Source organism: Cupriavidus sp. 05T42 (genome assembly GCF_056396345.1).
Genome location: NZ_JBFTLH010000007.1, coordinates 171086 through 225919, shown reverse-complemented (window position 1 = coordinate 225919; position 54834 = coordinate 171086). Strand labels below are relative to the sequence as shown.

The 54834-nt window shown below is 68.0% G+C and carries 61 protein-coding genes and 1 pseudogene (2 of these 62 only partly in view); 29 read left to right on the top strand and 33 right to left on the bottom strand.

The features are described from left to right. Both AC1EJR_RS12305 and AC1EJR_RS12300 read left to right on the top strand, forming a co-directional pair. Positions 1-33: the 3' end of a tripartite tricarboxylate transporter substrate-binding protein gene (locus AC1EJR_RS12305; RefSeq protein WP_477147124.1), read on the top strand. The gene continues 954 nt to the left of window position 1, outside the view; only the last 33 of its 987 coding nucleotides appear in the window; the start codon falls outside the window, past its left edge; the stop codon is at positions 31-33. Between the two features lie 5 nt (positions 34-38). Continuing rightward, positions 39-1433, top strand: coding sequence for a class II fumarate hydratase (locus AC1EJR_RS12300; protein WP_441592594.1), 1395 nt, complete (start codon positions 39-41; stop codon positions 1431-1433). Positions 1434-1445: 12 nt separating this feature from the next. Here AC1EJR_RS12300 and AC1EJR_RS12295 read toward each other — a convergent pair whose 3' ends face one another. From AC1EJR_RS12295 to AC1EJR_RS12285, 3 genes are read right to left on the bottom strand one after another with little or no spacing between them, the layout of a single operon-like run. Then, the gene (locus tag AC1EJR_RS12295) at positions 1446-2228 is read right to left on the bottom strand and encodes a class II aldolase/adducin family protein (protein WP_441644488.1); all 783 of its coding nucleotides are present in this window, start codon (positions 2226-2228) and stop codon (positions 1446-1448) included. A 40-nt stretch (positions 2229-2268) separates the two neighbouring features. Continuing rightward, a complete protein-coding gene (locus AC1EJR_RS12290; protein WP_092295566.1) occupies positions 2269-2637 on the bottom strand; it encodes a RidA family protein in 369 nt (122 codons plus the stop codon). Between the two features lie 7 nt (positions 2638-2644). Continuing rightward, positions 2645-3631 carry an NAD(P)-dependent oxidoreductase gene (locus AC1EJR_RS12285; RefSeq protein ID WP_477147123.1) on the bottom strand — a complete coding sequence of 329 codons (987 nt, stop codon included), beginning with the start codon at positions 3629-3631 and terminating at the stop codon, positions 2645-2647. Between the two features lie 239 nt (positions 3632-3870). Between AC1EJR_RS12285 and AC1EJR_RS12280 the strand changes: the two genes are divergently transcribed. Then, positions 3871-4854, top strand: a complete 984-nt coding sequence (locus tag AC1EJR_RS12280; protein WP_477147122.1) for a Bug family tripartite tricarboxylate transporter substrate binding protein — start codon at positions 3871-3873, stop codon at positions 4852-4854. Positions 4855-4997: 143 nt separating this feature from the next. Beyond that, positions 4998-5669: a GntR family transcriptional regulator gene (locus tag AC1EJR_RS12275; protein WP_092295573.1), complete on the top strand. Its 672-nt coding sequence runs from the start codon at positions 4998-5000 to the stop codon at positions 5667-5669. A 116-nt stretch (positions 5670-5785) separates the two neighbouring features. Here AC1EJR_RS12275 and AC1EJR_RS12270 read toward each other — a convergent pair whose 3' ends face one another. Then, on the bottom strand, positions 5786-8377 hold the full coding sequence (locus tag AC1EJR_RS12270) for a bifunctional aconitate hydratase 2/2-methylisocitrate dehydratase (protein ID WP_477147121.1): 2592 nt from the start codon (positions 8375-8377) through the stop codon (positions 5786-5788). A 494-nt stretch (positions 8378-8871) separates the two neighbouring features. Between AC1EJR_RS12270 and fliL the strand changes: the two genes are divergently transcribed. The 7 genes from fliL (at position 8872) to fliR (ending at position 13387) form a co-directional block, all read left to right on the top strand. Then, positions 8872-9360, top strand: a complete 489-nt coding sequence (fliL, locus tag AC1EJR_RS12265) for a flagellar basal body-associated protein FliL (RefSeq protein ID WP_092295579.1) — start codon at positions 8872-8874, stop codon at positions 9358-9360. A gap of 148 nt (positions 9361-9508) precedes the next feature. Then, the gene (gene fliM, locus AC1EJR_RS12260; protein ID WP_092295582.1) at positions 9509-10522 is read left to right on the top strand and encodes a flagellar motor switch protein FliM; all 1014 of its coding nucleotides are present in this window, start codon (positions 9509-9511) and stop codon (positions 10520-10522) included. After that, positions 10515-11003 (top strand): flagellar motor switch protein FliN, encoded by a 489-nt coding sequence (gene fliN, locus AC1EJR_RS12255; protein ID WP_092295585.1) that lies wholly within the window; start codon positions 10515-10517, stop codon positions 11001-11003. Before fliM ends, fliN begins: the two co-directional genes overlap by 8 nt. Then, on the top strand, positions 11000-11518 hold the full coding sequence (fliO, locus tag AC1EJR_RS12250) for a flagellar biosynthetic protein FliO (protein ID WP_092295588.1): 519 nt from the start codon (positions 11000-11002) through the stop codon (positions 11516-11518). The genes fliN and fliO overlap by 4 nt, the downstream gene beginning before the upstream one ends. Further along, a complete protein-coding gene (gene fliP / locus AC1EJR_RS12245; RefSeq protein WP_092295591.1) occupies positions 11515-12306 on the top strand; it encodes a flagellar type III secretion system pore protein FliP in 792 nt (263 codons plus the stop codon). The genes fliO and fliP overlap by 4 nt, the downstream gene beginning before the upstream one ends. Before the next feature lie 13 nt (positions 12307-12319). Beyond that, positions 12320-12589, top strand: coding sequence for a flagellar biosynthesis protein FliQ (fliQ, locus tag AC1EJR_RS12240; protein WP_092295594.1), 270 nt, complete (start codon positions 12320-12322; stop codon positions 12587-12589). A gap of 12 nt (positions 12590-12601) precedes the next feature. Beyond that, positions 12602-13387 (top strand): flagellar biosynthetic protein FliR, encoded by a 786-nt coding sequence (gene fliR, locus AC1EJR_RS12235; RefSeq protein WP_092295597.1) that lies wholly within the window; start codon positions 12602-12604, stop codon positions 13385-13387. Positions 13388-13401: 14 nt separating this feature from the next. Here the strand turns inward: fliR and blaOXA are convergent, their stop codons facing one another. Then, positions 13402-14271 carry an OXA-1206 family carbapenem-hydrolyzing class D beta-lactamase gene (gene blaOXA / locus AC1EJR_RS12230; RefSeq protein ID WP_441592599.1) on the bottom strand — a complete coding sequence of 290 codons (870 nt, stop codon included), beginning with the start codon at positions 14269-14271 and terminating at the stop codon, positions 13402-13404. A 163-nt stretch (positions 14272-14434) separates the two neighbouring features. On the opposite strand from blaOXA, the gene AC1EJR_RS12225 reads away from it, so the two are divergent. Next, entirely contained in the window at positions 14435-16078 is a 1644-nt protein-coding gene (locus tag AC1EJR_RS12225) for a hypothetical protein (protein WP_477147120.1), read from the top strand. On the opposite strand, the gene AC1EJR_RS12220 is transcribed toward AC1EJR_RS12225, so the two are convergent. Beyond that, positions 16068-17705 carry a methyl-accepting chemotaxis protein gene (locus AC1EJR_RS12220; protein WP_092295606.1) on the bottom strand — a complete coding sequence of 546 codons (1638 nt, stop codon included), beginning with the start codon at positions 17703-17705 and terminating at the stop codon, positions 16068-16070. The two genes, AC1EJR_RS12225 and AC1EJR_RS12220, sit on opposite strands and share 11 nt — an antisense overlap. A 400-nt stretch (positions 17706-18105) precedes the next feature. Between AC1EJR_RS12220 and AC1EJR_RS12215 the strand changes: the two genes are divergently transcribed. The 3 genes and pseudogenes from AC1EJR_RS12215 to AC1EJR_RS12205 form a co-directional block, all read left to right on the top strand. Next, the gene (locus AC1EJR_RS12215) at positions 18106-19311 is read left to right on the top strand and encodes an NnrS family protein (protein WP_092295609.1); all 1206 of its coding nucleotides are present in this window, start codon (positions 18106-18108) and stop codon (positions 19309-19311) included. Positions 19312-19416: 105 nt separating this feature from the next. Beyond that, entirely contained in the window at positions 19417-19854 is a 438-nt protein-coding gene (locus AC1EJR_RS12210) for a nuclear transport factor 2 family protein (protein ID WP_092295612.1), read from the top strand. A gap of 116 nt (positions 19855-19970) precedes the next feature. Further along, positions 19971-20768 (top strand): annotated as a pseudogene (locus AC1EJR_RS12205) (YoaK family protein); the annotation flags it as partial. Between the two features lie 30 nt (positions 20769-20798). On the opposite strand, the gene AC1EJR_RS12200 reads toward AC1EJR_RS12205, so the two are convergent. Further along, entirely contained in the window at positions 20799-21740 is a 942-nt protein-coding gene (locus AC1EJR_RS12200; protein ID WP_477147119.1) for a GlxA family transcriptional regulator, read from the bottom strand. Positions 21741-21885: 145 nt separating this feature from the next. Between AC1EJR_RS12200 and AC1EJR_RS12195 the strand changes: the two genes are divergently transcribed. Then, positions 21886-22695: an SDR family NAD(P)-dependent oxidoreductase gene (locus AC1EJR_RS12195; protein ID WP_177219938.1), complete on the top strand. Its 810-nt coding sequence runs from the start codon at positions 21886-21888 to the stop codon at positions 22693-22695. Between the two features lie 3 nt (positions 22696-22698). Here AC1EJR_RS12195 and AC1EJR_RS12190 read toward each other — a convergent pair whose 3' ends face one another. The 3 genes from AC1EJR_RS12190 to AC1EJR_RS12180 form a co-directional block, all read right to left on the bottom strand. Continuing rightward, positions 22699-23346 (bottom strand): 4-carboxy-4-hydroxy-2-oxoadipate aldolase/oxaloacetate decarboxylase, encoded by a 648-nt coding sequence (locus AC1EJR_RS12190; protein ID WP_477147118.1) that lies wholly within the window; start codon positions 23344-23346, stop codon positions 22699-22701. 18 nt (positions 23347-23364) lie between these two features. Next, positions 23365-24378 (bottom strand): Bug family tripartite tricarboxylate transporter substrate binding protein, encoded by a 1014-nt coding sequence (locus AC1EJR_RS12185; protein WP_441592605.1) that lies wholly within the window; start codon positions 24376-24378, stop codon positions 23365-23367. Between the two features lie 61 nt (positions 24379-24439). Continuing rightward, complete coding sequence (locus AC1EJR_RS12180; RefSeq protein WP_092295627.1) at positions 24440-25120, bottom strand: RraA family protein; 681 nt, start codon at positions 25118-25120, stop codon at positions 24440-24442. Positions 25121-25226: 106 nt separating this feature from the next. Here AC1EJR_RS12180 and AC1EJR_RS12175 point away from each other — a divergent pair, with 106 nt between their 5' ends. Beyond that, the gene (locus tag AC1EJR_RS12175; RefSeq protein ID WP_092295630.1) at positions 25227-26120 is read left to right on the top strand and encodes a LysR family transcriptional regulator; all 894 of its coding nucleotides are present in this window, start codon (positions 25227-25229) and stop codon (positions 26118-26120) included. On the opposite strand, the gene AC1EJR_RS12170 is transcribed toward AC1EJR_RS12175, so the two are convergent. Beyond that, positions 26117-27106, bottom strand: coding sequence for a zinc-dependent alcohol dehydrogenase family protein (locus AC1EJR_RS12170; RefSeq protein WP_092296203.1), 990 nt, complete (start codon positions 27104-27106; stop codon positions 26117-26119). The genes AC1EJR_RS12175 and AC1EJR_RS12170 overlap by 4 nt on opposite strands. Positions 27107-27220: 114 nt before the next feature. Between AC1EJR_RS12170 and AC1EJR_RS12165 the strand changes: the two genes are divergently transcribed. Together AC1EJR_RS12165 and AC1EJR_RS12160 are read left to right on the top strand one after the other, a co-directional pair. Beyond that, positions 27221-28147 carry a LysR family transcriptional regulator gene (locus AC1EJR_RS12165; RefSeq protein WP_477147117.1) on the top strand — a complete coding sequence of 309 codons (927 nt, stop codon included), beginning with the start codon at positions 27221-27223 and terminating at the stop codon, positions 28145-28147. Beyond that, positions 28144-28365: a hypothetical protein gene (locus AC1EJR_RS12160; RefSeq protein ID WP_143093907.1), complete on the top strand. Its 222-nt coding sequence runs from the start codon at positions 28144-28146 to the stop codon at positions 28363-28365. Before AC1EJR_RS12165 ends, AC1EJR_RS12160 begins: the two co-directional genes overlap by 4 nt. A gap of 18 nt (positions 28366-28383) precedes the next feature. Here the strand turns inward: AC1EJR_RS12160 and AC1EJR_RS12155 are convergent, their stop codons facing one another. The 4 genes from AC1EJR_RS12155 to AC1EJR_RS12140 form a co-directional block, all read right to left on the bottom strand. After that, positions 28384-28875 carry a flavodoxin family protein gene (locus AC1EJR_RS12155; protein WP_477113193.1) on the bottom strand — a complete coding sequence of 164 codons (492 nt, stop codon included), beginning with the start codon at positions 28873-28875 and terminating at the stop codon, positions 28384-28386. A gap of 62 nt (positions 28876-28937) precedes the next feature. Further along, positions 28938-29564 (bottom strand): isochorismate family cysteine hydrolase YcaC, encoded by a 627-nt coding sequence (ycaC, locus tag AC1EJR_RS12150; protein ID WP_477110077.1) that lies wholly within the window; start codon positions 29562-29564, stop codon positions 28938-28940. Between the two features lie 211 nt (positions 29565-29775). Continuing rightward, positions 29776-30195, bottom strand: a complete 420-nt coding sequence (locus tag AC1EJR_RS12145) for an organic hydroperoxide resistance protein (RefSeq protein ID WP_477113192.1) — start codon at positions 30193-30195, stop codon at positions 29776-29778. Between the two features lie 84 nt (positions 30196-30279). After that, complete coding sequence (locus AC1EJR_RS12140; protein WP_092296206.1) at positions 30280-30621, bottom strand: hydroxyquinol 1,2-dioxygenase; 342 nt, start codon at positions 30619-30621, stop codon at positions 30280-30282. A gap of 481 nt (positions 30622-31102) precedes the next feature. On the opposite strand from AC1EJR_RS12140, the gene AC1EJR_RS12135 reads away from it, so the two are divergent. From AC1EJR_RS12135 to AC1EJR_RS12120, 4 genes are all read left to right on the top strand, one after another. Then, entirely contained in the window at positions 31103-32908 is a 1806-nt protein-coding gene (locus tag AC1EJR_RS12135; RefSeq protein WP_477113191.1) for a cytochrome c biogenesis protein DipZ, read from the top strand. A gap of 371 nt (positions 32909-33279) precedes the next feature. After that, positions 33280-34356: a porin gene (locus AC1EJR_RS12130; protein ID WP_092295652.1), complete on the top strand. Its 1077-nt coding sequence runs from the start codon at positions 33280-33282 to the stop codon at positions 34354-34356. A gap of 56 nt (positions 34357-34412) precedes the next feature. Further along, positions 34413-34793 carry a VOC family protein gene (locus AC1EJR_RS12125; RefSeq protein WP_092295655.1) on the top strand — a complete coding sequence of 127 codons (381 nt, stop codon included), beginning with the start codon at positions 34413-34415 and terminating at the stop codon, positions 34791-34793. A gap of 69 nt (positions 34794-34862) precedes the next feature. Next, positions 34863-35342, top strand: a complete 480-nt coding sequence (locus tag AC1EJR_RS12120) for an MEKHLA domain-containing protein (RefSeq protein WP_477107738.1) — start codon at positions 34863-34865, stop codon at positions 35340-35342. A gap of 27 nt (positions 35343-35369) precedes the next feature. On the opposite strand, the gene AC1EJR_RS12115 is transcribed toward AC1EJR_RS12120, so the two are convergent. Continuing rightward, positions 35370-35780 carry a cupin domain-containing protein gene (locus AC1EJR_RS12115; protein ID WP_092295660.1) on the bottom strand — a complete coding sequence of 137 codons (411 nt, stop codon included), beginning with the start codon at positions 35778-35780 and terminating at the stop codon, positions 35370-35372. Positions 35781-35975: 195 nt separating this feature from the next. Between AC1EJR_RS12115 and AC1EJR_RS12110 the strand changes: the two genes are divergently transcribed. After that, positions 35976-36722 (top strand): transporter substrate-binding domain-containing protein, encoded by a 747-nt coding sequence (locus tag AC1EJR_RS12110; protein WP_092295663.1) that lies wholly within the window; start codon positions 35976-35978, stop codon positions 36720-36722. 14 nt (positions 36723-36736) lie between these two features. Here AC1EJR_RS12110 and AC1EJR_RS12105 read toward each other — a convergent pair whose 3' ends face one another. The 9 genes from AC1EJR_RS12105 to AC1EJR_RS12065 all read right to left on the bottom strand — a co-directional run bounded on the left by AC1EJR_RS12105 (position 36737) and on the right by AC1EJR_RS12065 (position 45737). Beyond that, a complete protein-coding gene (locus tag AC1EJR_RS12105; protein WP_477147116.1) occupies positions 36737-37546 on the bottom strand; it encodes an enoyl-CoA hydratase/isomerase family protein in 810 nt (269 codons plus the stop codon). 73 nt (positions 37547-37619) lie between these two features. Next, the gene (locus tag AC1EJR_RS12100) at positions 37620-38645 is read right to left on the bottom strand and encodes a Bug family tripartite tricarboxylate transporter substrate binding protein (RefSeq protein ID WP_454757572.1); all 1026 of its coding nucleotides are present in this window, start codon (positions 38643-38645) and stop codon (positions 37620-37622) included. A 95-nt stretch (positions 38646-38740) separates the two neighbouring features. Further along, complete coding sequence (locus AC1EJR_RS12095) at positions 38741-40330, bottom strand: AMP-binding protein (protein WP_441592611.1); 1590 nt, start codon at positions 40328-40330, stop codon at positions 38741-38743. Between the two features lie 51 nt (positions 40331-40381). Next, positions 40382-41161 (bottom strand): enoyl-CoA hydratase/isomerase family protein, encoded by a 780-nt coding sequence (locus tag AC1EJR_RS12090; RefSeq protein ID WP_092295675.1) that lies wholly within the window; start codon positions 41159-41161, stop codon positions 40382-40384. Positions 41162-41414: 253 nt separating this feature from the next. After that, a complete protein-coding gene (locus AC1EJR_RS12085) occupies positions 41415-42311 on the bottom strand; it encodes an IclR family transcriptional regulator (protein WP_477147115.1) in 897 nt (298 codons plus the stop codon). Between the two features lie 59 nt (positions 42312-42370). After that, on the bottom strand, positions 42371-43651 hold the full coding sequence (locus AC1EJR_RS12080) for a TRAP transporter large permease subunit (protein ID WP_092295681.1): 1281 nt from the start codon (positions 43649-43651) through the stop codon (positions 42371-42373). After that, entirely contained in the window at positions 43648-44232 is a 585-nt protein-coding gene (locus AC1EJR_RS12075; RefSeq protein WP_477147114.1) for a TRAP transporter small permease, read from the bottom strand. The genes AC1EJR_RS12080 and AC1EJR_RS12075 overlap by 4 nt, the downstream gene beginning before the upstream one ends. A 15-nt stretch (positions 44233-44247) precedes the next feature. Then, complete coding sequence (locus tag AC1EJR_RS12070) at positions 44248-44691, bottom strand: type II 3-dehydroquinate dehydratase (protein WP_092295687.1); 444 nt, start codon at positions 44689-44691, stop codon at positions 44248-44250. A 38-nt stretch (positions 44692-44729) separates the two neighbouring features. Beyond that, positions 44730-45737 carry a TRAP transporter substrate-binding protein gene (locus tag AC1EJR_RS12065; protein ID WP_092295690.1) on the bottom strand — a complete coding sequence of 336 codons (1008 nt, stop codon included), beginning with the start codon at positions 45735-45737 and terminating at the stop codon, positions 44730-44732. 178 nt (positions 45738-45915) lie between these two features. Between AC1EJR_RS12065 and AC1EJR_RS12060 the strand changes: the two genes are divergently transcribed. After that, positions 45916-46740, top strand: coding sequence for an IclR family transcriptional regulator (locus tag AC1EJR_RS12060; protein ID WP_092295693.1), 825 nt, complete (start codon positions 45916-45918; stop codon positions 46738-46740). 20 nt (positions 46741-46760) lie between these two features. Here AC1EJR_RS12060 and AC1EJR_RS12055 read toward each other — a convergent pair whose 3' ends face one another. Both AC1EJR_RS12055 and AC1EJR_RS12050 read right to left on the bottom strand, forming a co-directional pair. Then, complete coding sequence (locus AC1EJR_RS12055) at positions 46761-47348, bottom strand: PAS domain S-box protein (protein WP_177219940.1); 588 nt, start codon at positions 47346-47348, stop codon at positions 46761-46763. A 90-nt stretch (positions 47349-47438) separates the two neighbouring features. Continuing rightward, entirely contained in the window at positions 47439-47900 is a 462-nt protein-coding gene (locus AC1EJR_RS12050) for a MarR family winged helix-turn-helix transcriptional regulator (RefSeq protein ID WP_092295696.1), read from the bottom strand. 227 nt (positions 47901-48127) lie between these two features. Here AC1EJR_RS12050 and AC1EJR_RS12045 point away from each other — a divergent pair, with 227 nt between their 5' ends. Then, the gene (locus tag AC1EJR_RS12045) at positions 48128-48574 is read left to right on the top strand and encodes an Ohr family peroxiredoxin (RefSeq protein WP_092295699.1); all 447 of its coding nucleotides are present in this window, start codon (positions 48128-48130) and stop codon (positions 48572-48574) included. Positions 48575-48599: 25 nt separating this feature from the next. Here the strand turns inward: AC1EJR_RS12045 and AC1EJR_RS12040 are convergent, their stop codons facing one another. Together AC1EJR_RS12040 and AC1EJR_RS12035 are read right to left on the bottom strand one after the other, a co-directional pair. Further along, a complete protein-coding gene (locus tag AC1EJR_RS12040; RefSeq protein WP_441644473.1) occupies positions 48600-49412 on the bottom strand; it encodes an anti-sigma factor family protein in 813 nt (270 codons plus the stop codon). Next, positions 49399-50022, bottom strand: coding sequence for an RNA polymerase sigma factor (locus AC1EJR_RS12035; RefSeq protein WP_441592615.1), 624 nt, complete (start codon positions 50020-50022; stop codon positions 49399-49401). The genes AC1EJR_RS12040 and AC1EJR_RS12035 overlap by 14 nt, the downstream gene beginning before the upstream one ends. Positions 50023-50253: 231 nt before the next feature. On the opposite strand from AC1EJR_RS12035, the gene AC1EJR_RS12030 reads away from it, so the two are divergent. Both AC1EJR_RS12030 and AC1EJR_RS12025 read left to right on the top strand, forming a co-directional pair. Beyond that, on the top strand, positions 50254-51141 hold the full coding sequence (locus tag AC1EJR_RS12030) for a metallophosphoesterase family protein (RefSeq protein ID WP_441644472.1): 888 nt from the start codon (positions 50254-50256) through the stop codon (positions 51139-51141). Positions 51142-51145: 4 nt separating this feature from the next. Beyond that, positions 51146-51514, top strand: coding sequence for a cupredoxin domain-containing protein (locus tag AC1EJR_RS12025; protein ID WP_092295711.1), 369 nt, complete (start codon positions 51146-51148; stop codon positions 51512-51514). 9 nt (positions 51515-51523) lie between these two features. On the opposite strand, the gene ydfG is transcribed toward AC1EJR_RS12025, so the two are convergent. Continuing rightward, positions 51524-52273, bottom strand: coding sequence for a bifunctional NADP-dependent 3-hydroxy acid dehydrogenase/3-hydroxypropionate dehydrogenase YdfG (ydfG, locus tag AC1EJR_RS12020; RefSeq protein ID WP_092295714.1), 750 nt, complete (start codon positions 52271-52273; stop codon positions 51524-51526). A 162-nt stretch (positions 52274-52435) separates the two neighbouring features. Here ydfG and AC1EJR_RS12015 point away from each other — a divergent pair, with 162 nt between their 5' ends. Continuing rightward, positions 52436-52903, top strand: a complete 468-nt coding sequence (locus tag AC1EJR_RS12015) for a cupin domain-containing protein (protein ID WP_092295717.1) — start codon at positions 52436-52438, stop codon at positions 52901-52903. 19 nt (positions 52904-52922) lie between these two features. Here AC1EJR_RS12015 and AC1EJR_RS12010 read toward each other — a convergent pair whose 3' ends face one another. The 3 genes in view from AC1EJR_RS12010 to AC1EJR_RS12000 are tightly spaced (at most 40 nt apart) and all read right to left on the bottom strand, a layout consistent with a single transcriptional unit that may run on beyond the window. Then, positions 52923-53624 (bottom strand): RraA family protein, encoded by a 702-nt coding sequence (locus tag AC1EJR_RS12010; RefSeq protein ID WP_477147141.1) that lies wholly within the window; start codon positions 53622-53624, stop codon positions 52923-52925. 40 nt (positions 53625-53664) lie between these two features. Continuing rightward, a complete protein-coding gene (locus tag AC1EJR_RS12005) occupies positions 53665-54636 on the bottom strand; it encodes a hydroxyacid dehydrogenase (protein WP_477113190.1) in 972 nt (323 codons plus the stop codon). Between the two features lie 5 nt (positions 54637-54641). Beyond that, a protein-coding gene (locus AC1EJR_RS12000; RefSeq protein WP_092295727.1) for a Bug family tripartite tricarboxylate transporter substrate binding protein crosses the window boundary here: on the bottom strand, positions 54642-54834 show its end. The gene runs 788 nt beyond the window's last position; the window shows 193 of its 981 coding nt (coding positions 789-981); its start codon lies off the right edge, out of view; the stop codon is at positions 54642-54644.

Here is a 54834-nt window from a genome sequence, read left to right as displayed (position 1 = left end):
CTCGCCGCCAAGGCCAATATTTCGCTGGACTGAGCGCCATGACAACGTCCCGGGTGGAGCGTGACGCCTTCGGCCCCGTCGATATCCCGGCGGACCGCTACTGGGGCGCCCAGACCCAGCGCGCGCTGGCCGTCTTCGGCATCGGCAGCGAGCGCTTTCCGGACTGCCTGATCCACGCCTTCGGCCTGCACAAGATGGCGGCGGCCGTTGCCAACCAGCAGCGCGGGGCGCTGGAGGCGGAGATGGCGGCGGCCATCGTCGCCGCGGCGGCCGAAGTGCGCAGCGGCGCGTTCGATGCGCATTTCCCGCTCACGGTCTGGCAGACCGGCTCCGGCACGCAGACCAACATGAATGCGAACGAGGTGATCGCCAATCGGGCCAACGAGCGGCTGGGCCAGCCGTTGGGGACCAAGCAGCCGATCCATCCGAACGATCACGTCAACCGCTCGCAGTCATCGAACGACAGCTTTCCCACGGTGATGCACCTGAGCGCGGTGCTGGAACTCGAAGACCGGCTGCTGCCGGCGATGGCCGCGCTGCGCGACAGCCTTCAGGCGCGCGCGACGGACTTCGCGGACATCCTGAAGCTGGCCCGCACCCACCTGATGGATGCCGTGCCGACCACGCTGGGCCGCGCCTTCGAGGGGTTCGCCGCGCAGATCGGGCACGGCATCGCGCGTATCGAGGGGACCCTGCCGCGCCTGCTGATGCTGCCGCAGGGCGGCACGGCGGCGGGCACCGGGCTCAACGCCCCGCCCGGCTTCGCGGAGGCATTCTGTGCGGAGGTAAGCCGCCTGACCGGCCTGCCGTTCCAGCCCAATCCTTGCAAGGTGGAAGGCATGGCCGCGCACGACGCCCTGCTGGAGTTGTCCGGCGTGCTGAACGTGATTGCGGCGTCGTGCATCAAGATCGCCAACGACCTGCGCTGGATGAGTTCCGGGCCGAACTGCGGCCTCGGCGAGCTGGTGATGCCCGAGGACGGGCTCACCTCGTCGATCATGCCGGGCAAGCGCAATCCGACCATCGCCGAAGTCATGGTGCAGGCCGGCATGCAGGTAGCCGGCAACCATGTGACGGTGACCATGGCCGGCGCCTCGGGCAGCTTCGAGCTGAACGTGGCCAAGCCGGTGCTGATCTACAACGTCCTCCAGTCCATCCGCCTGCTGGCCGACAGTGCGAACACCGTGGCCGAACGGGTCATCCCCGGGCTGGCGCCGGACCGCGCGCGGCTGGCGCGCCAGCTCGACAGCCCGCTGCTGGCAGCCACCGCGCTGAACCCGGTGATCGGCTACGACCAGGCGGCACGCATCGTGCGCCACGCCATGGCGTACGGCATGGCGCCGCGCGAGGCCGCCATCGCACTGGGTATCCTGCGTGGCGAGGAATACGACCGGCTGGTCGATCTCGAACGCATGGCGCGCGGCGTGGCGTAGCCCCGGGGTGCCTCAGCAGCGATAGTCCCCGCCATCGCGATCCAGCAGGCGCAGCAGCGCCGTCCACTCGCGGTCCAGGTGCACCGTGTCGAGGTAGGCGTAGTCGTCGTGCTGCTTGGCGGCGTGCTCGCAGACCTCGGGCGACGGCAGGGTGACCTTCTGGCCCATCGACAGCGTCTGCACCTGGATCTCGCAGGCGCGATTCAGGTAGAACATGCGCGTGAACGCCTCCGCCACCGAGCGGCCGGTGGTCAGCAGGCCGTGGTTGCGCAGGATCAGGTAGTTGGCGTCCTGCATCGATTTCACGATGCGCGAGCGCTCGTCCAGATCCAGCGAAATACCTTCGTAGTCGTGGTAGTTCACGCGGTTGTAAAACTGCATGCTGATCTGGTTCAGCGGCAGCAGGCCGCATTCCAGCGCGGCGACGGCCATGCCGGCGTCCGTGTGCAGATGGACCACGCACTCCACGTCGTGGCGGCTCTGGTGCAGGGCGCTGTGGATCGTGAAGCCGGCGGCGTTGACCTCGAAGCGGCTATCGCCGATCGGCCGGCCTTCGGTATCGATCTTCACGAGGCACGACGCCGTGATCTCATCGAAAAACCAGCCGTGCGGATTGATCAGGAACTGGTCCTGCGTGCCCGGCACGCGCACGGAGATGTGGGTGTAGATCAGGTCGGTGAGCTGGTACTTCGCGGCCAGCCGGTAGGCGGCGGCCAGTTGCACGCGCACCGCCCATTCTTCCTCGCTGATGTTGCGCGGCTTGCGGTTGCGGTGCGGGTCCGTGGTGGAAATCATGGTGGCGTCCTCTGGGGAAATCGGCGGAAGTCGACGGAAATCAGGCGAGCAAGGCAGTGATGACGATCTCCACGCGGTAGGCCGGGTCGGCCAGTTCGACCTTGCCGCAGCAGCGCGTGGGCGTTTCGCCGGGGGCCACCCAGGCGTCCCAGACCGCGTTGAAGCCGTCGAAGTCGGCCATGTCGGCCAGCCAGATCTGGGCGGTCAGCGCGCGGCGGCGGTCGGTGCCGGCCTCGGCCAGCAGGGCGTCTACCTTGGCCAGCGCCTCGCGGGCCTGGCTGGCGATATCGCCGGACTTGTCGTCAGCCACCTGGCCGGCCAAAAAGACCATGCCGTTGGCGATGACGGCCCGGCTGCGGCGGTGGTTCTGGTCCAGACGGACGATGGGCGATGCGGAAGATGTGGACATGGCGGGCTCAGGCGTGGGTCTTGACGATGCGGCGGCAGTGCTCCAGCGCGGCGCCGATCAGGTTGTTATTGGCCTCCGGTGTGCGGAAAGCCGAATGGGCGGACAACGTGACGTTGGGCAGCGTGGTCAGCACGTGGCCGGCGGGCATCGGCTCCACCGTKAACACGTCCAGCCCGGCGTGCGCCAGCTTGCCGCTGCGCAGCGCCGCGATCATGGCGTCTTCATCCACCAGCGCGCCGCGCGCCGTGTTGACCAGGATCGCGCCGTCGCGCATCGACTGGATGCGTTCCGCCGTGATCAGGCCGCGCGTCTCGTCGGTCAGCAGCAGGTGCAGCGACACCACGTCGCTCTGCGCCAGCAGCGTGTCCAGATCGACGAATTCCACGCCCTCGTGCGTCTTCGGCGTGCGGTTCCAGGCCAGCACGCGCATGCCGATACCCCGCGCCAGCCGCGCCAGTTCCTGGGCGATGCCGCCAAACCCGACCAGCCCGAGCGTCTTGCCGGTCAGCTGCACGGCGTCCGAGCGCAGCCAGTTGCCGGCGCGCATCTCGCGGTCCATGCGCGCGAAGTTGCGCGCGGCCGCCCACATCAGCGCGAAGGCGCACTCGGCCACGGCGGTATCCCCGTAGCCCTTGATGGTGTGCACCGTGATGCCGATCTCGGCCAACTCCTCCGGGTTCATATAGCTGCGCGGGCCGGTGCCCAGAAACACCACGTGCTTGAGGCCGGTGCACTGGCGGGCGATCTCGGTCGGCAGATGAGTGTGGTCGATGATCGCGATCGGCGCGCCGGCCAGCGTCGCGGGCAGTTGCTCGGGCTTGATCTCGGGCTGGCGGTTGATCGTCAGCGGCAGGTCATCGGCCCGGTGCAGGCGGGAAGCCACTTCCGACAGTGTGGGATTGGCATCGACGAAGACGGCGCGCCATGCACCAGCATCGGACGCGGGATTATGGGCGGCGGGGCGCGCAGGCGTAGCGGAAAGAGAAGAAGTCATTGTTTTTACTCGGCAATAAATAGGGGTGAACCATTACGGTGCCGATGAACCAAAACGGGGATCGATGAGGCCGCAACGGTGAAGCGCAGCATAACGCTTTACAGAATACAGATCAATAATTAAAGTCTGTATACAGGACGGAGTGCAGGGCCGGGAGCCACCCGGCCCGCACGTTGCCCCCACCACCCTGCCCTTGGAGCGTTCCCATGACGATGCGCCGACTTGCCCCGCGATTTGCCTTGCTTCCCGCCTCTCTGCTTGCTGTCACGTTGATGGGGCTGGCCAGCCCCGCCTCGTCCCAGGACACCAAGTCGTGGCCTAACAACACGATTGCCATCGTCAGCGGCTTCCCCGGGGGCGCCGCCACCGACATCTACGCGCGCCGGCTTGGCGTGGAGCTGAACAAGGAATTCGGCGTCTCGTTTATCTCCGATAATCGCCCCGGTGCGGGCGGAAATATCGCGTCGAGTCTCGTCGCGCAGGCCAAGCCGGATGGTTATACTTTCCTGCTCGGCACGGCCGGCACGCACGCGATTAATCCCGCGCTATATTCGAAACTGTCATTTGACGTGGTGAATGATTTCTCGCGCATTGCATTATTGGGCACGCTGCCGAATATCCTGCTCGTGAATCCCGAGAAGCATCCGGAGATCAAGACCTGCCAGGATCTGATCGCCGCCGCGAAGAAGGCGCCGGGCACGCTGAACTACGCCTMAACCGGCAACGGCGCCTCCGGCCATCTGGCCGGCACGCAGTTCGCCACGGCCTCGAAGACCAGCTACGTGCATATCCCGTACAAGGGCCAGGGGCCGGCCATGACCGCGCTGCTCTCGGGCGAGGTCGATTTCTTCTTCAACCAGAGTTCGCCGAGCCTGGGCGCCATCCAGTCTGGCAAGGTGCGTGCGTTAGCGGTCACTTCGTCGCAGCGCGTGAGTGTGCTGCCGAATGTGCCGACCGTCGCCGAGGCGTGCAGCCTGCCCGGCTTCGAAAGCACCACCTGGTACGGCCTGTTCGGCCCGGCCGAGTTGCCGGCGGACATCCAGACCCGGATGTCGCAGGCCGTGCTCAAGGCCATCGGCACGGAGAGCTTCCGCCAATGGCTGGTGAGCCAGGCGATCCAGCCCATCGCCGATGGCGGCCCGGCCGCGTTCAAGCGCACGCAGCTTGCCGATATGAAAACCTGGGCCAAAATCGTCAAGGATTCCGGCGCCCATATCGATTGACGCTGATATAGACCGATTCGCATGGCGGCGTGCCGGTTGCCGCGAGGTGTATACACCGCCGTGCACAGAATCGAATTCAGGTATATTCCAGCCTTTCGCCAGCACCGGCGAAAGGCTGATGACCGAAGACAGGACTCAATACCGTGGCAACCGTGGCAAGTGACAGCATCGTCGAGCAGGTCTATGACAAGCTCAAGCAAATGAGCGTGGGCTATGACTTCAAACCCGGCGAACGGCTCAACGAAGGCGTGCTGGCCAGTGCGCTGGGCGTCAGCCGCACCCCGCTGCGCGAGGCGCTGACCCGCCTGACGACCGAAGGGCTGCTGCGCTTCTCGCCGGGCAAGGGCTTCTTCTGCCGCGATCTGGATGCCCAGGAAGTGTTTTCCCTCTACGAGCTGCGCAAGGTGGTGGAAACCGAGGCGCTGCGGCTGGCCATCGTGCGTGCCAAGGAAGAGGACATCGACGCCCTGCTGTCCTTCCTGGAGAACACCGGCCCGGAGCCGGGCGACCGTACGGTGGAGGAACTCGTGAAGCTCGACGAGACCTTCCATGAAGGCCTGATGGCGATGTCCGGCAACCTGGAGATGCTGCGGGTGCTGAAGAACATCAACGCGCGCATCCGCTTCGTGCGCTGGATCGACATGGAGCGCTGCGACCGCCGCGTCAGCCAGAACGACCACCGCGAGATCCTGCTGGGCCTCAAGGCGCGCGACCCCGAGCGCTGCATCCCCATCCTCACCCGCCATATCGACCGCCGCCACGACCAGATCGCGACCGCCCTGAAGGAAGGGCTGGCGCAGATCTACATGGGCTGACGGCCGGCCCGCCCTACCTCCCGCCTTCCCCCAAAGAAAAAACCCCGCGATGCCATCGGCAACGCGGGGTTCGATGCCCTGCCGCGAACGGCAGGGCCGGCTGTGCCCGGAAACGCTTACACGTTCACGGTATCGGCCACTTCCTTGAAGTCTTCGATCTGGTCGAAGTTCATGTACTGGTAGATCTTGTCGCTGTTGGCGGTCAGCACGCCCATGTCGGCCATGTACTCTTCCTTGTTCGGGATACGGCCAAGGCGCGAGCAGATGGCKGCCAGTTCGGCCGAGCCCAGGTACACGTTGGTGTTCTTGCCCAGACGGTTCGGGAAGTTACGCGTGCTGGTGGACATCACCGTGGCGCCTTCGCGCACCTGTGCCTGGTTACCCATGCACAGCGAGCAGCCCGGCATTTCGGTGCGCGCACCGGCCGTGCCGAACACGCCGTAGTGGCCTTCCTCGGTCAGCTGCTTCTGGTCCATCTTGGTCGGCGGGGCCACCCACAGCTTCACGGGGATGTCGCGCTTGCCTTCCAGCAGCTTCGAGGCTGCGCGGAAGTGACCGATGTTCGTCATGCACGAGCCGATGAACACTTCGTCGATCTTGGCGCCGGCCACGTCGCCCAGCGTCTTCACGTCGTCCGGGTCGTTCGGGCAGGCGACGATCGGCTCATGCACGTCGGCCAGATCGATCTCGATCACGGCGGCGTACTCGGCGTCAGCGTCCGGCTCCAGCAGCTTCGGATCGGCCAGCCACGCTTCCATGGCCTTGATACGGCGCTGCAGGCTGCGCGGGTCCTGGTAGCCCTCGGCGATCATCCACTTCAGCAGCGTGATGTTGCTGTTGATGTACTCGATGATCGGTTCCTTGTTCAGGCGCACCGTGCAACCGGCGGCCGAACGCTCGGMGGAGGCGTCGGACAGCTCGAAAGCCTGTTCCACCTTCAGTTCGGGCAGACCTTCGATTTCCAGGATACGGCCCGAGAAGATGTTCTTCTTGCCTTGCTTGGCCACGGTCAGCAGGCCCGACTTGATCGCGTACAGCGGAATCGCGTTGACCAGGTCGCGCAGCGTGACGCCGGGCTGCATCTTGCCCTTGAAGCGGACCAGCACCGATTCCGGCATGTCCAGCGGCATCACGCCGGTGGCAGCGGCAAACGCCACCAGACCGGAGCCGGMCGGGAAGCTGATGCCGATCGGGAAACGGGTGTGCGAGTCACCGCCGGTACCCACGGTATCCGGCAGCAGCATGCGGTTGAGCCACGAGTGGATCACACCGTCGCCCGGGCGCAGCGAGATACCGCCGCGCGTGCTGATGAACTGGGGCAGCGTGTGGTGCGTCTTCACGTCCACGGGCTTCGGATAGGCGGCGGTGTGGCAGAACGACTGCATCACCAGATCGGCCGAGAAGCCCAGGCAGGCCAGGTCCTTCAGCTCGTCGCGCGTCATCGGGCCGGTGGTGTCCTGCGAGCCCACCGAGGTCATCTTCGGTTCGCAGTACGTGCCCGGGCGGATGCCCGTGCCGTCGGTCAGGCCGCAGGCGCGGCCAACCATCTTCTGGGCCAGCGTGTAACCCTTGCCGGTATCGGCCGGGTTCTGCGGCAGGCGGAACAGCGTGGACGGGGCCAGGCCCAGTGCCTCGCGGGCCTTGGCGGTCAGGCCACGGCCGACGATCAGCGGAATCCGGCCGCCGGCGCGCACTTCATCGAACAGCACGTCCGACTTGACCTTGAATTCGGCGATCACGGCGCCGTTCTTGAGCGCCTTGCCTTCGTACGGGCGCAGTTCGACCACGTCGCCGGTGTCCATCTGCGACACGTCGAGTTCGATCGGCAGCGCGCCGGCGTCTTCCATCGTGTTGTAGAAGATCGGGGCGATCTTGCTGCCCAGGCACACGCCGCCGAAGCGCTTGTTCGGCACGTAGKGGATGTCTTCGCCGGTGAACCACAGCACCGAGTTGGTGGCCGACTTGCGGCTGGAGCCCGTGCCGACCACGTCGCCCACGTAGGCCACGAGGTTGCCCTTCTCCTTCAGCGACTCGATGAACTTCACCGGGCCGCGCTTGCCGTCTTCCTCGGGCTCGAACGCGGTGCCTTCACGCTTGTTCTTCAGCATGGCCAGCGCGTGCATCGGGATGTCCGGGCGCGTGGTGGCGTCGGGGGCCGGCGACAGGTCGTCGGTGTTGGTCTCGCCCGGCACCTTGAACACGGTGATGGTCATCGACGCCGGCACTTCCGGACGGTTCGTGAACCACTCGGCGTCGGCCCAGCTTTGCAGCACGGACTTGGCGTTGGCGTTGCCCTTGTCGGCCTTTTCCTTCACATCGTGGAAGGCGTCGAACATCAGCAGCGTGGTCTTCAGCGCGTTGCCGGCCACGGCGCCGACTTCGGCGTCGTCGAGCAGCTCGATCAGCGGGGAGATGTTGTAGCCGCCGAGCATGGTGCCCAGCAGTTCGGTGGCGCGGGCGCGCGAAATCAGCGCGGTCTTCTCCGAACCCAGGGCCACGGCGGCCAGGTAGGAAGCCTTGACCTTGGCGGCGTCGTCCACGCCGGCCGGCACACGGTAGGTGATCAGGTCCAGCAGGGTCTGTTCCTCGCCCGCCGGCGGGTTCTTGATCAGTTCGATCAGCTCGGCGGTCTGCTTGGCGGTCAGCGGCAGAGGGGGAATGCCAAGCGCGGCGCGTTCGGCAACATGGGCGCGATAGATATCAAGCATGGGAACCTGCTGGTAATAGGGTTGTAACGTACAGCTTTGTCTCTGTGGGTCCAGCGGCACAGCACACCGCTGGTTGCCGCGTGATTGTAATCCGAAGTCCGGCCCAGATCAAATGTCTTATATCTTATATAAGACTTAAATCGCAACACCCGCGGCTCCACAACGGTTGGCGGCACATAAGACTCGCGGAACTGACATGAAAGGTGTCCGGAGGTCGCCACCCGCCCTGCCGGCAGCCACGCGAGCCGGGCCGCGGCGCCGGCCTTTTAAGATATTCATCGATCACATTCACACGTCATGCAAGACGTGCGTCTTAAGTTCCGGCGCGCCCATTCGTTAACCATGGTGCAGGCGCTAATGGCGCGCCCATGCGCCTCCGCGTCCGATGCCCGCCCAGCTCAAACGGCCAAGCTGAGTGGGTTTCCCCCTTTTTATCGGCCCTTTGCTTGCCTGCGATTCGGGAAGAATGGCAGGCATTCCGACACAGGCATCTCATGGCGAACACGCTTTCCCCCTCCCAGACTGGCGGCAATTCAAGCAAGCGCGGTCGACTGCTGCTGATTGGCGGCGGCGTGCTGGTGGTGGTGCTGGGCGTTGGCGGCTTCGTGCTCGGCAGCGTGCTCGGCGGTAATCGCCAGGCAGCGGCGCCGGCAGCACCCGTAATCCCCGCGCCGATCTTCGTGCCGCTTGACGCGTTCACGGTGAACCTGAAGGGCGAGGACGGTGATCGCTTCCTGCACACCGGCCTGTCGCTCAAGGTGGCGGACGCCGACACCCAGGGCCGTCTGGCCCAGTACCAGCCGGAAGCGCGCAGCCGCATCCTGCTGCTGCTTTCGGCCCGCCAGCCGGCGGACCTGGCCACGGTGGAGGGCAAGCGCAAGCTGGCCCAGGACGTGCAGGCTGCCATCAGCCAGCCGTTCGCGCCCGGCCTGCCGCCCCAGAAGATCCTGGATGTCTTGTTTACATCGTTCGTGGTGCAGTAAGCCCCTGGCGCCCTGCTCCCGAACCCAACTGCATAACCGACATGAAACTGTCCGCCGACCTTCCTTCCTGCCGACGCGCCTGGCGCGCCGACTGAAGCCGGCCATGGACCGTTTCATCCTTACAGCTGTTCACGGGGCAGGACACTAGATGGCCTACGACAAGTTCCTCTCGCAGGACGAGGTAGACGAGCTACTGAAAGGCGTATCGGGCGAATCCGATGCGCCCGCAGCCAGCAGCGCGCCCGCTATTGATGAAGGCGGGGTGCGGCCGTACAACCTGGCTACCCAGGAACGGATCATCCGTGGCCGCCTGCACACGCTCGAAATCATCAACGAGCGCTTCGCGCGGGCGCTGCGCACGGCGCTGTTCAACTTCATCCGCCGCGGCGCCGACATCTCGGTCGGTTCGGTAAGGATCGAAAAATACGGCGATTTCGTGCGCAACCTGCCGGTGCCGACCAACCTGAACCTGGTCCACATGAAGCCGCTGCGGGGCACCGCGCTGTTCGTGTACGACCCGAACCTCGTGTTCCTGGTGGTGGACAACCTGTTCGGCGGCGATGGCCGCTTCCACACCCGTGTGGAAGGCCGCGACTTCACGCAGACCGAGCAACGCATCATCCGCCGCATGCTGGACCTGACGCTGAACAGCTACGGCCAGGCCTGGCGCACCGTGCATCCCATCGAGTTCGACTATGTCCGCTCGGAGATGCACACCAAGTTTGCCAACATCGCCGGCGCCAACGACGCCGTGGTGACCACCGCGTTCCATATCGAACTGGGCGCCGTGGGCGGGCAACTGCATATCTGCATTCCCTTCTCGATGATCGAACCGCTGCGGGATCTGCTGATGAACCCGCTGCAGGACGAGGTCGAGGTGGACAAGCGCTGGCTCGGCCAGCTCTCCACCCAGCTGCGTGCCGCCGAAGTGGAACTGGTGGCCGAATTCACGCACCTCCAGAGCACCGTGGCCGAGGTACTGGCCCTGCGTGCCGGCGACGTGCTGCCGATCGACCTGCCCGAGAAGCTCTTCGGCAAGGTGGACGGCGTGCCCGTCATGCAATGCGGCTTCGGCACCATGAACGGCCAGTACGCGCTGCGCGTGGAGCGAATGATCAATTACCAAGACAGCGATTCCAACAAGGAAACCGATCATGACTGACGGCACTCAGGACAAGCCGGTCGATCCGATGGACGACTGGGCCAGCGCCCTGGCGGAGCAGACCAGCGCCGAGCCGGCACCGGCTGCCGCCCCGGCCGCCACGACCCCCTCCGCTACGGCACCCGCTACGGCGGCGCCTTCGCAGGCCATGGCTACCGCCACCCCGGCAGCCTCCACGGTGTTCCCGCCGCTGGCGCAGGAAGCGCCGGCCGGCTTCCACAACGATATCGGGATGATTCTCGATATCCCGGTGCAGCTGACCGTGGAACTGGGCCGCACCAAGGTACCCATCAAGAACCTGCTGCAACTGGCGCAGGGCTCGGTGGTGGAACTCGACGGCCTGGCTGGCGAACCGATGGACGTGCTGGTCAACGGCTACCTGATCGCCCAGGGCGAGGTGGTGGTCGTGAACGACAAGTTCGGCATCCGCCTGACGGACATCATCACGCCGTCCGAACGTATCCGGAAGCTGAACAAATGACAGCCGTGTCGCGCCGGCTGCGGTCTGCCGGACGCTTTGCCGCGGGCCTGATCCTCACGGGTCTGGCCACGGCCGGTGCGCAGGCTGCAGATGTTGTATTGAGTACCGCCCAGGCAGCCAGTGCACCGGCTGCCCCGGTGGCGCAGTCCGCGCCGGTGATCAGTGGCGGGGCCAGCCTCGCGCAGGCCGGGCTCGGCCTGTTTGCCGTCATCGCCCTGATCCTCGGCATGGCCTGGCTCGCGCGCCGCGTGGGCCTGGTGCGCCACGGCAGCGGCGGCGCCACGATGAAAGTCGTGGGCAGCCTGATGCTGGGCGCGCGCCAGAAGGTGGTCATGGTCGAAGTTGGCGATACCTGGCTCGTGCTGGGTGTTTCCGCCGGCGAGATTCGTCCGCTCCACACCCTCCCGGCCCAGCCGGATGCCATGGTCCCGGCCGGCACCACCGCGCCGCAGCCCTTGCAGGGCGGCTTTGGCGAGCGCCTGATGCGCGCGATGCAGGAAAACCTCAAGAAATGAACACGTTGCGTGCCGCCATCGGGCGGCATTCCGCCCGCGGGGCCTGGGTCGCGCTGCTGCCGGTAGCGGTCGGGCTGGCGCTGTCGGCCCTGCCCGAATCGGCCCTGGCCCAGGCGCTGCCGGGCGTGACCAGCAAGCCGGCCGCCGGCGGTGGCCAGACCTGGTCGCTCTCGATCCAGACGCTGGTCCTGCTGACCTCGCTGTCGTTTCTGCCGGCTGCCATGCTGATGATGACGGGCTTCACCCGCATCGTCATCGTGCTGGGCCTGCTGCGCAGCGCGCTGGGCACGGCCTCCTCGCCACCGAACCAGGTGCTGGTGGGCCTGTCGCTGTTCCTGACCTTCTTCGTCATGTCCCCGGTGTTCGACCGCGTGTACACGGACGCCTACAAGCCGCTCTCGGAAAACAAGATCAGCCTGGAGACCGCCGCGTCCCGCGCCGCCGTGCCGATGCGCACGTTCATGCTGCGCCAGACCCGCGAGAAGGACCTGGCGATGTTCGCCCAGATGGCCAAGACGCCCGAGATGAACGGCCCGGAAGACGTGCCGTTCTCGGTGCTGGTGCCGGCGTTCGTCACCAGCGAGCTGAAGACCGCGTTCCAGATCGGCTTCACGATCTTCATCCCTTTCCTGATCATCGACCTGGTCGTGGCCAGCGTGCTGATGGCGATGGGCATGATGATGGTGCCGCCGGCGACGATTTCATTGCCATTCAAGCTGATGCTGTTCGTGCTCGTGGATGGCTGGCAACTGCTGCTGGGCTCCCTGGCGCAGAGCTTCATGACCTGACAAGGAGCCTGCCATGACGCCCGAAACAGTCATGACCATCGCCACGCAGGCGATGAAGATGACGCTGATGCTGTCCGCCCCGCTGCTGCTGGTGGCGCTGGCGGCCGGTCTGGTGGTGAGCCTGTTCCAGGCCGCCACCCAGATCAACGAAATGACCCTGACGTTCATCCCCAAGCTGATTGCACTGTTCGTGACGATGGTGCTGGTTGGCCCGTGGATGATCAACACCTTCGTCGACTACATGCGCGAGGTGTTCCAGGGCATTCCCGCGCTGGCGCACTGACGCCCGCCTGCCGTGATCGACGTCTCCACGGCCCAGCTCTACGGCTGGATCGCCGCCTTCCTGTGGCCGATGTTCCGCCTGCTCGGGCTGATCGCCACCGCGCCGCTGTTCAGTGAATCGACGATTCCGCGCCGCGCCAAGGTCCTGCTGGCCGGTGCGCTGTCGGTCATCGTCTCGCCTACGCTCGGCAATATCCCGAGCGCCACGGTCTATTCCTTCGACGGCTTCCTGATCATCCTCAACGAGGTCGGCATCGGCGTGGCCATGGGCTTCACCATGCGGCTGGTCTTCGCGGCGGTGCAGACCGCCGGCGAGGTGATCGGCCTGCAGATGGGTCTCTCGTTCGCCTCGTTCTACGACCGCTCGTCGGGCGGGCAGACCATGGTGCTGTCGCGTTTCCTGAACATCGTGGCGATGCTGCTGTTCATCGTCCTGGACGGCCACCTGATGATGCTGGCCGTGCTGGTGGACAGCTTTGGCGCGGTGCCCATCGCCGCCACGCCGCTCTCCGGCCACGGCTGGGGCACGGTGGCCAAGGCCGGGTCGATGGTGTTCTCGGCCGGCACGCTGCTCTCGCTGCCGATGATCGCCACGCTGCTCACGCTGAACCTGGCGATGGGGATTCTGAACCGCGCCTCGCCGCAGCTCTCGATCTTCGCGGTGGGCTTCCCCGTGACGCTCCTCGGTGGCATGCTGGTGATGACCCTGGTCATGCCGCAGATGGGCGCCTACATGCAGCACATGGTCGAGGCCGGCCTGGCCACCATGGGCGCCGTCCTCGACCAGCTGGCGCCCTAGGGCGCCCAAGCCGACTAGTTCGCCTGCGGCAGCGCGCCAGCCTGCTGCAGCGCGGCGCGGCCAATCTCGAGCCGCTTCGGCCCCTGATCCATCTTCGGCATGTCCATGTTCATGGCGAACACGTAGCGGTCCTCGCCGCGCGTGAGCGAGCCGACCCACCAGCCCACATCGACACCATCCCGCGCGGACCAGCCGGTCTTGGCCCGCAGCGTGTACGCCGGGGTCTGCTCGATGGTCAGGATGTCATCCAGCGCGTCGTAGCTGCGCGCCGAGATGCCCGGCAGCGTGCGCGCCACCACGGCCCGCATGAAGTCGATCTGCTGGTAGGTGGTGATCTTCAGGTGGTTGTTGAGCCAGAACATGTCCACCGGGCCGCTCACATCCGCATTGCCGAAGTGGGCCGCGCCGAGGAAGCGGCGGTACTGCGCCGTTCCCACGCGCCGCGCCAGCGCCTGATAGGCCGGCACGCACGAGTTCTTCAACGCCAGCCGCAGCGACACATCGCCATTGCACACGGCCGGCAGGATCGGCTTGCCGTGGTGGGTCCAGACCTTGCCGTCCCAGGGGATCTTGTCGTTGTCCACGTCAGCCACGGCGCCGGTCTCCAGCCCGATCAGGGAATTGAAGATCTTGAACGTCGAGGCCGGCGAGTAGGCCTCACGGGCACGCTGCGGGTTGTAGGCGTACAGGCGGGCGGCGCGCACGTCGTAGATCAGCATCGTGCCCTGCGTGCCGGCGGCATCGAAGAGCGGCTTGAGGTTGAGCGGGGCTTCCTTGGGGGCTTCCTTGGCGGTCTGCGCGTGGACCGGCGCGGCCAGCATCAGCGCGGCGGACAGCGAGGCGAGGCAAAGACGGCGGGCAAGACTGGGCAATCTGTTTGGCATGTTCTGCACCTTTCTGAGGGGAGGATCGAAATGTCATGGGATGACAATCCAGGCCCGGATCGTGGTGCGGAGCATAGGCGCTGATCGCCGGGGCGCCAACCCGGCCGGCTGTAACACGCGTAACATGGCGGGGCCCCCAATCGCCCCAATCGCCCCCGCCCCCATGCCCGCCCCGCTCGTCCATATCGACCTGTCCGCGCCCTACCGCGTGAACGGCCGGCCCGCGCGCTACCAGTCCGTCTGGCTGCTGGCGCGCATCTGGCTGGCCACCGCCCGCGACCATGAAGACCTGCCTGCCGCCGCCGTGCGCGCGCGCTTTGCGGAGGCTGCCGATGTGCGGATGATGGTGTCGCGCGCGTTTGCCGATTTCGCGCGCTGGGGGGTGCCGGTGGGCTGGGGCGGCGACACCTCGGCGCCCATCGACCATCTGCGCCCGGCCCGACGCAGCCGGGKCCCGTTCTGGATGCCGCCCGCCAGCGCACGGCGCCTGCGCTTCGCAGCCGGCGGCAAGGCGCTGGGCGCCACCGCCGTGGCGCGCTGGCTGGGCCAGTCCGCCGCCGATAGCACCGATGGCGCCGATGCGGCGCTGCCCGCCGCCGACGATGGCCTCGGCTACGTGATGCGCGACATGGCGTTCTGGAGCCACCTCACCCAGGCCATGCGCGGCGCGCAGGACGGCGTGCCGGGCACGGTCGATGCCGGCGTGGCCGAGTTGTTCCGCGCCGCCCAGCGCAGCGCGGCGGATGACTTCCAGCAGGCGCTGTCGCTGCTCAAGGAGAGCCTGGCGTGGCGCCGCAGCGACCGCCTCGACCAGAGCCGCGCGGCGCTGCGCCGCTTCCACCGCGTCGTCGCGCGGGGCGGCGTCAGCGCGGCCCTGCCCACCTTTGCGGCGATGGGCCACGTAGTGCGCGCGTGGGAGCACTACGCGCGCGGCGACCTGGACACCGCGCAGGGCGAGCTAGCGCGCCTCAACGCCGATGCCGAGCTACGCCCGGTGGTGCGCTACAACCCGCGCGTCCGCTTCGAGACGCTGAACCTGGGCGCACTGGTGCGCAAGAGCCTGGCGMTGCGGCCGGACGATCCCAAGGCCAAACCCGGCAAGGTCGATCGCCCCACCGCCGCGCGCGACGCCCTCCAGGCGTTCTCCGGCGCGCTGCAGGCCGGCTACGAGGCCGATTCGGTCGACGCCGTGCAACACGCCGCCGCCAATATCGGCTGGTCGCTGTGGCTGTTCTGGCAGCACGGGCTGGTCGATGAAGGCCGCGCGCTGGCCGCCGGCGACGTGCAGCGGCAGGCCATGCGCTGGCTGGGCCTGTCCGAATGGATCTGCGACCGCTTCGGCGTGGGCGGCGGCTCGGCCTGGAACACGATCTTCCTGCTGCGCGTGGCGCGCGGCACCGCCGACGTGGAAGCCCCCGACAGCGTGGCCGCGTTCCGCAGCCAGCGCCCCCTCACCGTGGCCGCCGCCATCGACGCCCTGCGCCCCTTCCACGCCCCGTTCGCGCCGGCCAAGGGCTTCGTGCGCTGGTCGTCGGTGGCCGCCTTCGCGCTTGAGGAGCACGACGCTGGCCACGTGCGCTACAACGCGCTCCAGCTCGCCAACCTGCTGATGGAATCGGCCTGGTACCTCACCCACGAGCAGGGCGCCACGGCCATCGCCTATACCGCGATGGAGCGACTGGCGCAGCAGATCGGCACGCTCAGGCCCGCCGAGCGCGGCTTCTTCCGCGCCGGCCTGCGCGCGTTCCCGCCGGAGTTGCGGGCGGCGGCAGCCGAAGCCATGCGCCGCCCGAGCCTCAGCCGCTGAACTGCACGGCCCCAACCGGCAGCGCGCGGCGGCGCCGAGCGTCAGCCACCCCCGCCACATCCCCCGCCCGGCCCGGAAGCCGGAAGAACGCCACCGCCTCATTGAGCATGCGGCCCTGTTCGTCGAGCGAGCGGGACGCCGTGGCGGCCTCGTGCACGAGGGTGGCGTTCTGCTGCGTGACCTGATCGATCTGGACGATGGCCTGGTTGACCTGTTCGATGCCCCGGTTCTGCTCGGCGGACGCTGCGGCGATCTCGTCGACGATGCCGGTCACGCGGGCCACCGCCTGGGTCACCTCGCCCATCGTCTTGCCGGCTTCCCCGGCCAGCACCGCGCCCTCGCTCACCTGCGCCACGGAGACCTCGATCAGCGCCTTGATCTCCTTGGCCGCGCTGGACGAGCGCTGCGCCAGCCCGCGCACCTCGCTGGCCACCACCGCGAAACCGCGCCCCTGTTCCCCGGCGCGCGCCGCTTCCACGGCCGCGTTGAGCGCGAGGATGTTGGTCTGGAAGGCGATGCCCTCGATGATGCCGGTGATATCGGCAATCTTGGCCGAACTGGCGCTGATGCCGTTCATGGTGTCCATCACGCGCCCCACCGTGCCGCTGCCCTGCTGCGCCACCGACGCGGCGTTGCGGGCCAGCTCGCTGGCCTGGCGGGCGTTCTCGGTGTTGTGGCGCACCGTGGCGGTCAGCTCCTCCATGCTCGCGGCGGTCTGCTCCAGTGACGCCGCCTGCTCCTCGGTGCGTGCGGACAGGTCCGCGTTGCCGTTGGCGATCTCGCCCGTGGCATCGACGATACTGGCGCTGCCCTGACGCACGCGCGCCACGGTTTCGGTCAGGCGGTCGTTCATGTCGCGCAGCGCGCCCAACAGGCGGCCAGTCTCGTCGTCCGAATTCACGTCGATGTGCATGCCCAGCTCGCCCCGCGCCACGGTGCGCGCCACGTCCACGGCGCGCTGGATCGGGCCGGTGATGGCGCGCGTCAGCAGCAGGCCGCCCATCAGCCCGAAGACCACGGCGGCCAGCGACACCACGACCAGGAGGTTGCGCTGCGTGCCGTAGTCAGCCTCCAGCGCCGCCACCATCTCGTGCTGGCGCTCGCGCGTGAAGCCGGCGTAGGCGTCGGTGGCCTTGACCAGCTCGGCCAGCAGCGGACGGCACTCCGCATTCATCTTCGCGATGGCCGCCTCCTGCTTCTTGTCCAGCGCGAGGCCGACGATGGCCGTCGCCACCGGGCCGTAGCGCGCTTCCACGCTGGCCATGCCGGCCACGAGGCCGCGCGCGGTCTCGCTGACGCCTTCGCGGGACACCATCTCCCTGAGCTTGGTCATGCGCGCCGCCACATCGTCATGCGCGCGCAGCACCTCGGCCTTTTCCACGTCGAGGTCCGCCTGCGTGGTCACCAGCACCAGATTGCGCGCGGCAATCGCGCGGCGGTCCACGGCGGAGCGCAGTTGCGCGGCCACCTCGGCCCGCGCGTTGAGGCCATCGACATAGGCCTTGAAGCCGCTGGTGGCACGGTTCAGCGCGTACAACGACAGCCCCGACACCAGCAGCACGACCAGCGCCAGCGTGCCAAAACCGGCCACGAGCTTGGTCTTGATGGAAAGATTGCGAAAGCTCACAGTGATCCCCTTTTCCCGAAGGCATGCCTGTCCGATAGGCATGCCGGATGCATGTCACACGCACGCGTGACGGCCGAATCGCTGAGAGCCCGTTCCCCACTCGCTGGCACATCGCGATATGACTGGCTCTGCCCTTGCGGGCGCGCTCGCGATTTGGCGCGCGTACGCGCCGTGCTCTGTCTAGTGCGTGGGCTAACGGCAGGCCGTGGAAAGCTTTACCCCTCCTGCGGGAGGGGTATCCGTAAGGGGGGAATGGTTAACCCGTGAGAAGTGACGGGACCGCCGGTTTCCCCCGTCAATCCGGCTTGGAACGGGGTCGCATTCTAAAATTGCATTTGTAATGCATATTTTATAGAATCGATTCGTCGCGGCGTTCGGCCGTGAATTCAAGCGAGCAACGATGTCCGTCCTGCTGCCGATTTCTCCCCCCTCCCGTCCCGACGCCGGCTATCGCGGCCTGCCCGTCTTCGCGCTCGGCTTCCGTCCGTTCTATTTGCTCGCCGCCGCCTTCGGCGCACTGGCCGTGCCGGCCTGGGTGGCGCTCTACCTCGGCTGGTGGCAGCCGGCCGCGCAGCCGTGGATGGGCACCATGGCCTGGCACGCGCATGAAATGGTGTTCGGCTTCGCGGCGGCGGTGGTGGTGGGCTTCCTGTTCACCGCCGGCAAGGCCTGGACCGGCCTCCAGACACCCCAAGGCCCCTGGCTGGCCGCGCTGGCCGGCACCTGGCTGGCGGCGCGCATCCTGATGTGGGCCGGGCCGGCCTGGGCGGCCATCGCCGTGGATGCGGTGTTCCTGCCGCTGTGCAGCTTCAGCTTCTACCGCCTGCTGCGCCGGGCCAAGAACAAGCGCAACATGGGCCTCGCCATCGCCATGGGGGTGCTGGGCGCGCTGAGCCTGGCCTTCGACCTCGCCGTCGCCAGCGGCCATCTCGGGCTGGCTTTCCAGATGGCCGACGCAGCCACCGGGCTGGTCGTCGTCTTCGTCACAGTGATCGGCGGCCGGGTGATTCCGATGTTCACCACCAACGGCGTGCCGGGCACGCGCATCCGCCGGGTGGAGATGGTCGAGCGCGCCGTTATCGCGCTGACCCTGCTCGCCATCGTCGCCCATGCCTCGATGCTGTCGCCGCTGGCCACCACGCTGCTGGCGCTMGGCGCGGCGGCGGCGCACGGCATCCGGCTGGCCGGCTGGGACCCGCTGCGCACCTGGCGCAAGCCCATCGTTGCCATCCTCCACTTCGCCTATGCCTTCCTGCCGATCGGCTTCCTGCTGATTGCCGGCGCCGCGCAGGGCTGGGTGGACCGCTCCACCGCGCTCCACGCGCTGACCGTCGGCGTGATCGGCTGCGCCATCGTCGCCATGATTACCCGCACCGCGCTTGGCCACACTGGCCGGCGGCTGGAAACCGGCCATCTGGAACACCTGGCCTACGCCTGCATCGTGCTGTCCGCGCTGGTCCGCGTGGCGCTGCCGATCTGGCTGCCGGCGCTCAAGGCGCAGGCGGTGGCCGGGGCCGGCGCGCTGTGGGTGGCGGCCTTCCTGCTCTACCTTGTCAAATACACCCCCTACCTGTTGCGGGTGCGCATCGACGGCAAGGACGGCTGATGCGGGGCTCCCGATGGACGTGATACGATGACCGACAACTGGGGCGTGACTTCGATGCCCCAGTCAATCCATCACCGTTCCTCCAACAAAAAACGGGAGACATCGATGTTCAAATTCGCCGCAGCCCTTGGCGCCGCCGTGCTGTTTGCATCGGCCAGCGTGCCTGCCATGGCCCAGTCCGCGGACGTCCAGTCCGTCACCACCACCGCCGAAAAGCTCCGCGTCGCCATGGTCGATCCCGACCAGGCCGCGCTCTCCGCACTGGTTGCCGAGACGCTGAGCTACGGCCACTCGGGCGGCCGCCTCGACACCAAGGCCAGCTTCATCGGCGACCTGCTCGATAAGAAGTCCGATTTCGTGTCGATCGCCATCACCGACCAGACCGTGTCCGTCTCGGGCGATGTGGCCGTGGTGCGCCACACGCTGTCCGGCGAGACGCTGGATAGCGGCAAACCCGGCACGGTGAACCTGAAGGTGCTTCAGGTCTGGCAGAAGCAGGGCGGCGCCTGGAAGCTGCTGGCGCGGCAGGCGGTCAAGGCCTGACGCGCCCCCGGACGTTATATGACGTCCTATGTTTCGAATGCCTCCTTCGGGAGGCATTTTCGTTTTGGCGCGTCGTATGATGACGGCTTCCCGGTCGTGATTCCGCGAGGTTGACCATGCCTATCGCCTATCTGCGCAGTCTCACGGCGCGCCAGCGCACTGCCTATTCGAACCGGCAGCTAGCCGGTTTCCTGTGCTTCGTGGCGGGCGCGGCCAACGCCGGCGGGTTCCTCGCGGTCAAGCAGTACACCTCGCATATGTCCGGCATCGTCTCGGCGATGGCCGACGATCTCGTGCTCGGCAACTTCGCCCTGCTGCTCCAGGGCCTGGGCGCCTTCCTCTCCTTCCTGCTCGGCGCCGCCTGTTCCGCCATCACCATCAATTGGGCCCGGCGCACCGGCCTGCGCAGCGAATACGCGCTGCCGCTGGTGCTGGAAGCMGCCCTGCTGCTCTGCTTTGGCCTGATGGGCGCGCAACTGGGCCTGAAGCAGTGGCTGTTCGTGCCAGCCACGGTGATGCTGCTGTGCTTCATGATGGGCCTGCAGAACGCGATGATCACCAAGGTTTCCAACGCCGAGATCCGCACCACCCACGTCACCGGCATGGTCACGGACATCGGTATCGAACTAGGCAAGCTGTGCTACTGGAACTGGGCGCCGCCACTGGGCAACCGGCGGCCGGTGACGGCCAACCACGACAAGCTGCGCATGCTCGCCCTGCTGGTGGGACTGTTCTTCGGCGGGGGCGTGGTGGGGGCGCTGGCGTTCAACGGCATCGGCTACACGGCCACGATTCCGCTGGCGGCCCTGCTACTGCTGGTGGCGCTGGTGCCTGTGCTCGACGATCTACTACCGCGCCTCTTCCTGCTGCTGCGCGCACGCCGGCTGGCGCGGCGCAGCCGCCGCTGGGGCCGCCGGCGTTAGTCGCCCGGCCAGCCCGCCAGCCTAGGCCCGCGCCGCGCGCCGCACCGCCTGCGGCGGGAGGCCGAAGCCGCGCACGAAGGCCTCGCGCATATGCCGGCGGTCCCGAAAGCCGGTTTCGCGCGCCACCACGTCCAGCGGGTKGCGGCTCTGTTCGATCATCAACCGCGCCGCCTCCAGCCGCAGGCTTTCGATGGCCTTTGCCGGCGACTGCCCGGTCTCCGCGGTAAAGATCCGGCTGAACTGGCGCGGGCTCAGATGCACCGACTGCGCGAGTTCCTCCACCGTCAGCGCCTGGCTCAGATTTTTGCGCGCATGGTCGATGGCGCGCTGGATGCGGTCTGACTTCGGCGCCATGTCCAGCAGCTCCGAGTGCTGCGACTGCCCGCCCGCGCGCCGCTGCACCATCACCAGCTTGTGCGCGAGGGACCGCGCCGCGTCCGCGCCAAGATCCTTCTCGACCATCGCCAGCGCGAGGTCAAACCCGGCCGTCATGCCCGCCGAGGTCCAGATCGGGCCATCGACGATATAGATACGGTCGTCCTCCACGTGGATGCCCGGGTGCTGCTGCTGCATCGCGCGCGCGTACGCCCAGTGCGTGGTGACGCGCCGGCCTTCGAGCAACCCCGCCTCGGCCAGCACGAAGGCGCCCGTGCAGATCGACGCCGCCCGCCGGGCGCGCGGGGCTGCGCGGCGCACGAAGTCCAGATGCGCCGCCGGCGTCGGCGTGGCGACCGGATCCCCCACGCCAACGATGATCCACGTATCCACCGCCGTGCGCGGCCCGACGGCGCGCGTCTCCACGTGCATGCCCAGCGACGAGCGCACCGGCCCGCCGGCTATCGAGTAGTTGTCGATGGCATAGAACGGCTCCCCCGCCACCATGTTGGCGTACTCGAACACGCTCTGCGTGGCCAGCGCCATCACCTGGAAACCATCGATCAACAGAAATCCGATGCGATGCATTGATCACTCCGCGCCACGCCGTGGCCTATGTCCTGAATCCGTACCATAAACGTCATTTCAGCCATCGTCAAACGACCCTACGATGACATCCATGGATTCGACGAATCCGATCCGACGACACAAACCGATTCAAAGGAGCATCACTATGGCAATCACCCCGACCCCTCCCCTCGGCACGGCCCTGATCACGGGCGCCTCCACCGGCATCGGCGCGCTCTACGCCGAGCGGCTGGCACGGCGCGGCTACAACCTGATCCTGGTGGCACGCAACCGCGAGAAGCTGAACGCGCTGGCCGCGCGCATCACGGACGAAACGCGCCGCGAAGTGGAAGTGCTGGTGGCGGACCTGAACGACCGCGCCTCGCTGGCCACGGTGGAAGCCAAGCTGCGCGAGGACGCCAGCATCACGCTGCTGGTGAACAACGCCGGGGTCGGCACGCACACGCCGCTGCTGGAGAGCGACGTGGACAATATGACGCGGATGGTCGACCTGAACGTGACCGCGCTGACGCGCCTGACCTACGCCGCCGTGCCCGGTTTCGTGGCGCGCGGGCAGGGGTCGATCATCAATATCGCGTCGATCGTGGCCGTGGCGCCGGAGATTCTCAACGGGGTCTATGGGGCGAGCAAGGCCTACGTGCTGGCGCTCAGCCAGTCGCTCCATCACGAACTGAAGGACCAGGGCGTGCGCGTGCAGGCGGTGCTGCCGGGCGCCACGGCCACCGATTTCTGGGCGATTGGCGGCCTGCCGGTGGAACACCTCGACCAGAACATCGTGATGCCGGCGGCGGCCATGGTCGATGCGGCGCTGGTTGGTTTCGACCAGGGCGAACTGATCACGATTCCGTCGCTGCACGCCCTCGACACATGGCAGGCCTATGAAAGCGCCCGCCAGTCGATGATGGGCCAGCTGTCCCGCAACGCGCCGGCCCCGCGCTACGCCACGGCGGGCTGATTTTTATCGCAGCCCAAGCGAGTCAAGCGTCTCCCGCAGGCCCAGCAGCTCGACCATGGTCGCGCCMTGGGCCAGCCGCTCGCGCATCTGGGCCTCCTTCTGCTCGCGCGCCGCGCTCGCGGCGATGACTTCGGGCACCTCGTCGGCGGCCACGATGACGAGGCCGTCGCGGTCCCCCACCACGATGTCGCCGGGCCGCACCGCCGCCCCGCCCAGGATCAGCGGCAGGTTCAGCTTGCCCGGCTGGTGCTTGTTGGTGCCGCGAATGCTGAGCCCCCGGCAGAACACCGGAAAGCCCATCTCGACGATTTGCGAGGCATCGCGCACCGCGCCKTCGATCACCAGTCCGGCAATGCCGATCTGCTGCGCCGCGAAGGTCAGCACATCGCCCCACGGGCCGGCATCGACGAACGCTTTCGCGTCCACCACGAGTACATCGCCCGGGCGCGCCTTGGTCAGCGCGTAGTGGATCATCAGGTTGTCGCCGGGACGGATGTCCACGGTCAGCGCCGGGCCGGCCAGCCGCATGGTCGGGTCCAGCGGCGCGATGCGTGGGTCCACGGCGCCGCGCTGGCCCTGCGCCTCGTGAATCGTGGCGGTGCCCAGGCGCTTGAGCTGGTCGCGCTGGGCGGCGGTAATCGAAGTGGTCATGGCGAAGTTCGATGAAGATCAGTCAACGGTCGCGCCGGAGCGCTTGACCAGCGATTCCCAATACGGCAGTTCCTTGCCGATAAAGGCGCGGAACTGGGCCGGCGTGCCGCGCACATCGCCCGAGCCCATCTCGGCCAGCTTGGCGGCGACGTCCGGCTCGCCGAGCACGGCGTTGAGGTCGTCGTTGAGGCGCTGCACCAGCGGCGCGGGCGTCTCCGCCGGCACGAACAGGCCGTACCAGTTCTCGATCACGAAGCCCGGGAAGCCGGCCTCCTGCATGGTCGGCAGATCAGGCAGCGCGCGGGCGCGCTTGGCGCCGGTAGTGGCCAGCGGCCGGACGCGGCCCGACTTGAGCTGCGGCGCCAGCGCCGTGGTGGTCTCGAAGGCAATCGGCACCTGCCCCGCCAGCACATCACTCAGCGCCGGCCCCTGTCCGCGATACGGCACGTGGATCAGGTCCAGATGGCGCTCCAGCTTCAGCAGTTCGCCAGCCAGATGCTGCGGGCTGCCGCTGCCGCCGGACGCGTAGCTGTACTTGCCCGGCGACGCCTTGACCAGATCCACCAACTGCCCCACGTTATTGGCCGGCAGCGCCGTGTTGACGTAAAGCACCAGCGGCACGGACGCCACCTCGCCCACCGGGGCCAGCGCGCGGGTGGGGTCCAGCTTGAGCTTGTACAGGGTGCGATTGATGACGATGCCGGTGTTGTTGCCGAGCAGCGCCGTGCAGCCATCGCCCTTGGCGCGGCCCACGAACTCGGTGCCGATATTGCTGCTGGCGCCGCCCCGGTTGTCGACGATGACTGGCACGCCCAGCCGCTTCGACAAGCCCGGCGCGACGATGCGCGCGAGGATGTCCGTCGTGCCGCCCGGCGGATAGGGCGAGACGATGCGCAGCGTGGCGCAGGGGTAAGCGGGGGTATCGGCAGCGGCGAGGGCGGTGGAATTCACGCCGGCAAAGATTGCGATAACGGTCGCGGCCAGCACGAAACCGGCAGCCGCGCGCCGGCGCGGGTGGGAGGGGAATGCCATGTCTGTCTCCATCTCTATTTATAGTGTGCGAGGGGCCGGGAGCCCCTTCGCGGCGCCGGGCTCAGTGGCCGGCGCGTTGCAGCGTGTGATAGCCGAACTGGCGACGGGCGTCGCGCAGCGCCATGCCCTCCAGCGCGGCGCCGAGAATCTGGTCCTCCACGTCACGCGTGCGCAGCGCGCGTTCGAACACTTCCTGCGCGCGGGCCTGCGGCACCACCACCACGCCGTCCGGGTCCGCCACGATGAAGTCACCGCTGGCCACGCGCACATCGCCCAGGCTCACCGGCTGCTCCACCGCCCGCACCTGCACGCGGTCCTTGCCGGTGCGCATGAACCGGCCGCGCGCATAGAGCGGATAGCCGGCCGCGTCGGCCTCGGCGGTGTCCCGGCAGACGCCGTGGATCACCGTGCCGCCCACCCCGCGATGCGCGGCCAGCCGGCTCATGATGCCGCCCCAGACCGTGCAGTCCATGCGGCCCGCGTTGTCGAGCACGGCCACGGCGCCCTGCGGAATGTCATCGAGAAAGTCGCCCACCGTGCCCGGCGTGGCCAGGTCCACCGGCACGAAGGCCACGGTGAAGGCCGGGCCGAACACCTGCGGCCGGCCGGCGATGTGCTGGATGCCCAGCGCGCTGCCGGGCAGGCGGAAATAGTCGAGGGCGTCCGAGATCTCGGCGGTCGAGAGTTGGCGGGCGCGGGCCAGCCAGTCGCCGGTGTGGGTGGGATTGGGGGTGTCGCTCATCGTGCTGCGTCTCCTGCTGCTTTTCTGTTTTCCTACCGATGAACGCAGTTTCAAGTAAAGTCCCATCGAGATCAAACATCGAAAAATGGACTCGACTTCAATAAAAATGAACTTGCGGCAGCTACGCTATTTCTGCGAAGTGGTCGATGCGGGCAGCGCGGCGGAAGCCGCCAACCGGCTGTTCGTGGCGCCCACGGCCATCAGCATGCAGCTTGGGCAGCTGGAATCGCTGCTCGGCGCGCCCGTGTTCGACCGGTCCCGCCGCCCGATGACGCTGACCGCGACCGGCCAGTTTCTCTACCCGCGCGCCAAGGACCTGCTCGCGCAGATGCGCCGGCTGGACGAGGAGGCGCGCGCCATCGCCGCCGGCAACCTCGGCTGGCTCGGCATCGGCTTTACCCGTTCGGCTATCTTCTCGATCCTGCCGGCGGCGGTGCAGCGCTTTCGGGAGCAGTATCCGGATGTGCATCTCGATCCACTCGAACTGCTGTCCGAGCACCAGCCAGCGCAACTGCGGCGCGGGCGTATCGACGTGGGCATCTCGCGCTATGTGGGCGAGTTCGAACGGCCGGCGGACCTGCACTACACCACGCTGTTCGAAGACCCCTTCGTGGCCGCCGTGCCGTTGCAGAGCCCGCTGGCACAGCGCAGCGCCATCGCCGCGCGGGAGCTGGACGCGCTGCCGCTGATCCAGTATCCGAAGGACCCGCAGAGCGTGTTCGCCAGCCATATGGTGGCGGCGCTGCGCGACGCCGGTGCCCATCCCACCCCGGGGCATGAGGCCATCGAGATCCATACCGCGCTGGGACTGGTGGCGGCCGGGCTCGGCTTCACGCTGGTGGGCGCGTCGGTGGCGGCGCCGAACCGCACCGACGTCGCCTTCGTGCCGATCGACGATCTCCGCGTGCGCGCCACGCTGGTGGCCGTGACCCGCGCCGGGACATCGAGCCCGGTGATCGACGCCTTCGTGGCCGCCCTCGCCGCCTCCCGCCCCGCCTAGACCGTCACCACGATCTTGCCGAACTGGGCGTTGGACTCCAGGTAGCGGTGCGCGGCGACGATGTCGTCGAAGGCGAAGCGGCGGGCGATGACCGGCGCCAGCGAGCCATCACGCACGCCGTCGAGGATGAACGCCTTGGCCGCCGCCAGCTTCGCCGGGTTGCCGATGACCTCGTGGACGAGGTAACCGCGCAGCGTCAGCCGCTTGCCGAGGACGGTGGCCAGCGGGAACGGCGTGGGCGCGGGGTCCAGCCCGCCGTATTCGATCAGGATGCCGCCCGGCGCCATGGCGGCGGTGAGCGGCGTGAACAGCGGGCCGCCGATCGGATCGAAGACCACGCGCGCGCCCCGGCCGCCAGTGATGGCGTCGATGCGCGCGGCCAGATCCTCGTCTTCCGATGCCACGACGTGGGCGACGCCCTGCGCCCGCAGCGCGTCGCCCTTGGTGGCGCGGCGCGTGACGGCAATCGGCGTGGCGCCGACCCGGTTGGCGATCTGGATGGCAGCCAGGCCGACGCTGCTCGACGCGGCCGTCACCACGACGAAGTCGCCCCGGCCCAGCGCGGCGATATCGATCAGCGCACCGTAGGCGGTCAGGGTCGGCATCCACAGGGCGGCGGCCTGGGCCCAGTCCAGCGCCGCCGGGTGCCGGACCACCGCTGCGGCCGGCATCGTAATGATCTCCCCGTAGGTCGGCCAGCGCGCCATCGAGATGGGCGGGATCACGCTAACTGCATCACCGACGGCCACCTCGCGCACCCCCTCCCCCACCGCCGCGACAATGCCGGCCGCCTCCAGCCCCAGCCCGGACGGCAGCGGCGGCGTTTCTATATAGATGCCCGCGCGCATCAGCGCCTCGGCCCGGTTCAGCCCGAGCGCCTTGACCCGGATCTGCACCTCGCCGCGCGCGGGCGGCGGCACCTCGACGTCTTCGATCCGGAGCACCTCCGGGCCGCCATGTGCGTGGAAACGGATTACGCGTGTCATCGGTGCCATCACTCGCCTTATTCGTCTTGATTGGGAACGAATACACTATGGCAGGCCGCCCATCCGCGATAAATGGCCGGTTTTCCAGAACACTGATAACCAGGAGTTTCTAATATGGACCGGCTGACTAGCATGGCCGTGTTTGTGAAGGCGGTGGATCTCGGCTCGTTTTCGGCCGCCGCCGACGCGCTCGAGMTATCGGGCCCGATGGTCGGCAAGCATGTCCGGTTCCTGGAAGAGCGGCTGGGCATGCCGTTGATCACCCGCACCACGCGGCGCCAGAGCCTGACCGAGTTCGGCCGCGAGTATTACGACCGCTGCCGCGTGGTGCTGGCCGAGGTGGACGCCGCCGATGCGCTGGCCGCCGACCATGCCGACAAAGGCGAGCAATCAGCCCCGCCGCGCGGCCGGCTGCGCGTGACCGTGCCGGTGCACTTCGGTCGGCGCTGCGTGGCGCCGGTGCTGCTGGCGCTAACGCGGCAATATCCCGGGCTCGAACTCGACCTGTCGTTCAGCGACCGTTTCTCGGACTTGATCGAAGACGGCTTCGACCTGGCCATCCGCACCGGGGAGCCGGACGACAAGGCCGGTGTGGTGGCGCGCCGCGTGGCGCGGCAGATCATGATCGTGTGCGCGTCGCCCGGCTATCTGGCCGAGGCCGGCACGCCGCTGGGGATCGATGACCTGGCGGGGCATCGCGCCGTGGTCTACCGGCGCTCGGGGCGCATCCGTCCGTGGCAGTTGCCGGGCGACGATGGCGCGCCGGCGCCGCTCCTGCCCGCCCATCAGGTGCGGATGGACGATCTCGACGCCCTGGCTGACGCCGCCGCGATGGGCCTCGGGCTGGCATGGCTGCCGTACTGGCTGGTCCGGGACCGGATTCAGGCGGGCACGCTGGTCCACCTGCTGCCCGAGCGGCCCGGTTTTCCCTACGATGCCTACGCACTGTGGCCGCACACGCCCCACACGCCCCACCTGCCACGCAAGGTGCGCGTGGCCGTGGATGCGCTGGCGGCCGAACTGCCGCGCATGATGGCGTGAAACCACGAGTGCTGGGTGGCTTCCTCGACCTGTGGCAGCCCCGCTCGCTGATCGTCGATGCCGGCACCACCGCACCGGCCAGCGGCAGCTTCCCGGCCGTGGTGGCCTCGGACTGGACCGGCGTGCCCGGCGACGCCACCGACGGCACCGACGGCACGATCCGCAACGCCGCCGTGCTCGCCGCCAACATCGACTACGTGGCCACCGTGACCGCGTAGCGCACCGCCGCGCAGGCGCTAGAACACGCCGAGCGCGATGCCGGCCGCCAGGCCGGCGCCCAGCTCGGCGCATTGGTCCAGGTCGTCCTGGTCGATCTGCTTCGTGGCGAGGATGGCTTCGGGCGTCTGTGCGTGCGTGCAGACAATCAGCGTCGGCGCCACGCGGTTGAGGCGCCAGCCGGTGGCGATGCGCTCAAGCTGGCGCTGCGCGTTCTGGCCGTCACTGCCGGCGCAGATCATCGCCGCGTAGGGGCGGCCGTTCACGCGGTCCAGCACCGGGTAGTAGCAGCGATCGAAGAAGTCCTTCATCAGGCCGGACATCGCGGCCAGATTCTCCGGGGTGGCGAACAGGTAGCCGTCGGCGGCCAGCACATCGGCCGCGCCGGCCTCGGTGGCGCGCAGCAGGCGGACATCCACGCCCTCCTGCCCGCGCGCCGCCGTGGCCGCCGCCTCGGCCATCTGCGCGGTGCCGCCGGTCATCGTGTGATAGACGATCAGTAAGGTCTTCATGGTGCGCCGACTCTACCATGTGGCACGGGCGGCACCGGCGCACCCGGGGGTACCGAATCGGCCTACTTGCTGCCCTTGACCGTGGTGTAGCTCGTGATCAGGTTGCGGTAGTCGGGAATGTGGTTCGAGAACAGCGTGCCGAGCCCCTCGATGTCGTTGCGCCAGTCGCGGTGCAGCTCGCACGCCACGCCGAACCAGCTCATCATCTGCGCGCCGGCCTGGGCCATGCGGTTCCAGGCCGCGTCCCGCGTGATCGGGTTGAAGGTGCCGGAGGCATCGGTCACGACGAAGACGTCATAGCCTTCCTCGATGGCGGACAGTGCCGGGAAGGCGACGCAGACCTCGGTGACCACGCCGGCAATCAGCAGCTGTTTCTTGCCGGTGGCTTTCACGGCGGCGACGAAGTCGGCGTTGTCCCAGGCGTTGATCTGGCCGGGGCGCGGAATGAACGGCGCCTCGGGGAACATCGTCTTCAGTTCCGGGGCGAGCGGGCCGTTCGGGCCATCCTCGAAGCTCGTGGTCAGCACGGTGGGCAGGCCGAAATATTTGGCGCAATCGGCCAGCGCCAGCACGTTGTTCTTGAACTTGTCGGGGTCGATATCACGCACCAGCGACATCAGGCCGGCCTGATGGTCCACCAGCAGCACGGCGGCTTGGGACTTGTCTAGGCGGTTGTACTTTTGGGTCATCATGCGCTCCAAAGGAAGCCTTGGGCGAGCGGACGGGCATCCGCCCGGCGGGGGTGGCCCTGCGGGCCAGACTCCGCTGCGAACGGCGGAGTGAAGTCCACTGTAGGCGATCCATCGGCAGCGCGGCAGTCGTGAATGCAACGCGCAGCGGGCCGGTGAAGGCGCGCTGCGCGGGACTGCCATCGGAAAAATCGGACCAGATCCGACCCGGTCAGACGAGATTGATCTCGATATGGACGTTGCCGGTGAGGGCCTTCGAGTACGGGCAGGTCTGGTGCGCGGTCTCCACCAGCGCCTGCGCCACATCGCGCGGCACGCCCGGCAGGCTCACGTTCAGGCGTGCCTGCAGCAGGTAGCCATCGCCGCCCTTGCCGAGGTCCACTTCGGCGTCCACGGCGGTATCGCCCGGCAGTTGCACCTTGCGGGCCTTGGCCGCGATGCCCATGGCGCCGATGAAGCACGCGGACCAGCCCGCAGCCAGCAGCTGCTCCGGGTTGGTGCCGATGCCGCTGGTGCCCGGCGAGGACAGCTTGATGTCCAGCCGGCCGTCGTCGCTGCGTGCCGAGCCGTCACGGCCGCCGGAGGTGATGTGGACTTTGCCGGTGTACAGCACGTTTTCGATACGGGTCATGTCGATTTCCAGTGTTTCGAGGTTGCAGGTTGAAGAGCGTGGATCCAATCGGGCAAATCAGGTGACGCAGGTGACTCAGGTGACTCAGGCGTAGGCGCCGTCGAGGTACGGATCGACCGTGCGTGCCGGGTCGGCCGAGACGCCGGTGCGGTCCATGCCGGCCACGATGCGGGCGCCGTCCGTGTACGGATCGACATTGCGGGCGCCATCGGTGAACGGGTCGACGTTGCGGGCKCCGTCGCTGTACGGGCTGCGGGCGTCCTGCACCGAGCGGGCACCGTCGCTGTACGGGTTGCGGGGTTCTTGCACCGAGCGGGCGCCGTCGGTGTAGACATCACGGGAGCCGGTGACGGCGGCTTGGGCGCCGGCAGCGGCGGCAACGAGGGCGACGGCGAGAACGAGGCGCTTGGCGATGGAGGTCATGATCGTATTTCCTTGAAGTTTGGGTTCGGTAATCAATTAAGGATTGCGAGGCGGGTTACGGTGCGTCTGGTTTGTTTCGCTTGCCGCGCTGCCACGGAATGCATTTAAGACGACGGACGTATCGCGCCCGTAGCGATTTGAGGGCCTTACTGTCAGGGCACGTATCGGTGCGGGAGCCAGATACAAAGGCGTACAAAAAGGGGCGGGGCGGAGGGGGAGGCAGATCGCGATCGGCGGGATTCGGGTGACGGATGGGGCCGAATCGGAGCCGGAGGAGACCAGATCGGACCCGAATCGGACCCAGACCGGGCAAATCGGACGCAACCGGGCCGATCGGCGAGCCCGCCGGCCACCGCCATGTATCACTCTGTATCTGGCGACGGCCTCGCCACAGTGGCATACGCCCAGCCGCGCTGGCGACACATCGGCGATATGCGCAGCGGGTCTGATCGAGGCAAGCCAATCTTCCTACCGGATGCCAATCATGACCCTGCTGATACTTGCCTATATAGGTGGCGCTCTCACCATCCTGAGCCCGTGCATCCTGCCGGTGCTGCCGTTCGTGTTCGCACGCGCCGGCCAGCCCTTTGTGCGCAGCACGCTGCCGATGCTGGCCGGCATGGCGCTGACCTTCGCCGCCGTGGCCACGCTGGCGTCGGTGGGCGGCGCCTGGGTCGTGCAGGCCAATCAGGTGGGACGCTACGCCGCGCTGGTCCTGCTGACGATTTTCGGCGCGAGCCTGCTGCTGCCCGCGCTGGCGGACCGGCTGGCCCGCCCCGTGGTGGCGCTCGGCAACCGGCTGGCCGGCGATGGCGACACCTCCACGGTGTGGCGCTCGCTGCTACTCGGCGTGGCGACCGGCATGCTCTGGGCGCCCTGCGCCGGCCCGATCCTTGGGCTGGTGCTGACCGGCGCGGCGCTCAACGGCGCCAGTGTGCAGACCTCGCTGCTGCTGGCCGCCTACGCGGCGGGCGCCGCCAGCTCGCTGGCCGTGGCGCTGGGCATCGGCGGCCGGGTCTTTGCGGCGATGAAGCGGTCGATGGGCGCCGGCGAGTGGCTGCGGCGCGGCCTGGGCGTGGGCGTGCTGGCTGGCGTGGCGATCATCGGCACCGGCACGGACACCGGCCTGCTGGCGCGGCTGTCCGCCGGCAGCACCACCGGCATCGAACAGGCGCTGCTCAATGCGGTGGAGAAGGCGCGCGACATGCCGCCGCAGTCCGCCAACGTCGCCAATGACGCCAGTAACGCCAACAACGGCATGCTGCTGGCGGCTAACGACGCCCGCGTAGGCTTCCCGGGCGGTGTGTCGGGCGCCTTGCCCCCGCTGCCGGTCGAAGGCCGCCTGCCCGCGCTGGACGGCGCGGTGCAATGGCTCAACTCGGCCCCGATCACGCGCGAGCAGTTGCAGGGCAAGGTCACGCTGGTCTACTTCTGGACCTATTCCTGCATCAACTGCATCCGCTCCCTGCCCTACCTGCGCGCCTGGGCCGACAAGTACAAGGACCAGGGCCTGACCGTGATCGGCGTGCATACGCCCGAGTTCGCGTTCGAGAAGCAGCCCGAGAACGTGCGCCGCGCGGTGGCGGACTTCCGCATCGGCTTCCCGGTGGCCATCGACAGCAACTACAGGATCTGGCGCGCCTTCGACAACAGCTACTGGCCGGCGGCGTATTTCGTGGATGGTCGCGGCAATATCCGCCATCACCAGTTCGGCGAAGGTGGCTATGCGACCTCGGAACGTGTGATTCAAGCGTTGCTTGCGGAGGCCGGCGACAAGTCGGTGGCCACGGGACTGGTTGCGCCGGAGGCGCGCGGTGCGCAGGCCATGCCTGACCTGAACAACGTGCGCTCGGGCGAGACCTATGTCGGCTACCAGCAGGCCACCAACTTTGCCTCCCCCGGCGGCCTGCGGCCCGATGCGGCGCGCGACTACACGGTCGGCAAGCTGGACCTGAATAGCTGGGGGCTGTCTGGCCGCTGGACCGTGGAAGCGGAGCAAGGGACACTTGACCGCGCCAACGGCACCATCGCCTACCGCTTCCATGCCCGCGACCTGCACCTCGTGCTCGGCCCGGCGGCCAATGGGCAGGCGGTGCGCTTCCAGGTGACCATCGACGGCAAGCCGCCCGGCGCCAGCCATGGTGCGGACACCGATGAGAACGGCAATGGCGCGGTCACGCAAACCCGGCTCTACCAGCTGGTGCGGCAGGCGGGCGAAGTCGGCGACCACACGTTCGAGATCCGCTTTCTCGATCCGGGCGTGCAGGCTTACGCGTTCACCTTCGGCTGATGTCTGAATACGTGAGTTAATCGTCACTTTTTCGGGGCTTCCTCCCGATTGCGGTAAACTACGCCCCGTTCTGCCGGCCGGGGCGTCGCTGCATCCAGCCCCACCCAGCATCATTTGCCCGGCAAACACCCCTCTGCTTCACCTTCGCTCCGGGGACTGCGCCGCCCATCGCGCGCAGCCGCCCGGTCATTGACCTGCGCCCCCCCCATCCGGGACCGATCCGGGACCGATCCGGGACCGATTCGGAACCCATCCGGGACCCATCGTGGACCGCGCGCAGGACTGAATCCCTCAGGCAGTTTGTCTGACCCTCCCTCCCGGGGCACGCGCGCGTGTGCCGCGGGCGGATCCGTTTTCCGGAGGACAACGCAATGAAGAAGCCAGCCAGCCTTTGGCTGCTTGCGGCCGGGCTCCTGCCCGTCGCCGCCCACGCCGCACCGGGCGTGACCCTGTACGGCATCGTCAGCTCGGCGGTGCGCTATACGTCGAACATCGACGGTCATCACAACGACCAGGCCGCGCTGGTCTCGGGCGGCATGGTCGGCAGCCGCTGGGGCCTGAAGGGCGATGAAGACCTGGGCGGCGGCCAGCACGCGATCTTCCAGGTGGAAAGCGGCTTCGCCAGCGACGACGGCCGCGCGTCCTACAACGCGCTGTTCGGCCGGCAAGCCTGGGTGGGCCTGAGCGGCGACTGGGGCAGCCTGACCTTCGGCCGCCAGTACAACGCGCTCAACAACATCGGCTGGGCGTTCGATCCGCTCGACCAGGGCTGGGGCAATTTCTGGTCCGATCCGCTCTACATCGGCGGGGACATCTTCTTCCAGGACTACCGCATCGACAACAGCGTGGTCTACCAGCGCACCGTGGGGCCATTCTCGGTCCAACTGGACTACGGCGCCGGCGAGCAGGCCGGCAGCATGGGGCGTGGCACCACGCTCGGCGGCGGGGTGAAGTACCAGCAGGGGCCGGTGGTGCTCGGCGTGGCGTACGACCAGCGCCGCAGCGACGATGGCGCCAACACGCTGCGCAACTACTCGGTGGGGGGTTCCTACGCGTTCGGCAAGGCCACGGCCTACCTCGGCCATATGGGCCGGCGCGAGTCCGCTGGGGATGCGCGCTTCGCCATCTCCTTCGTCGGGCTGGGCTACCAGCTGACGCCGGCGTTCCACGTCTCGGGCGCCTACTACCGCTACCAGCAGTCCGGCGACGTGACCACGCAGTTCCAGGACACCCCGGTGCGGCTGGGCGGCGGCAACGCGGACAGCATCGCGCTGGTGGGCGACTACGCGCTCTCCAAGCGCACCAGCGTCTACGTGGAGGCGGATATCGTGCATGCGCGCGGCGGCGCGGTGGGGCGGGAGACCGAGTACTGGGCCGGTACGCCGGCCACGGACGTGGACGATTCCACCCGCATCGGCGTGATGGTGGGCATGCGACACCATTTCTGAAGCCGCGCTATCATCGCCCGCTCAGTCCGTTACATCTGTTAAACCCGGGAGCCGCGATGACCGCGAACATGGACACCATCGAGATCAAGGCGTTTCTGCCKGCGCAGGATTTCGACCTGTCGAAGCGTTTCTACCTCGACCTCGGCTTTACGGAGGCGTGGGGCAGCGACGAGATGGCCTACCTGCACGCGGGGCGCTCGAGCTTCCTGCTGACGCGCTTCTACGAGAAGCCGTTCGCCGAGAACCTGATGATGTCGCTGCTGGTGGTGGATGTGGAGGCCTGGTGGCAGCACGTGGTGGCCCAGGACCTGGGCGCGCGCTACGGCGTGCGCGTGAACCCGCCCGAGGACCGGCCCTGGGGCATGCGCGACTTCACGATCGACGATCCGTCCGGGGTGCTGTGGCGGATCGGCCAGTCCATCGACCAGCCGGCCTGATGGCTGCCTGATGGCTGCCTGATGGCTGCCTGATGGCTGTCCTGGCTCCCTTCCTTCCGCTTCACGCTTATGTCTTCCGATTCGATTCTTTCCCCCCGTGAGCCCGGCGACACCGCCTTCTACCAGCTGTTGGCCGATAGCTACCAGCGGCTGCTCGGCCGCACGCTGGTGCCCGAGCCGATGCCGGCCGGCAAGGCGGCCCGCTGGCTCTACGAGGAGGCGCCGTTCGCGGTGCTCGCCCACAACACCGCGCCCGATCCGGTCTTCGTCTACGGCAACCTGGCCGCCCAGCAGCGTTTCGAGTACGACTGGGCGGGCATCACGCGGCTGCCGTCCCGGCTCTCCGCCGAGCCGCCCAACCAGGCGGAGCGGCAGGCCTTCCTGGCGCGCGTCCAGCGCGTGGGCTACGAGACCGGCTACACCGGCGTGCGCATCACGCGCACCGGCAAGCGCTTCATGATCGAGGAAGCCACGCTGTGGCAACTGATCGACGCCGATGGCGTGCTGCACGGGCAGGCGGTGATCATTCCCCGGACGCGCGACCTGTAGGCAGGCGCCCCCGCCGTGACTTGAGCGTTACTTGACCGGGGCCACCAGCGGCACGCCCTTCCGGACGACGTACGTCGCCAGTTCCGAGGCCTTGCCGTGCCCCACGTTCTTGGCCACGTGCGCGGTGCCGTCCGGGATGAACAGCGCCTCGCCCGCCTTCAGCGTCACCGGCGCGCGGCCCTCCAGCTGGTATTCGAGTTCGCCCGCCAGCACGTAGGCGATTTCCTCGCCCGGATGGGCATGCTTGATCGAAACCGCGCCCGGATCGAAGTCCACCCGCACCTGCACGGCTTCGCGCCCCGGCGTGCTCAGGTCGCTCCGCACCAGGTCCGTGCGGTGGAGGCCGACGTTCTGGGCGTGCGCGGCCTGGAACAGGCCGGCGCCGATCAGCAGGGCGGTAGCGGCGAGGATGCGGCTGGAGGTACGGGTCGAAGTCATGGGAAGCCTTTGCGTTGCAGTGGAAAGAGTCGCCATTGCATCGCGCTGGTGTGTGGCGGATGTATCGGGCCGGGGACGGTTCTGTATGCCGATGTACGAACGCCCGGCGCCGACATGCGGCGATACAATGTCCGCCACGCCCGCACCGCTGCGGGCCGGCGCCCTCCCCCAACGTAGGTTTCCGACTGCTACCCCATGACCGTAGACAAGCCACTTCTTGACGCCTTCGCCCCGACCGGCGTGCTGCGTGCCTCGATCAACCTGGGCAATCCGATTCTTGCGCACCGCGCGGACGCTGGTGGCGCGGGTGGCGCGGGTGGCGTGTCCGTGGACCTGGCCGGCGCGCTGGCCGAGCGGCTGGGCGTGAAGCTCGAACTGGTGGTGGTGGAGACMGCCGGCAAGTCGGTCGATCTGGTGGCGAACGAGCAGGCCGATATCGGCTTCTTCGCCATCGATCCCAAGCGCGGCGCCAGCATCGCCTTCACGGAGCCCTACGTGCTGATCGAGGGCTACTACCTCGTGCACAACGACTCGCCGGTGCGCACCAACGCCGATGTCGATCACGCCGGCACCCGGGTGGTGGTCGGCAAGGGCAGCGCCTACGATCTGTTCCTGTCCCGCGAACTCCAGCATGCGGAGATCGTGCACGCGCCGTCGTCGCAGGAGGTGGTCCGCACCTTCCTCGAACAGGATCTCGACGTGGCCGCCGGGGTGCGCCAGCAACTGGAGGCGGATATCCGGGGCCTGCCCAACCTGCGCCTGCTGGACGAGCGCTTTATGGTGATCCGTCAGGCGATGGGCGTGCCGAAGTCTCGCGGCGACGCGGCGGCGGCCTTCCTGGCGGCGTTCGTCGAGGAGCGCAAGGCGTCCGGCGCGGTGGCGGCGGCGCTGCAAAAGCACCGCATCCAGGGCGCGACCGTGGCGCCGTTGGCGGCGGGCTAACCCATCGACGAGCCTCAGCGGCCGACGAAGGTCGGCTTGCGCTTCTCCGCGAAGGCCGTCGCCGCGTTCCGATAGTCCTCGCTCTGGTCGCTGCGGCGCGTGGCCTCCGCAATGGCGTCGCGCGCGGCATCGAGCTGGCCGGCGGCGATGGCGTTGAGCTGGAGCTTGATGCCGGCGATGGAGAGCGGCGCGTTGTCCATCATCGGACGGCCGAAGGCCATGGCGGCGGCGACCGGGTCGTCGTCGGCAGATAGCGCGTCCAGGAATCCGGCCTGATAGGCCTCTTCCGCCTGGACGAGGTCGCCGGAGAAGAGCCAGCGGCGGGCGGCACTGAGCCCGATCAGGTGCGTCAGCCGCACCAGCTGGATCGTCGGATACATCAACCCCAGCTTGGCGACCGGCACGCCGGCCCGCACGCTGCCATCCCCCACGCGGAAGTCGCAGCACATGGCCAGGCTCAGGCCGCCGCCCACGCACGCGCCTTGCACGGCGGCGATGACGGGGACCGGGCAGTCCTGCACGGCGKCGTACGCCTGCTGGATCACCGCGCGGTAGGCGTCCGCGGCCACCGGATCGGACAGCACGCTGCGGAACGCGAGGATGTCGTCCCCGGCGCAGAAGTGGCCGCCGGCCCCGGTCAGCACCACCAGTTGCAGCGCGCCCCGCTCGGCGGCGAACGCGCGGAAGCGGTCGCGCAGGTCGGTCCAGGCGGCGAGGTCACAGGCGTTGCGCCGATGGGGGCGGTTGATCGTCACGATGGCCACGCGGCCGTCGTCGCGGAACTCGGTCACGATCTCCGAGGGTTGGGTGTTCGATGCGTTCATGGCGGAATTCATGTCCAAAGTGGCGGGCCCCCCCGGGGGCGCCCCGTTCCTATTCCTATTCCTATTCCTATTCCTATTGTGCGGCGATGCGGGTTTCCTGGATCACGCGCGCCCATTTGGCGACTTCGCCCTTGAGCCGGTGATCGGCATCATCGGCGCTGCCCAGCACCACGTCGATGCCCTGGGCGGCGAAGCGCGCCTTGACGTCGGGCATCTGCAGGATCTTCTGCAACTCGGCGTTGAGCCGCGTGACGATGGGCTTGGGCGTGCCCTGACGGACCAGCACGCCGTAGGTGGACGGCACCACGAAGTCCTTGAGCCCGGCCTCGGCCACCGTCGGCACGTCCGGCAGCGCGCCGATGCGCTGCGGCGTGGCCACCGCCAGCGCCCGCACCTTGCCGCTCTTGATGGCGGACAGCGCCGTGGGCCCGGTGGCGAACATGATCTGGATCTGGCCGCCCAGCAGGTCCGCCACGGCCGGCGCGGCACCCTTGTACGGCACGTGCAGCAGTTCCAGGCCGGCCTGGCGGCGGAACATCTCGCCGGCTACGTGCTCGATCGAACCATTGCCGGACGACCCGAAGGCCAGCGTGTTGGGCTTGGCCTGGGCCAGCCGGATCAGGTCCTGCACGCTGTTGGCCGGGAGGTCATGGCTCACCAGCAGCACGATCGGCAGGTTGCCGACAATCGCCACCGGCGTGAAGTCGCCGGCGAGGTTGTAGCCGTTGGCCTTCTGCAGCAGGGCGGCGTTGATCGAATAGGAGGTCAGCGCGGCCATCAGCACCGTGTAGCCGTCCGGCGCGGACCGGGCGACGAACTGCGCGCCAATGTTGCCGGAGAACCCGGGCTTGTTGTCCACCACCACGGGACGGCCCAGGCTCTCGGCAAGCTTCTGGCCCAACAGGCGCCCCACCACGTCGACGGCACCGCCGGCGGGATAGGGAACGACCAGGTTGACCGGTTTTTCGGGGTACTTTTCCTGCGCGATGGCCGGCGCGGCCATGAAGGCCACAGCACAGGCCGACGCACAGGCCAGGAGGATGTTCGTGGCCAGCGTGGCGACGCGTGCCGGGGTACTGCGACCAGACTTTGACAGCATGGAAAGACTCCACTGAGACGAAAGGACGCACCGGCCGGGAAACCTCGCCCGACCGGGGGGGGGCATGCCCAAGGGGGCATCAGGGCATCAGGACATCAGCCGCGGGCCTTGCCGACGCGATAGCCGCTCTGTTCGAGGTCCCAGACGCCCGCCACATCGCGGGACAGCAGCTTCTTCTGGATGCGCTGCGTGGGCGTTTTCGGGAATTCGTCGATAAAGGCCACGTAGCGCGGCACCTGGAAGTACGGCATGCGCGACTCGGACCACTGGATCAGCGCGAGCGGGTCGAGCGTCCCGCCGCCCTCCTGCCGCACGCGGATGAAGATCTTGAGTTCGTCCTCGCCCAGGTCGCTCGGCACGCCGACCAGCGCGCACTCCTCCACCAACGGGTGCTCGGCGATCACCCGCTCCACCTCCCACGCGGAAATATTGATGCCCCGCCGCCGGACGGTGTCCTTCTTGCGGCCGGCGAAGGTCAGGAAGCCGTCCGCATCGCGCCGCGCCAGATCGCCCGTGCAGAACCACTCGCCACGCATGGCCGAGGCCTCGGCCTCGGGGTTGCGGAAGTAGCCCAGGAAGGCCAGCCCCGGCGCGTTGGCGCGTACGACGATTTCGCCGGGCTCGCCCACCGGCACGGTACGCCCGTCATCGTCGGTCAGGTCCACGTCGAAGTAGCCCAGCGGCTTGCCGATGGAGCCCGCCGGGCCCGCCGGATTGACCGTAACGAAGGTKATCATCTCGCTCAGGCCGTAGCCCTCGCGCATCTCCACGCCAAAGCGCTCGGAGAACGCCTTCCACAGCTCCGGCGGGCACCCGCCGCCCCACGCCACGCGCACCTTGTGCTCCCGGTCGTTATCGCGCGGCGGCTGCTTGAGCAGCATCGGCACCACGCTGCCGAGATAGTGGATGTGGGTCACGCCATGGCGCCGCACCTGATCCCAGAACTGCGAGGCGCTGAATCGATCGACCATGGCCAGCGTGGTGCGCTCGATCAGCGCGGAGATCAGCACAGCCACCCCGGCGCCGTGGTGCAGCGACTCCCACAGCAGGAAGACGTCGCCGGCCTGCGCGCCGGTCAGCCGCAGGATGCCCATCGGGCCCGCGCGCAGCGTGCGGTCGGACTTCAGCACGCCCTTCGGGGCGCCGGTGGTGCCGGAGCTGGGGGTCAGCGCCAGGATGTCGTCCGGCTGGGTGACGTGGGCCGGCGGCGTTTCCGGGCACGCCGCGAAGGTGGCGAAGTCGTCCCGGCCCTGCCCTGCCCCGCGCCACAGCACCGACATCGACGGCCGGTCCTGCCGGATGGGCGAGAGCGCCTCGGCATAGTCCGCGTCGGCCAGCACCGCGGCCGGCTCGAACTGCTCGAACAGGTGCGACAGGGCGGCGCCGTGCAGATGCACGTTCACCGAGACCCGCACCAGCCCCAGCCGCGCCAGCGCCAGGATGGCGACGATATGGTCCGGGTGGCTCGGCAGCATCAGCGCCACGCGGTCCCCCGGCTGGAGGCCGGCTGCGGCGAGGCCGTTGGCCACCTGGTTCACGCGCCGGTCGAGGGCGGCAATCGTCAGCACCTCGTCGTGGAAGCGGCAGTAGATGTCGTCAGGCGTTTCCCGCGCGCGGCGGGCAAGCAGCGCGGAAATGGTTTCCGAGGCGACCGGGGGAATATCGATGTGAGTTTCCGAAGACATGGGAGATGGCAGGACAGCGTTGATCTGATCGACAGGAAGGACTCGGGCGGCTCAGGCGGCGGTGGCGCGGCGGCGTTCACGCTCGGCGAAGAACGCTTCCATCATGCGCGCCGGTTCGCCCGAGGCATAGGATTCGCGGTGGATGCGGATACCGGCCTCGATGGCATCGCGGAAGCCGGCTTCGGTCATTTCCTGCAGGCGGGCCTTGTCGAGCTTCATGGCCACCGGCGGCTTGCCGGCCAGCGACTCGGCGATCTCCATGGCGCGGGCGTGCACCGCCTCGCGCGGCACCAGATAGTGGATCAGGCCGATGGCGTGGCACTCCTGCGCGTCCATCATGCGGCCGGTCAGCGTCAGCTCGATGGTGCGCGACAGGCCGAGCATCTCGCGCATGATCCACGGTCCCGTGACGCTGGCGATGCCGGCGTTGATCTCGGGCTGGCCCATCTGCACTTCCGGGTGGCCGACGCGGATGTCGCCCAGCAACGCCACCTGGAACGCCGAGCCGGCGGCGGTGCCGTTCAGGGCCATCACCAGCGGCTTGGGCAGGCTGCGCAGCGTGTCGTAGAAGGTTTCCCATTCACGCAGCCAGACTTCGGCGCGGTCGGCGTCGAAGTCATGCGCCTCTTCGAGATCCTGGCCGGCGGAGAAAGCCCGCTCGCCGGCACCGGTCATGACGATGGCGCCCACAGCGGGGTCCTTGGCGAAGGCGCCCAGCGCCGCCAGGATCTCGCCGCGCATGGCGGTGTGCCAGGCGTTGAGGCGCTCCGGGCGATTGAGGGTGATCACGCCGATGGCGCCGATGCGTTCTGCCTTGATGTCTCGGTACATAGTTATCGCATAGAAATAGTAAGTTAGTGAATCGAAATATAAAGACATCGCGGCGGCGGTGCAACCGGTTTTCGACTAAGGGTTTACCCGCGTCTATTTGGCGCAAACGGGTGAAAGTGGGCGTGCCGCGTCGCTACCGCATGCAAAAGGAGGACCACGTCGGGGGCGAAGCTGGCGCGCAGTCACCGGGGGGCGGTGACTGCGTGGGGGTATGACAGGGGAAGGGGTAAGGCGGGCGAGGAGGCGGGAGAACTCAGGCGCGGCTGGAGATGGCGCGGCCTGCGGCAATCAGCAGCGACGCGACGCGCTGCTCGTCTTCCGCGCCCTTCCAGCGGGCCCGCGACACCGCGACATTGATCGCGCCGCGCGGCCGGCCATCGGACCCGACGATCACCACGGCGGTGGCAATATCGCCGATATACATCTCGTCTTCGGTATGGGCGTAGCCGTTGCGCCGGATGGTTTCCAGCCGCTTCAGGATGGCGTCCGGCGCGAAGATGGTGTGCTGCGTGTACGGCACGAGATCGGACTTGGCCAGGATCTCCCGCACTTCGTCATCGGGCAGCGCGCTGAGGATGGCGAGGCCGGACGAGGTGCAATAGGCTGGCAGCCGCGTGCCGACGATGACATCGGGCGTCAGCACGTGGCGGCTGACAAAACGCTGCACGAACACGATTTCCGTGCCGTCGAGCAGCGTCAGGTTGACCGTCTCCTCGGTTTCCAGCGACAGGTGCTGGAGGAACGGCGTGGCCAGCCCGACCAGCTCGTTGGCGGCGATGAACTGGTAGCCGAAGTCGAGCATGCGCGGCGACAGCGAATAGGTTTTCGCCGCCGCGTCGCGCCGCAGCAGGTTGAGGTGGGTCAGCGTATGGGTGAAGCGCTGCGCCGCGCTCATGTCCAGCTCGGCCAGCGCCGCGATCTGGGTCAGCGACAGTTCGCGCCGGCGTGCATCGAACACGCTCAGCACGCGCAGGGCCTTCTCCACGGAATTGACGAAGAGCGACGACTCGTCGCCCGCGCTGTCTCCCTTCTTGGCCCCTTCGGCAGCGGCGGGCGCGCTGGGCGTGGCTTCCGCGCTGCGCTTCGTCCGGGTTCGCTTGGTGGTGGGCTCGTTCGTTGGMATTCGAGGATAATCGTTAGCGGATTGCAATACATCATTATTGCATTGTCCGGTAACGATCCCACCCGCCCACCCGCCCACCCGCCGCCTCACCCCCCGAACAGCTTCGCGGGCACCGTCACCAGCGCCGGGAACACCACCATCAAAAACATGATGGCGAACTCGGCGATCATGAACGGCACCACGCCCCGGGTGACCTCGTCCATCTTCATGCGCCCCACGCCGGCCACCACGTTCAGCACCGTGCCGACGGGYGGGGTGACCAGTCCGATCGAGTTGTTGATGATGAACATCACGCCGAAGTAGACCGGGTCGATGCCGGCCGCCTTGATCACGGGCATCAGCACCGGGGTCAGGATCAGGATGGTCGGCGTCATGTCCATGGCCGTGCCGACGATCATCACCAGCACCATGATCGCCGCCATCAGCAGGATCTTGTTGCCCATGAAGGGCTGGAGCAGGTCCACCACCTTGGACGGCAGGTCCGCCACGGTGATCAGCCAGGCGCTGACCATGGCCGCCGCGATCAGGAACATGACCACGGCGCTGGTCTTGGCCGCCGTGACGAAGATCTGGCGCAACTGGGCGAAGCTCAGCTCGCGGTAGACCACCATCGACACGAACAGCGCATACGCCGCCGCCACCACGGCGGCTTCCGTGGGCGTGAACACGCCCATGCGCAGCCCGACCAGGATGATGACCGGCAGCATCAGCGCCCACAGCGCATGGCGGAACGCCGCCAGGATCTCCGCGCGCGACTTGCGCGGCGGCGGCTCCAGGTGCTCGCGCCGTGCCAGCCAGGCCCAGGTGAGCCAGAGCGCCACGCCGATCAGCAAACCCGGCACGATGGCGGCGAGGAACAGCTTCGAGATCGACACATTGGCGGCCACGCCGAAGATCACCAGCCCGATGCTCGGCGGAATGACCGGGCCGATGACGCCCGTGGCGGCAATCAGCCCGCCCGCCGTTTCCTTCTTGTGGCCGGCGCTGACCATCATCGGCAGCAGCAGCGCAGTCAGCGCGGCGGCGTCCGCCACGGCCGAGCCGGAGAGTGCCGAGAGCAGGCAGCCGGCCATGATCGTGACGTAGCCCAGCCCGCCCTTGATATGGCCGACCAGCGCCAGCGCCAGATCGACAATCCGGCGCGACAGCCCGCCCACGTTCATGATCTCGCCGGCCAGCATGAAGAACGGCACCGCCAGCAGCGGGAAGCTGTCGGCGCCGCCGATCACGTTCTGCGCCAGGATCTGGGCGTCGAACATGTCCAGATGCCACATCAGGGCCACGCCGCTGGCCAGCAGGGCGAAGGCAATCGGCATGCCGATCAGCATGGCGCCCAGCAGCGAGCCGATAAAGACGGTGATGGTCATGCGCGCCTCCCGGTGCTGCCGAGGTCCGCGGCGTCCGCCGCGTCCGCCTGGTCGAGAATCTGCTTCATCTGCACCGCTTCCTCGGATTCCTGCACCATGACCAGCTCGTCCTCGGTGAGCCTGCCGGTCAGCAGGCGCCAGAGATCGAGCGCGATGATGACGGCCGCGAGCACCGAAAACACGATGCCGGCCGCGTAGACAATCGCCATCGKGGCGCCGGTCACCGGGGCCGTCACGTCGAGATTGATGACTGCCTGGTCCCAGCTACCCTTGCACAGCAGCACCACGATGTAGAGCATCAGCACCTGGCTGACCACCAGGCACACCTTCTTGCCCCAGGCGGGCAGCTTGCCGACCAGCATGTCCACCCCCAGGTGCCCCCGTTCCTTGAGCGCGATGACCGCCCCCAGGAAGGTGAGCCAGATGAACATCCAGCGCGACACCTCCTCCGACACCGTAATGCCCGAGTTGAAGCCGTAGCGCAGCACCACGTTGCCGAACACCAGCACCACCATCACCGCGAGCAGCAGCGCGATGCCGGCCTCCAGCACGCGGCAGATTCCATCGATCAAGCGACCCATGATGATCCGCGCCGCCTAGGACTTGGCGTCKGAGACCAGCCCKACCAGCGCGCGCAGCCCCGCCAGGTAGGAATGCACGCCCAGGCCCTGGATAGTGCCCTTCACTGCCGGCGAGATGATCGAATGCGCGCGCCAGGTTTCCCGGGCCGCGATATTCGACATGTGGATTTCCAGCGAGGGAAACGGCATGGCCTTGATCGCATCGTGCAGCGGCACGCCGTGCTGGGTCAGGCCGGCGGGGTTGATGAGGGCGCCCTGGGCGGCGTCGATGTGCGCGTGCAGGAAATCGATCAGCGCACCTTCATGGTTGGACTGGATCGTGGCCAGTTCCACGCCCAGTTCGGCGGCCAGCGCCGCCAGGCGTTCGTTGATCTGATCGAGCGTGGTGGTGCCGTAGATATGCGGCTCCCGGCGGCCGAACAGGTTCAGGTTCGGGCCGTGCAGAACGAGGATTTTCATGATGTATTGGGGGCGTCGGAGGTGGCGGGGCGGCGGGCTTACTTGCGCAGGCGCCGGATCTCGTCGTTGTAGAGCTTCACGGTGGCCGGGTCGTAGCTGGCCATGAAATGGTCGGTGACCGGCTTGACCACCTGCTGCATGCGCGCACGTTCCGCCGGCGTCACATCGTTGTACTGGATGCCCTTGGCGCGCAGCTCGCCCACGGCCTTCTGCGCGGCGGCGCGGCTCACCTGGCGCTGGTAGACGCGCGCTTCGTCCGCGGCCTCGTTCATGATCTTCTGCTCGGCCGGCGAGAGCTTGTCCCAGAACTTCTTGCTGACGAGCACGATGTTGGCGGCGTACACGTGGTTGGTGGCGCTCACGTACTTCTGCACTTCATAGAACTTGTTCGAAAGAATCACCGCGAAGGGGTTCTCCTGGCCATCCACCGCCTTGGATTCCAGCGCGCCATACAGCTCGGCGAACGGCATCGGCACCGGGTTGGCCTTGAACGCCTTGAAGGTGTCGAGAAACACCGGGTTCGGGATCACGCGGATCTTCAGGCCCTCGAAGTCCTCCGGCCGGGCAATCGGTCGCTTGGAATTGGTGACGTTGCGGAAGCCCAGATCCCAGAAGCCCAGCGCCACCAGCCCTTTCTCGGGCAGCCGGGCGATCAGCGCCTTGCCGAGCGGGCCGTCCAGCAGCGCGTCCGCCTGCTCGAAGCTGCCCACCGAGAACGGCAGGTCGATCAGGCCGAACTCCTTGACGATGCCCGCCAGCGAGGTGGACGCCGGGGCCGACATCTCCTGCACCCCGCCCTGCAGGGCCGATTGCTGCTGCATCTCGTTGCCGAGCTGGGAGGCCGGGAATTCCTTCACCTTCAGCTTGCCGCCGCTCTTGGCGGCCAGCAGCTCCCCGAACTTCTTCACGCCGAAGCTGACCGGATGGTCGGGATTGTTCAGATGGCCGAAGCGGATGGTGCGCTCCTGGATGTCCTGCGCCATGGCCGTGGCGGCGATGGTGCCCAGCGCGGCGGCCAGCGCCAGCCGAAGAATGGTTTTCCTCATGCCTTGTCTCCTCGATGTCTTTTTTCTGGGCGGGTGGTGGCCAAGTATCGGCACCAATATTGGGGCCGATCCGGATGGCTCCCCTGCAGTGAGTGGAATACTATTCCACATGGAATCAGTTTCCACTTGGGGTTAGTATCTAGCCCACCCTCATCGCCCTAACACCACCTCTATCGATATGGCCGGAGTACTCGAACGCGCACTTGCCGTGATGGAACACCTCGCCACGCAGCCGGAAGGCGTGCCGCTGGCATCCATCGCGCAGGAACTGGAGATCCCGCAGAGCGCGGCGCATCGCCTGCTGAACGAACTGGTGCGCTGCGGCTATGTGCGCCAGCTCCGCGACCATGGCGACTACGCGCTGACCGCCCGCGTGGCGTCCATCGGCCTGAGCTACCTGAGTGCCACGGGTATCGTCGACATCGCCCAGCCGCTGGTGGACCGGCTGGCGCAGATTTCGGGGGAACTGGTGCGGCTGGCCATCGTGGATGGCGAGCACCTGACGTGGGTGGCCAAGGCGCAGGGCGCCCGGCATGGTTTGCGCTACGACCCGGACATGGGCATGGACGCCCGGCTGTCTTGCAGCGCGTCCGGCCACGCCTGGATGCTGACGATGAGCGACGAGCGCGCCATCGAGCTGGTCACGCGGCAGGGCTTCGGCTCGCCTGAGGAATATGGTCCGAACGCGCCGACCACCATCGGCGCGCTGCTGACGATGCTGCACGAGAACCGCGCGCGCGGCTTTGCGATGATCAACGAGGTGTTCGCGCCCGGCATGACGGCGATGGCCGCGCCGGTCAAGCGCAAGGAGCGCGATCCGATTGGCGTGCTGAGCATCGCCGGACCGGCCGTGCGGCTGACCGAGGCGCGCATGACCGCGCTGGGCCCCGACCTGCTGGCCGCCGCCGACGAACTCGCGCTGGCCAGCCTGGCCTCGCCGATGTTTCGCACACGCTTTCCGCTACAGGGCCGCAACAACGAGGACAACTCGGCCGCCGCCTGACCTTCAGGGGCGCCGTTCCTTCAAGCCTCCATGCCGCGCAGGCACAGGCTCATCAGCCCCATGCGCCCGCGCACGCCAAGCTTGGTGAAGACCCGGGCGACATGCGCCTGCGTGGTGGATGCCGTCAGGCCCAGCCGTCCGGCGATCTGGTTCTCGGAAGCTGCCGTCAGCAGCAACATCAGCACCTGCTGCTCGCAGGGCTCCAATACATTCAGCAAGGCGGCGGGAATCAGGTGGTCGCAGGTGGGCTGCCGCAAGGCGGTGACGTCGTGCGCCACGCCGAAGCGCAGTTGATGCGTCTCCAGCCAGCGGGCGGACCATGAGAAGTGAACGTCACTACCGTCGCGGTGCTGGTAGCGGTTCTCGAATCCGGTGCGCCGATTCCCGGCCATCACCGTGCCCGCTTCCCGGAGCGTCCGGTCGCGGTCATGCGGCGCTACCAGCTCGATCATGGTCTGGCCGATGATGGCGGCCTGGGACAGGCCCAGGCTATCCGCGCACCGGGCGTTGGCGTAGCGGATCTTCCCAGCCTTGTCGACCAGGAACACCGTGTCTGGCAAGCTGTCCGCCAGCGTCAGGATCGCGTCTTCCGCCAAGCGTTCAATCATGTGTACCGATCCCCGGGGCCGCGACAAAGCCATCGCGACAATGTGGCCGATCATGCCAGAGGATCGGCGTTCACTCCAGCGGCACTGGCCCTACGTCTCGTCCTTCACCGCGTGCACGATGTTGTCGCGCAGCGCGATGACCTCCTTCTGCAGCTTGGCGAAGGCCGGCGGCGTCAGCCCGCATGCCGACATCAAGTCGGTGCTGGCCGCCTTCTCCCGCACGCGTCGACCGCTCTTCGTCAGGCTCACGCGCACCTGCCGCTCGTTCTCCGGGTCGCGCTTGCGTTCGACGTGGCCCATCGCTTCCAGCTTCTTGAGGATGGGTGTCAGCGTGTTCGACTCCAGGAAAAGCTTTTCGCCGAGGCCGCTGACGGTCTGGCCGTCCGCCTCCGACAGCGCCACCAGGGTGACGTACTGGGTGTAGGTGAGCCCGAGCTTGTCCAGCACGGGCCGGTAGAGCTTGCCGAAGGCAAGGTTCGTCGAGTAGACCGCGAAGCACAGGAAGTCCGACAGCGGGGTATCCGCGGCGCTTGTCTCATCAATGGGTTTCATCTGTTTTCTCGTCGTGATGCCGATGGCAAAGAATACATCGTATGCGACGCAATCGTAAGCGCTGAGCGCCTTCCCCGGCCCACCGCCGCGCCGCCCGCCGGGTTTCTTCACGCGCGCCGTACAAACGCCTTGACTTGCCCGGTCCCGTGAACCATTATGCAACGCATGCGATTACATCGCATGCGATTTGTTAAACCACACTAGATTCAGCGAGACCCTCACACATCATGACCAAGATCGAAAAAGTACTGTTCACCGGCAAGACCCACACCACCGGCAGCAAGGGTGGCCCCCGCCATCACGGCAACGTCGACCTCCATCTCACCACGCCGGGCAACGACACGGCGCCGACCTATGCCTATGAAGCGGTGCAGTCCCACCCGACGGCCGAACAGCTCTTCGCCGGCGCATGGTCGGCCTGTTATATCGCTGCCCTGGGCCTCGCGGCCAAGGAACTGAAGGTGGCGGTGCCGGCCGATCTGTCGGTCGAGATCGAGGTGGATCTGGGCATGGCTGGCGCGGACTACTTCCTGCAGGGCCGCATCCACGTCAACCTGCCCGGCGTGGCGCAAGAGGCGGCCGAAGCCGTGGCGCACCGCGCCGATGCCATCTGCCCGTACTCGAAGGCCACGCGTGGCAATATCGACGTCACGCTGACCGTCGCGACGGCGTAATGGGGGATAAGGGGGATAAGGGGGGTCATGGCGCAACCGCTTCCGCGTTGCGCCATGCCTGCACGAAGGCACGCAGGGTCGTCGCGGAGGCATCGCTGACGGCCCAGTACTGCATGCCGCCTGCCGCCCAGCGCTGTAGCTGGTAGCCCTGCTGCACGGCTTCGCCGCTGCCGCCCGGCCCACGCTGCGCGTCTGGCAGCACGAACACGTCGATCGGATGCCCATCGCGCCGATAGACCAGCACGGCCACCCGGTGGCCATCCACATAGTCGAGCCGGCCGCCCAGCAGCGGGAACCCGGCGCTCGCCAGGTCGCGGACCTCCGGCGCGTAGTCGACACGGCCGTTGAACCACGGCTTCACCACATGCATATTGGACGACGCCACATCGATGGCGTGGTTCGAAATCAGACCGCGCACGTGGCTCGTCACCACGGCGTCGACCATGCCTTCCGCCGGAGACTGCCGCATGGCGTGCTGCTGGAGGCCCAGGCCGACGGCGAACACCGTGACGCCCGCCATGGCCGCGTTGATGGCGGGCGACCACGTGAACCAGCGGCGCCAGCCTTCCGACGAGGGGGGCGAGGGCGACGCGTCGGCGTCCGGTGCGATGGCCGCGTCGCCGGGCAGCGCGGCCACGATGCGCGCGCGCAAGTCGGCGGACGCGCGGTGATAGTGCGCGCCGTGGCGCGTCGCCGCGCGCAGCGCCTGGAGATTGCGCAGGCAGGCCACGCACTGGTCGCAGTCTTCGAGATGTCGTTCCAGCCGCACACTGTCAGCCGCGCCGACTTCCCCGTCGGCGCAGGCCTGCAGGAGCAACTGCGCGTCATGGCAATCCATGTTTCGTATCTCCGGGGGGATGAGCGGGTGGCACGTCCGCAAGGTCCTGGCGCTCCGCCGGCGCGGCGGCAACCGGCACCTCGCCACGCAGCGCCGTGACGGTGGCGGCCAGCATGCGCCGGCCCCGCGCCAGCCGGGACATCACCGTGCCGACCGGTATCTGCGCGATGCGGGCGATATCGCGGTAGTGCAGTTCCTCCAATTCACGCAGGACGATGACTTCGCGGAAGACCACCGGCAGCCGCGCCAGCGCCGCATGGACCAGCCGCACATCCTCCTCGCGCATCAGCCATTGCTCCGGGTCCGTGGCGGCGCCATGCCAGTCCGGCAGCGCGGTGTCCATCTCGCCTTCCTCATAGTCCGTTTCCGCCGCGCCCCGGCGCTTCTCGCAGGTCGTGAACCACGTATTGCGGACGATAGCCAGCAGCCAGGGCCGCGGCTGGTCGCCCCGAAAGCTGCCGAACAGCCGGAACGCGCGCAGGAACGCCTCCTGCACCACGTCCTCCGCATCGCCCGTGTTGCCGCACAGCCACCGGGCGAGGTTGTAGGCGGCGTCCAGGTGCGGCAGCACGAGGGCGTCGAAGCGGCGGCGCGTGGCAGGGGCGTCCACGTCAGTCCTCGGTCCGGACGGAGCGGTCGGGCAATCCAGTCACATCGAGGCAGTCGAGCGAATCGAGCGAATCAGACGAAGCGGGTGGATGGCGCAAGGCGGTCTCCTGTATACCGGCGCTGCACCGATTCTATTCCCGCGCGCCGGCGCCGGGAATATTTGGCGGCCCCCGCCGGTATGACAGGGGTGGGGCGTGCGATGGCCATGCCCGCGACACCGACGGAGGCAATCATGGACGGAACATGGCGGCGGCGGGACATCCTGCGCCTGGCAGGCGCGGCCGGGGGCGCCGTCTTTGCATCGGCGCTGCCGGGCTGGGCGGCGGGGCGGGACGAGGAATTCGTGTTCGTGCAGCTATCGGACGCGCATTGGGGGTTCGAAGGGGCGCCGAATCCCGACGCGCGCGGGACGCTGCCCAAGGCGGTGGCGGCCGTCAATGCGCTGCCAACGCCACCCGACTTCATCATGTTCACCGGCGACCTGACCCACACCACCGACGACCCGAACGAGCGCCGGCGCCGCATGCGGGAGTTCCGCGACCTGATCGCGCCGCTGCGCGCGGGCAAGGTGTGGCTGATGCCGGGCGAGCACGACGCGAGCCTCGACGCCGGGGCCGCCTATCGCGAGCTGTTCGGTCCCACGCACTACACGTTCGATCACAAGGGGGTGCACTTCATCGTGCTGGACAACGTGTCGGACCCGGCCGGCCAGGTCGGCGAGACCCAGCGCGCGTGGCTGGCGGACGACCTGCGCAAGCAGTCGCGCGAGGCACGCATCGTGGTCTTCACGCATCGGCCCCTGTTCGATCTCTATCCGCAGTGGGACTGGGCCACGCGCGACGGCGAGGCCGTGGTGGCCCAGCTCATGCCGTACCGGCACGTCACCGTGTTCTACGGGCATATCCATCAGGAACACCACCACATGACCGGGCATATCGCCCATCACGCGGCGCGCTCGCTGATGTTTCCGCTGCCGCCGGCCGGCTCGCAGCCCAAGCGCGCGCCGGTGGCGTGGGATCCGGCCCAGCCCTATCGCGGGCTCGGCTGGCGCACGGTCAAGGCCACGCGCGCGCCGGATGCGTTCGGCCTGACCGAGCAACCGGTACAGCGCGATGCCTGAGGCGATGACCACCTCCCCGGCAAGCGGCCGCCGCACGGTATTGGGATGGATGCTGGCCGGCGCGCTGGCGGGGATGATCACGCGCGGGGACGCGGCGCCCCCGCGTGTGATTCCGGTCCGGGCGCGCCGCTTCGTCTTCCTGCCCGACCGGATCGCCCTCAAGGCCGGCGAGACCGTGATCCTGGCGCTGACGGCCGAAGACATCATGATGGGCTTCGGCGCCCCGGACTTCCACGTCCGCGCCGACCTGCCGCCCGGCCGCACGGTGCAGGTCACCCTGACCGCCGGCAAACCCGGCACCTACCGCTTCCTGTGCGACATCTTCTGCGGCACCGGGCACGAGGACATGGGAGGGACGATCGAGGTGACGTAGGGGGAGCGCTTACTCCCGGTGAATCGCCAGCGGCCCGAACGACTGGGTGACCGGCATCACTTCCACGAAGTTGATGTTGACGCGCGCGGGCAGCGTGGCGGCCCAGAAGACGGTTTCGGCGATGTCGTCCGGCGTCAGGGCGTCCGCGCCTTCGTAGACCTTCTCCACGCGAGCCTGATCGCCGCTGAATCGCACCGACGAGAACTCGGTGCCGCCCACCAGACCCGGCGCCACGTCGGTCACGCGCACGCGGGTGCCTTGCAGGTCGGCGCGCAGGTTCAGCGAGAACTGGCGCACGAAGGCCTTGGTCGCGCCGTAGGCGTTGCCGCCCGGATAGGCGTAGGCGCCGGCCGTGGAGCCGATGTTGATCACGTGGCCACGGTTGCGCGACACCATGCCGGGCAGCACGGCGCGCGTCATATACATCAGGCCCTTCACGTTGGTGTCGACCATCGTGTCCCAGTTGTCCAGGTCAGCCTTCTGCGCMGGCTCCAGGCCCAGTGCCAGGCCGGCGTTGTTGACCAGCAGGTCGATCTCGGCGAACTCGGGCGGCAGCGCGGCCACGGCGGCGGCCACGGCTTCGCGGTCGCGGACATCGAGGATCAACGGCAGCACCTTGTCGCGGCCCAGCGCGTCGGCCAGCTCGGCCAGGCGGTCCGCGCGGCGTCCGGCGGCAATCACGCGATGGCCCGCCGTGGCGAAGCGTCGGGCAATGGCGGCGCCGAATCCTGAGGTGGCGCCGGTAACGAAAACGATCATCTTGCTCTCCAAACTGGGACGGGTTCGGGCACCGATACTACACCGGATCCCCGCGGGTTTCCCCCACTGCTGGGCGCGGGGCGCGGTGCGACAATCCAGCCGTGTCGCCGAGCTGGCGTCGTGGCGATGCCTCGATTGCAGTACCACCCCAGGGAGAACAACATGCACCGCCTTGCCACGCTTGCCGCCATTACCGCCGCCTTTGGCTGCGGCTACCTTGCCGCCCCGACGGCGCTGCCGCCGGCCCACGCGCAAACCCCGCCCGCCGCGCTGGCGCCGCAGATCATCAACCTGGCGGCGATGACCCCGGACGACATCGGGCCGCAAGTCCCCAACATGGGCACGCTGCGCACGAAGGGACTGGTGGCCACGCCACACGGGACCCTGGCCGTGCAGGCCGGCAATGTGCCGAAGCACTATCACACCAGCGCCGACGAGATCCAGTACATCATCGCCGGCAAGGGCACGCTCTGGCTGGGCAACGAGCAGCGCGAGATCGGCCCGGGCGACCTGATCGTGATTCCGAAGGGCACCGCGCACGCGGGATCGATCGCCACCAGCGGGGAATTCAAGGCGCTGGCCATCAAGCTGCCGCCGCAGGCCGCCGGGGATACGCACCTGCTGCCCTGATCCCCAGCGGCTGGTCGACCTAGACCGGCAGCCCCTTGGCCCGCAGCGCCGCGTCGAAGCGCTCGGGGTCCGAGGTGCCGGACGCGTTCTCCGCGCGGATCTTCGCTTCCTTGGCCAGATGGGCGCGGCAGCGTTCGAGCACCTGGGCGGCCTCGGCGGCCGGCACGGCAATCACGCCGTCCGCATCGCCGACGATCAGGTCACCCGGCAGCACGGCCAGCCCGGCGCAGGACACCGGCACGTTGATCTCGCCCGGACCATCCTTGCTGGGCCCCCGGTGGGTGTGGCCCCGGGCGAAGATCGGCATGCCGTCTTCGGCCCACTCGCACAAGTCCCGGACGGMACCGTCGATAACCAGCCCCCCGAGCTGCTTCGTGACGCACGTGGTGCGCATCAGGCCGCCGACCAGGGCCTGGGTGACATCGCCGCCGCCGTCGATGACCAGCACATCGCCGGGCTGCACCATCATCAGCGCCTTGTGGATCATCAGGTTGTCGCCGGGGCGCACGCGCACCGTCACCGCCGGGCCGCACAGCACAGTCTCCAGCCGGCGATGGTATTGGCGCAGGCCAAGCGTGCCGATGTTGCGGCTCATGGCGTCGCCGATGGCGGCGACGGGCATCTCGCGGAACGCAGCAACGATGCTGGCGGACGGGCCATCCGCACGGGGGTTGATGCGGTAGCCGGCAGGCCACTGCACGGGTGCTGGGGATTCGGACAGGCTCACGGGAGACTCCAGGAACAGGAAGGTAGAAAGGGGATCAGGCAAGGACCTGGGGATTGACGCACGCGGCACGGTCCACCGGGCTGCCATCCAGCCAGCCGAGCACGTTCTGTGCGGCGGCGCTCGCCATCGCGGCCAGTGCCGCCGGCGTCGATCCGCCGACATGCGGCGTCAGCACGACGTTCTTCAGCTCGGCCAGCGGGCTCCCGGCGGGCAAGGGTTCGACCGCCATGGTGTCGAGCCCGGCCGCAAACAGGCGGCCGTCCTGCAGCGCGGCCACCAGCGCGGTTTCATCCACCACTTCGCCGCGCGCCGTATTGATCAGGATAGCGCCCTTCGGCAGTTGGTCGAACGCGGCGTCGTCCAGCATGTTGCGCGTGTGGCGGTTAAGCGGGACGTGGAGGCTCAGCACGTGCGCCTGCGGCAGCAGGTCGGCCATCGACGGGAGCAACGCCACCCCATCGACGGGACTTTGACGGCTGGCCAGCGCTGGGTCGAAGGCCACCACCTGCATGCCCAGCGCCAGGCAGACCTTCGCCACGCGCTGGCCGACCTGGCCGAACCCGACCAGCCCGATGGTCTTGCCGAGCAGCTCCACGCCGTCCTGCGCGCGCGACCAGCGCCCGCTGTGCAGTTCGGCATCCATCCAGCCGATGCGCCGGGCCGCCGCGAACATCAGGCCCAGCGTCATCTCGGCGACCGACTGGGCGTTGGCGCCGGGCGTGACGTAGACCGGAATGCCGCGCGCGGTGGCCGCTTCCACATCGATATTGCTGACCCCCACGCCATGCTTCGAGATGACCTTGAGCGTGGGGCAGGCGGCGATGGCCTGCGCGGACAGCGTCACCGTGCGTGAGATGACGGCATCGACGGGCTCGGCGGCCATGATGCGCTCCACTTCCCCGGCATCGCCGGACGCGGACAGGTACAGCACGCGCGCGCCGGCGCGGGTCAGCAGGTCCACCCCGGCGGGGGCGAGCTTGGGAGCGGTGACGAGAATGGTGTGCATGGGTTTCAATCGAGCTTGATATTGGCTTCGCGGATCAACGCGCCCCACTTCTGGTGCTCGGCGCGCAGGTAGTCGCCAAACTGCTGGGGCGTGCTGCCCATCGGCGTACTGCCCTCGGCGGCGAGCTTGTCCTGCACCTCCTGGGTCTTGAGCGCCTTGCGCACTTCCGCGTTGATGCGGTCCACCACGGCCGGCGGC

Excerpts from the sequence above, each read along its gene's own strand:
- AC1EJR_RS12300 (WP_441592594.1), top strand. The coding sequence starts at position 39 with ATGACAACGTCCCGGGTGGAGCGTGACGCCTTCGGCCCCGTCGATATC.
- AC1EJR_RS12295 (WP_441644488.1), bottom strand. The coding sequence starts at position 2,228 with ATGATTTCCACCACGGACCCGCACCGCAACCGCAAGCCGCGCAACATC.
- AC1EJR_RS12290 (WP_092295566.1), bottom strand. The coding sequence starts at position 2,637 with ATGTCCACATCTTCCGCATCGCCCATCGTCCGTCTGGACCAGAACCAC.
- fliL (WP_092295579.1), top strand. The coding sequence starts at position 8,872 with ATGGCGAACACGCTTTCCCCCTCCCAGACTGGCGGCAATTCAAGCAAG.
- fliM (WP_092295582.1), top strand. The coding sequence starts at position 9,509 with ATGGCCTACGACAAGTTCCTCTCGCAGGACGAGGTAGACGAGCTACTG.
- fliN (WP_092295585.1), top strand. The coding sequence starts at position 10,515 with ATGACTGACGGCACTCAGGACAAGCCGGTCGATCCGATGGACGACTGG.
- fliO (WP_092295588.1), top strand. The coding sequence starts at position 11,000 with ATGACAGCCGTGTCGCGCCGGCTGCGGTCTGCCGGACGCTTTGCCGCG.
- fliP (WP_092295591.1), top strand. The coding sequence starts at position 11,515 with ATGAACACGTTGCGTGCCGCCATCGGGCGGCATTCCGCCCGCGGGGCC.
- fliQ (WP_092295594.1), top strand. The coding sequence starts at position 12,320 with ATGACGCCCGAAACAGTCATGACCATCGCCACGCAGGCGATGAAGATG.
- blaOXA (WP_441592599.1), bottom strand. The coding sequence starts at position 14,271 with ATGCCAAACAGATTGCCCAGTCTTGCCCGCCGTCTTTGCCTCGCCTCG.
- AC1EJR_RS12210 (WP_092295612.1), top strand. The coding sequence starts at position 19,417 with ATGTTCAAATTCGCCGCAGCCCTTGGCGCCGCCGTGCTGTTTGCATCG.
- AC1EJR_RS12195 (WP_177219938.1), top strand. The coding sequence starts at position 21,886 with ATGGCAATCACCCCGACCCCTCCCCTCGGCACGGCCCTGATCACGGGC.
- AC1EJR_RS12185 (WP_441592605.1), bottom strand. The coding sequence starts at position 24,378 with ATGGCATTCCCCTCCCACCCGCGCCGGCGCGCGGCTGCCGGTTTCGTG.
- AC1EJR_RS12180 (WP_092295627.1), bottom strand. The coding sequence starts at position 25,120 with ATGAGCGACACCCCCAATCCCACCCACACCGGCGACTGGCTGGCCCGC.
- AC1EJR_RS12175 (WP_092295630.1), top strand. The coding sequence starts at position 25,227 with ATGAACTTGCGGCAGCTACGCTATTTCTGCGAAGTGGTCGATGCGGGC.
- AC1EJR_RS12170 (WP_092296203.1), bottom strand. The coding sequence starts at position 27,106 with ATGACACGCGTAATCCGTTTCCACGCACATGGCGGCCCGGAGGTGCTC.
- AC1EJR_RS12155 (WP_477113193.1), bottom strand. The coding sequence starts at position 28,875 with ATGAAGACCTTACTGATCGTCTATCACACGATGACCGGCGGCACCGCG.
- ycaC (WP_477110077.1), bottom strand. The coding sequence starts at position 29,564 with ATGACCCAAAAGTACAACCGCCTAGACAAGTCCCAAGCCGCCGTGCTG.
- AC1EJR_RS12145 (WP_477113192.1), bottom strand. The coding sequence starts at position 30,195 with ATGACCCGTATCGAAAACGTGCTGTACACCGGCAAAGTCCACATCACC.
- AC1EJR_RS12135 (WP_477113191.1), top strand. The coding sequence starts at position 31,103 with ATGACCCTGCTGATACTTGCCTATATAGGTGGCGCTCTCACCATCCTG.
- AC1EJR_RS12130 (WP_092295652.1), top strand. The coding sequence starts at position 33,280 with ATGAAGAAGCCAGCCAGCCTTTGGCTGCTTGCGGCCGGGCTCCTGCCC.
- AC1EJR_RS12120 (WP_477107738.1), top strand. The coding sequence starts at position 34,863 with ATGTCTTCCGATTCGATTCTTTCCCCCCGTGAGCCCGGCGACACCGCC.
- AC1EJR_RS12115 (WP_092295660.1), bottom strand. The coding sequence starts at position 35,780 with ATGACTTCGACCCGTACCTCCAGCCGCATCCTCGCCGCTACCGCCCTG.
- AC1EJR_RS12100 (WP_454757572.1), bottom strand. The coding sequence starts at position 38,645 with ATGCTGTCAAAGTCTGGTCGCAGTACCCCGGCACGCGTCGCCACGCTG.
- AC1EJR_RS12090 (WP_092295675.1), bottom strand. The coding sequence starts at position 41,161 with ATGTACCGAGACATCAAGGCAGAACGCATCGGCGCCATCGGCGTGATC.
- AC1EJR_RS12065 (WP_092295690.1), bottom strand. The coding sequence starts at position 45,737 with ATGAGGAAAACCATTCTTCGGCTGGCGCTGGCCGCCGCGCTGGGCACC.
- AC1EJR_RS12060 (WP_092295693.1), top strand. The coding sequence starts at position 45,916 with ATGGCCGGAGTACTCGAACGCGCACTTGCCGTGATGGAACACCTCGCC.
- AC1EJR_RS12055 (WP_177219940.1), bottom strand. The coding sequence starts at position 47,348 with ATGATTGAACGCTTGGCGGAAGACGCGATCCTGACGCTGGCGGACAGC.
- AC1EJR_RS12050 (WP_092295696.1), bottom strand. The coding sequence starts at position 47,900 with ATGAAACCCATTGATGAGACAAGCGCCGCGGATACCCCGCTGTCGGAC.
- AC1EJR_RS12045 (WP_092295699.1), top strand. The coding sequence starts at position 48,128 with ATGACCAAGATCGAAAAAGTACTGTTCACCGGCAAGACCCACACCACC.
- AC1EJR_RS12040 (WP_441644473.1), bottom strand. The coding sequence starts at position 49,412 with ATGGATTGCCATGACGCGCAGTTGCTCCTGCAGGCCTGCGCCGACGGG.
- AC1EJR_RS12030 (WP_441644472.1), top strand. The coding sequence starts at position 50,254 with ATGGACGGAACATGGCGGCGGCGGGACATCCTGCGCCTGGCAGGCGCG.
- AC1EJR_RS12025 (WP_092295711.1), top strand. The coding sequence starts at position 51,146 with ATGACCACCTCCCCGGCAAGCGGCCGCCGCACGGTATTGGGATGGATG.
- AC1EJR_RS12015 (WP_092295717.1), top strand. The coding sequence starts at position 52,436 with ATGCACCGCCTTGCCACGCTTGCCGCCATTACCGCCGCCTTTGGCTGC.
- AC1EJR_RS12005 (WP_477113190.1), bottom strand. The coding sequence starts at position 54,636 with ATGCACACCATTCTCGTCACCGCTCCCAAGCTCGCCCCCGCCGGGGTG.